Origin of the sequence: Modestobacter muralis, from assembly GCF_010682105.1 — a bacterium.
GTDB lineage: Bacteria > Actinomycetota > Actinomycetes > Mycobacteriales > Geodermatophilaceae > Modestobacter > Modestobacter muralis.
Genome location: NZ_JAAGWH010000032.1, coordinates 1 through 57,671, shown reverse-complemented (window position 1 = coordinate 57,671; position 57,671 = coordinate 1). Strand labels below are relative to the sequence as shown.

Genomic DNA, 57,671 nt, shown 5'->3' with positions numbered 1-57,671 from the left:
CCGGTCGTCGCCGACCCCTCCGTCGTGCGCGACCACGTGCACGTCGCGGACGTCGTCGAGGCCCACCTGGCGGCGGTCCGGGCACTGGAGGGGGACTCGCCGGGCGGCACCTACAACGTGGGCACCGGCCGGGGCACCAGCGTCCTCGACGTCCTGCGGGTGGTCGCGGAGGTCACCGGCGGGGACAGCACCCCGGAGCTGAGCGGTCGTCGCCCCGAGGAACCGGCGCGGGTCGTCCCCGACGTCGGCCGGATCGGGCGCGAGCTGGGGTGGCGCGCGCGCCACGACCTGCACGACGTCGTCGCCAGCGCCTGGACCGCCTGGCGCCACTCCCAGCCGCTCTGACGGAGTGGATCCGTCGACGTGACGTCGACGGATCCACTCCGCTCAGCCGGGCAGGACCCAGGTGTCCTTGCTGCCGCCGCCCTGGCTGGAGTTGACCAGCAGCGAGCCCTCCTCCAGCGCCACCCGGGTGAGCGGTGCGGGCAGGGCCCGGGTGGTGGTGCCGGCGACGGCGAAGACCCGCAGGTCGGCCCGCCGGGGCACGACCAGCCCGTCGACGACGGTGGGCACGGTGGAGAAGTCGACGGGTTCCTGGGCGACGAAGCGGTGCGGTGTGGCGAGCACCTCCGCCTGCAGCTCCGCCAGCTCGGCGGCCGAGCACTGCGGGCCGAACACCACGCCCTGTCCGCCGTAGCCGTCGACCGGCTTGACCACCAGTTCGTCGAGCCGGTCGCGGGCCTCGGCCAGGTCGCCGGCGTCGGCCAGCAGCCAGGTGGGCACGGTGGCCAGCACCGGCTGCTCGCCCAGGTAGAAGTCGATCATCTCCGGCACGTAGCGGTAGGTGGCCTTGTCGTCGGCCACCCCGTTGCCCGGCACGTTGGCCACCGCCAGCTGCCCGGCCCGCACCGCCTCGCCGAGGAGCACGTCGACCGGGATGCCGGTGGGGGTCAGGTGCCCGGCCAGGTCGGCCTCGTCGAAGCGCCGGTACAGGACGTCGACCGGCACGCGCGCGCCGTCGACCTGCACGGCGACCCCACCGGACGGCGTGGGCCACAGCGTGTGGGGGGTGGCGACCGGCACGCCCATCGCCTCGGCCAGCAACCGGTGCTCGAACCAGGCGGTGTTGTCGCGGCCGTCGGTGAGCAGCCCCAGCTGCGGGTTCCCGGCGCAGCCCGGGGGCGCCGCGTCGGCCAGTGCCGCCCGCAGCAGGGCGACGGCCTCGGTCGGGTCGACCAGCCCGGCGGCCTCGGCCGCGGCGTACAGGTCGGGCAGCGCCGCGCGGCCGCTGTCCCGGTTGGCCAGTGCGTAGCCGATGCCCGAGGGCACCCGCAGGTTGTCCTCCAGCACGACCCAGCCGTCCGGCCCGCGGAGCAGGTCCAGGCCAGACACGGTGATCCGCTGCTGGCCGGGCACCGCCCAGCCCACCGCGGCCGGCCGGTGCCCGGGGCTGGCGGTCACGACCCACTCCGGCACGACCCCGGCACGCACCACCTCGGGCAGCCGGTCGTCGTCGGTACGCCGCCGACCGCCGGGCCGGTAGACGTCGGCGAGGAACGCGTTGAGCGCGCGGTGCCGCTGCTCCACGCCGCGCGCCAGGTGCGCCCAGTCGGCGGCCGGCAGCACCCGCGGCACCGGGCAGAGCGGGAAGGGCCGCTCCTGAAGCCGGCCGTCGACGTACGCGCCGAAGACGACGCCGCGCACCCGCCGCTCCTGGGCCATCGCGCCCACGACCGAGGTGAGCCCGACGCCGCCGAGCTGGTCGAGCGCGGCGGCGACCGGCCCGAACGGCGGGTGCACCGAGCCGTCGGCGGCCACGGCCTCGTCGCGGACCGAGCCGGGGTAGCGGGCGAACACGCTGGCTGCGGTCATAGCCAGCGATCGAACCACTCGGCGACGCGTTCCGACAGGGCCAGCTGGTTGCCCCGGCCGACCACGGTGTGGCCCTCGCCGCGCAGCAGCAGCAGCTCTGCCGGCGCGCCGAGCGCGGTGAGCTCCTGGTGGGCCTGCACCGACTCGAGCACCGGCACGTTGGTGTCGCGGTCGCCGTGGGCCAGCAGCACCGGGGCGGTGAGCCGGTGCAGCGCCGTCATCGGCGACAGGTCAGCCAGCAGCTCGCGGTCGGCCACCGGGTCGCCGTACTCGGTGACCGAGGCCGCGGCCATCCACGGCTCGGTGCCGGCGAAGAAGGTGCGCAGGTCGCTCATCCCGGCCAGCGACGCGCCGGCGGCGAACAGGTCCGGCCAGCGGGTCAGGGCCACCAGGGTCAGGTAGCCGCCGTAGGACCAGCCGTGCGCCCCCAGCCGCCCGGGCAGCGCGATGTCGGCGGCCACCAGGTGGTCGACGGTGGCCGGGACGTCGGCGAAGGACGCCTCGCGGGCGCCGAGGTCGTCGGCGGCCGTGAACGCCCGGCCGTGCCCGCCCGAGCCGCGCACGTTGGGCGCGAAGACGGTCAGCCCGGCGGCGACCAGGGACTGGGCGACCGGGGAGAAGTCCGGCCGCTCCTGCCCCTCGGGGCCGCCGTGGAAGCTGACCACGGTGCGGTTGGGGCCGGTCACGCCCGGCGGGGTGTACAGCCACCCGTCCAGCCCGGTGCCGTCGGCCGCCGGGTAGCGCAGCCGCACCGGCGTCACGAGCAGGTGCGGGTCCGGCGGGCGCGGCGTCGAGGGCAGCGGGGCCTGCGGCGCGGGCCCGTCGACCGGCACCCACCACAGCGACCGCGGCCGGGCCGGGCCGGTCAGCTCGGCCAGCAGCGTGCCCCCGTCGGCCGACAGCGACCAGCCGGGCATCACCGGCTGCGGCAGCGGGACGGCGTGCCGCAGCCGGCCGTCGAGGTCGCGGACCTCCAGCTCGGTGACGCCGTCGGCGTTCCACACGCAGAGCACGGTGCCGTCACCGCGGACGGCGTAGGCGTCCAGGTCGGCGTCCGGGCGGCTGATCAGCACCTCGCCGGGACCAGGGACCCGCCCCTCGCCCAGCGGCACCCGGACCAGGCCGGTGCGGTCGCTGCGCGGCACGTCGGGGAGCCCGGGCAGGGCCGCGCGCAGGTAGACCGCGCCGCCGTCGGGGGCGAACCGGCCGTCCTCGGACGCCTGCCAGCCCGGGGCGCCGAGCGGCAGCAACCGCCGCTGCACGCCGGTGGCGACGTCGACCAGCACGACGTGCCGGTGGCCGCGGGGGCCGCGGCGGGCCAGCACGGTGCGCTCGTCGGCGGCGACCGCGGTCACCGACAGGAACCCGCCGCTGGCCAGGGTGCGGCGGGCACCGCTGACCACGTCGACCAGGACGACGTCGGCGTCCGGGCCGTCGCCGGAGGCGATCGAGCAGACGTAGTGCCCGGGGGCGGCGGTCCAGCCGCCGGCGAACACGGTGGCCCGCGGGTCCTCCCCGGCGACCAGGTGCCGGTCGGTGCCGTCGGGGCGCACGGCCCACAGCTGGGCGCAGATCGAGCCGCCGGGGCTGACCAGGTAAGCCAGCCACGCGCCGTCCGGGGACCAGGCGACCGAGACGACCTCCTCTCCCGAGCCGGACAGCACCGCAGGGGGCAGCTGCTGGTCCAGGGTGGCGACCTCGAGCCGGGGCAGCCCGGAGCGGTCGCTGACGTAGGCCACCCGGTCGCCGGTGGGCGCCAGGCTCGGGCACCAGGCGCCCGGGGCGCCGGCAATCTCGGCGATGGCGAGCCGGACCTCGGTGGGGAGCCCGGCCCTCGGTGGGACGGCCGGGTGCAGGACGTCGGTCACGGCACCTCCTCGGGGCAGCAGTGGCGGTCGGCGCAGCGGGTCAGGAGATCCCGTGCCGCTGCAGCCACAGTTCCAGCAGGCCGATCTGCCACAGCTGGTTGGACCCCAGTGTCGTGCGGTGGGCGTTGGGCTCGGCGAGCAGGCGGTCGACGAACTCCGGCCGGAACAGCCCGCGTTCCCGGGCCGCGGGGGCGGTCAGCGCGGCGCGCACCGTCTCCAGGTAGTCGCCCTGCAGCTCGATGATCGCCGGCACCGGGAAGTAGCCCTTGGGCCGGTCGATCACCGCGGCCGGAACCACCTTGCGGGCGGCGTCCTTGAGCAGGCCCTTGCCGCCGTGCATGAGCTTGAGCTCCGGCGGGACGGCGGCGACCAGCTCGGCGAACTCGTGGTCCAGGAACGGCACCCGGGCCTCCAGGCCCCAGGCCATCGTCATGTTGTCCACCCGCTTCACCGGGTCGTCGACGAGCATGATCGTGGAGTCCAGCCGCAGCGCCCGGTCCAGCGTGGTGTCCGCGCCGGGGCGGGCGAAGTGCTCGGCGACGAAGGCGCGGCTGACGTCCTCGGTCACCGCCCACTGCTCCCCCAGCACCTTGACCAGCTCGTCGTGCGGGCGGTCGATGAACACCCGCGCGTAGGCGTCGACGGCGTCGGCCTCCGGCACGCCGTCCAGCGGCGGGTACCAGTCGTAGCCGGCCAGCACCTCGTCGGCGCCCTGCCCGCTCTGCACCACCTTCACGTGCTGGCTCACCTGCTGGCTGAGCAGGTAGAAGGCGACGGCGTCGTGGCTGGTCTGCGGCTCGCTCATCGCACCGATCGCGCCGTCGAGCCCGGCGTGGACGTCGGCGGTGGGCACCATCAGCCGGTGATGGTCGGTGCCGAAGGTCTCGGCGACGACGTCGGAGTAGACGAACTCGTCGCCGGAGCGCCCACCGACCGCCTCGAAGCCGATGGAGAAGGTGGCCAGGCCGCGCTGCCCCTCCTCGGCGAGCAGGCCGACGATGAGGCTGGAGTCGATGCCGCCGGACAGCAGCACCCCGACCGGGACGTCGGAGACCATCCGGCGCCGGACGGCGGTGCGCAGGGACTCCAGCACCCGCTCCTGCCACTCCACCGGGTCCAGGCCGGCGAGGTCCGCGCGCCGGGAGTGCACCGGGCGCCAGTACTCCCAGTCGGACTCCCGGCCGTCGGGCTCGTAGGTGCGCACCGTCGCCGGCGGCAGCTTCCGCACCCCGGCCAGGATCGTGCGCGGCGCGGGGACCACGGCGTGGAAGGACATGTAGTGGTGCAGCGCGACCGGGTCGACGGTGGTGTCGACGCCGCCGGCGCGCACCAGGGCGGGCAGCGAGGAGGCGAACCGCACCCGGCCCGGGCCCCGGGACAGGTACAGCGGCTTGATCCCGAAGCGGTCGCGGGCCATGACAACCCGGCCGGAGTCCCGCTCCACGACGACGAAGGCGAACATCCCGAGGAAGCGCTCGACGCAGGCCGCGCCCCACCGGTGGTAGGCCTTGAGCACGACCTCGGTGTCGGAGGTGGAGAAGAACCGGTAGCCGGCGGCCTGCAGCTCGGCCCGCAGCTCCGGGTAGTTGTAGACGATCCCGTTGAAGACCAGCGTGAGCCCGAGCTCGGCGTCGACCATCGGCTGGGCACCGGCGTCGGTCAGGTCGATGATCTTCAGCCGGCGGTGCCCCAGGGCCACCGGGCCGGACTGCCAGCCGCCCGAGCCGTCGGGCCCGCGCCGCTGCAACTGGTCGCACATGGCCGCCACCGCCGCCATGTCCGCGACGCCGCCGTCGAACCGGACCTCACCCGAGATGCCGCACACGTGTGCCTCCGTCCTGGTCCCGGTACGGCGCGCCGCTGCGCCCGCCTGCGTGCCACCGTGCTCACCGGGTGTTGCGTCCCGATGACGGTGGTGCTCCATTCTCGGGGCCGGGTGACCGGACTGCGACCGGGCCCTCACCACGGGCCGACCCCCGCTGTCGAGCCGACGCGCCGCACCGGGCGTGTCGGCAGGTGCCGGTTCCTGCCGCGCGGATAGCGTGACGCTGGTCCGTACCCCGGGCTCGCACCGAATCCCTGCTGGAGGTCGCCCCCATGCGCTCCTTGCGCCTCGTGGCGCTCTCCGACGACGGCGACCACCTGGTGCTCGTCGCGGACGAGCCCGACTCGACCGGGGACGGCGAGCGCTTCGAGCTGCCGCTGGACGACCGCCTGCGCGAACTGCTGCGGGCCGAGGTCGCGAAGCCCGCGCCCGCCCCGGCCGACGACCTGCCGCCGCGGGTGATCCAGGCCCGCATCCGCGCCGGGGAGACCCCCGAGCAGGTCGCGGAGTCCTCCGGCACCCGGGTCGAGCGGATCATGCGCTTCGCCCACCCCGTCCTGCAGGAGCGCGAGCGGGTGGCCGAGCAGGCCCGCGACGCCCGTGTCCGGCTCAGCGAGGGCACGCCGAGCGTGCCGCTGGAGCGGTTCATGGCCGAGCGGCTGCGGCTGCTGGGCGCCGACCTGGACGCCGTCAGCTGGGACGCCCACCGCAGCGAGGACGGCACCTGGCAGGTGCGCGCCGCCTGGCGGGCCGGCCACAAGTCCGGCACCACGCGGTGGAGCTACGACATCCCGGCCCGCACCGTCACCCCGCTGGACGCGGCCACCATGGACTTCGCCGAGGGCACCCGGCTGGTGCGCGTCGTCCCCGACGTCCCGCACGGCCTCCCGCCGGCGCCGGCCCCCCGCCGGTCGATCGCGGTGGTCCCCCCGGCCGAGCCGACCGACGCCGAGGACCTCGGCGCCGAGGACCGGTTCGACGACGACGCGGACGTGCGCGACGTCGTCCCCGCCGACGGCATCCCGGCCGACCTCGCGCCCGGCACGGACGGCGACGCGGACGGCACGCTGCTGCCCGACGGCACCGACGCCCGCAGCCCCTACGACGACGAGGTCGACCCGGACACCCAGGAGACCGTCGTGCTGGGCACCCTCATGGACGGCGAGGTCGAGGACCCGCGGGCCCGGATCCCGGCCTGGGAGGACATCGTGTTCGGCGTCCGCCGCCGCCGCTGAAGGACCTCCCTGCCCCGGCCTGCCCCAGAGGCCCGGCCCGAGCCTGCGAGGGTCGGGGAGGAGCAGGTCCTCCCACTCGCGGCGGGGCCCTGCAGCGAGGCCGACTGTTCCGATACCGGCTCGGCGTTAATCGCTCGAAGCTGTCGGTGTGGCGGCATAGCCTCAGCTGGCCATGACCCGCCCTGCCGAGCACCCCGACGCCGAGCAGGGGCGGCTCTCGGCCCTGCGGCGGCTGCTGCCCTTCGCCCGCCCCTACCGCGGGCTGATCGCCCTCACCTTCACCGGGGCGCTGCTGGCCACCCTCGCCCAACTGGCCGTGCCGCTGATCACCCGGCGCATCGTCGACGGCCCGATCGCCGGCGGCGACCGGGGCGCCCTGGTGCCGCTGCTGGGTCTGGCCCTGCTCTTCGGCACGGCCGAGGCGGCGCTGATGTTCCTGCGCCGCTGGGCCATGGGCAACAGCAGCCTGGCCATCGAGCGCGACCTGCGGGACACCCTCTACCAGCGGCTGCAGCGGCTGCCGGTGGGCTTCCACGAGGGGTGGTCGTCGGGCCAGCTGCTGTCCCGGGCCACCTCCGACGTGTCCACCATCCGCCGGTTCATCGGCTTCGGCGCCGTCTTCCTCGTGGTCAACCTGATCACCTGCGTCGTGGTCGGCACGCTGCTGGTGGTCACCTACTGGCCGCTGGGGGTGGCGGTGCTGGTCACCAGCGTGCCGCTGATCGCCTTCGGGCTGGGCTTCGAGAAGCGGTACAACGCCCAGTCCCGCGCCGTGCAGGACGAGCAGGGCGAGCTGGCCACCGACGTCGAGGAGGCCGTGCAGGGCATCCGGGTGGTCCGGGCGCTGGGCCGCAGCGGACTGGTGTTCGCCCGCTACGACGACAAGGCGCTGCGGCTGCGCGAGCTCCAGCTGACCAAGGTCCGCACGCTCGCGGTGATCTGGTGCATGTTCGAGTTCCACCCGCAGATCACCCTGGCCGTGGTCCTGGTCGGCGGCGCCCTCGCGGTGAACGCCGGCGCGCTCACCATCGGCGGGCTGGTCGGCTTCGTCGCGCTGTTCACCGTGCTGCTCTGGCCGATCCTGTCGCTGGGGTTCCTGCTGGCCCAGGCCCAGGAGACGGCCAGCGCCTGCGACCGGGTCGGCGAGCTGCTCGACGCCCCGCTGACCGTCGCCGACTCCCCCGGCGTGCAGCCGGCCGAGGTCGCCCGGCCGGCCCGGCTGCGCTTCGAGGACGTCGGCTTCCGCTTCCCCGGCGCCGGCGACCCGGTGCTGGCCGGCATCGACCTCGACGTCGCCCCCGGCGAGACCGTCGCCCTGGTCGGCGCCACCGGGTCGGGCAAGACCACGCTCACCGCCCTGGTCCCCCGGCTGCTGGACGTGACCCGCGGCCGGGTCACCCTCGACGGCCACGACGTGCGCGACCTGCCGCTGGCCCAGGTGCGCAGCGTGGTCGCCACCGCCTTCGAGGAGGCGACGCTGTTCTCGATGAGCGTCCGGGAGAACGTCACCCTGGGCCGCCCGGGCGCCACCGAGGCCGACGTCACCGAGGCGCTGCGGGTCGCCCAGGCCGACTTCGTGCACGACCTCCCGTGGGGCCTGGACACCCGCATCGGCGAGCAGGGGCTGTCGCTGTCCGGTGGGCAGCGGCAGCGGCTCGCGCTGGCCCGCGCGGTGCTGGGCCGGCCCTCGGTGCTGGTGCTCGACGACCCGCTGTCGGCGCTGGACGTGCACACCGAGGCGCTCGTCGAGCGCGCGCTGCGCGAGGTGCTGGCCTCCACGACCGCCCTGGTGGTCGCGCACCGGGCCTCCACCGTGCTCCTGGCCGACCGGGTGGCCCTGCTCCAGGAGGGGCGGATCACCGCGATCGGCCGGCACAGCGACCTGCTCGCCGAGGTGCCCGCCTACCGCGCGCTGCTGTCCAGCTCCGCCGAGCTCGCCGGCGCCGGCGAGGCAGGTGCGCGGTGACCACCCCCGGTTCCGGTGCCGCGGCCACCACCTCCTCCGGCGGCGCCCCCGCGGACGCGCACGCCGACTGGCGGGGTGTGTCCACCGAGGAGGACGACGCGCTGACCGCCTCGGCCAGCAGCTTCCTGCGCGGGCGCTCGCGGCGGCTGCTCGGGGAACTGGTGCGCCCGCACCGGCGGTCGCTGTGGTGGCTGCTGGCGGTCGTCGTCGTGCAGAACCTCGCCTGGCTGGCCGGGCCGTTCCTCATCGGCGTCGGGATCGACTCCGCCGTCCCGGCCCTGCTCGACGGCGACTCCAGGCCGCTGGTCTGGACGACGGTGGCGCTGGTCGCCGCCGCGGGCGTCGACACCGGCTTCCGCTACCTGTTCCTGACCGGCTCGGGCCGGGTCGGGCAGGAGGTGCTGCTGACCCTGCGCCGGCGGGTGTTCACCCACGTGCAGCAGCTGCCGCTGTCGTTCCACGAGCGCTACACCTCGGGCAAGACGATCAGCCGGCTGACCAGCGACGTCGAGGCGCTGGCCGAGCTGCTCGACGAGGGCCTCGACGGGCTGCTCACCGCCCTGTTCAGCGTCACCACGATCGGGGTGGTGCTGCTGTTCCTGGACCTGCCGCTGGGGCTGGTCGCGCTGCTGGGCTTCCCGCTGCTGTACCTGGTGGGCCGCTGGTTCCAGCGGCAGACCACGGTCGCCTACCGGCGCACCCGGCAGACGATCGCGGCGCTGATCGTGCAGTTCACCGAGACCTTCGGCGGCATCCGGGCGGTACAGGCCTTCCGCCGGGAGCCGCGCAACGACGAGCTGCACGCCCGGCTGAACGAGGAGAACCGGCAGGCCAACCACCGGGCGTTCTGGTTGATCGCGGTCTTCGTCCCGGCGGTCACGATGATCGGCAACGTCATCACCGTGGCGGTCCTGGGCTACGGCGCCGTGCGGGTGATGGACGGTGACATCCAGGTCGGCGTGCTCATCGCGTTCCTGCTCTACCTGCGCCGGTTCTTCGACCCGCTGCAGGACATCGCGATGTTCTACAACAGCTACCAGTCGGCGACCGCGGCGCTGGAGAAGCTGTCCGGGGTGCTCGAGGAGCGCTCCACGGTGCCCGAGCCGGCTGACCCGCACCCGCTGCCGGCGCCTGTCGCCGGGGAGGTCGTCTTCGACGGCGTCCGGTTCGGGTACGGCGCCGCGACCGTGCTGCCGGGCCTGGACCTGACCGTCCCCGCCGGGCAGACGGTGGCCCTGGTCGGGGCCACCGGGGCCGGCAAGTCCACGCTGGCCCGGCTGGCGGCCCGGTTCTACGACCCGGGCGACGGCGTGGTGCGGCTGGACGGGGTGTCGCTCACCCGGCTGGCCGACGCCGACCTGCGGCGCGCGGTGGTCATGGTGACCCAGGAGAGCTTCCTGTTCTCCGGGTCGATCGCCGACAACATCGGGTTCGGCCGGCCCGGCGCCGACCGCGCCGAGATCGAGGCGGCGGCTCGGGCGATCGGCGCCGACGGCTTCATCCGCGCGCTGCCGGAGGGCTACGACACCGACGTCCGCAAGCGCGGCGGGCGGTTGTCGGCCGGGCAGCGGCAGCTGGTCAGCTTCGCCCGTGCGTTCCTCGCCGACCCCGCGGTGCTGGTGCTCGACGAGGCCACGAGCTCCCTCGACGTGCCCAGCGAGCGGCTGGTGCAGGAGGCGCTGCGCACCCTGCTGGCCGACCGGACGGCGCTGATCATCGCCCACCGGCTGTCCACCGTGGAGTTCGCCGACCGGGTGCTGGTCATGGAGGCCGGGCGGATCGTCGAGGACGGCACCCCCGCCGAGCTGGTGGGCGGCACCGGCCGGTTCGCCGACCTGCACCGCGCCTGGGCCGACAGCCTGGTCTGAAGAAGGGCCGGGACCGGTGGGCTGGTGGCTGTGGGCTGTGGAGTCGCTGGGAGTCGGGGTGGCGCGGAACAGGGGGTCGTCCGTGATCGTTTCGGGTAGCAGTGGGTCGGCCGTCGTCCTTCGTGGACCGCGCGGCAGCCGGATCGTCCGGCCGTCGCCAGCAGACCGGCCCGGAACGGAGACCGTCATGTCAGCGTCTGTGTCCATGCCCCTCGGCGGCGTGCAGGTCGGGTCCTACGACGACTACGCCCAGGCCCAGCGAGCGGTCGACTTCCTGTCCGACGAGAAGTTCCCGGTCGAGAACGTGACGATCATCGGCAGCGACCTGCGCATGGTCGAGCGGGTCACCGGCCGGCTGAGCTGGGGCCGCGCGATCGCCGCCGGTGCCGCGAGCGGCGCCTGGTTCGGCTTCTTCGTCGGCCTGCTGCTCAGCATCTTCGCCGAGGACGGCAGCGCCTGGTTCGGCTCGATCCTCACCGGGCTGCTGATCGGTCTGGTCTTCGGAGCCGTGTTCGGCGCGGTCGGGTACGCCGCCTCCCAGGGCAAGCGCGACTTCACCAGCACCAGCAAGGTGGTCGCCAGCCGCTACGACGTCATGTGCAACCCGCAGTTCGCCGAGCAAGCCCGGACGCACCTCGCCCACCTGTCGCTGCGCAACTGAGAAGGCTTCTCCGCCCCTCCCAGGCTGAGGACCCTGCGGAGGGGCCGACGGGACCGCGCGCTCTGGAGCGGTGACCGACAGGTCGCCGCTCCAGTGGCTCTCACCGCCGTGGTGGAGGTCCCGGCGCGCGGGAGCTGACCCCACCGTGGAGCCCGACGTGCCGACTCAGCGCGGGGTGGCGTCAGCGCAGGGTGGCGAAGGTGATCGCCGCTGCGGCGGCGACGCCGAGGGAGTCCACACCCGACCGCATCGGGATCCGGGCCCGCACGTCGACCGCGGCCTGCGCCTGCGGCGTGAGCCCCGGGCCCTCGGCGCCGAGCAGCACCGCCGTGCGCGGGTGCGCCCGGGCGTCGATCTCCCTCAGGTCGACCGCGTCGGCGGCCGGGGTGAGCGCCACGGTCTCGTAGCCGGCAGCGCGCACCTTCGCCAGGTCACCGGGCCAGTCGGCGAGCACCGCGATCGGCAGCGACAGGACGTGCCCCATCGACACCCGCACGCACCGCCGGTACAGCGGGTCGGCGCACGTGGGGTCCAGCAGCAGTCCGTCGATGCCCAGCGCCATCGCCGAGCGGGCGATCGACCCGATGTTCTCGTGGTCGTTGAGCCCTTCCAGCACGGCGAGCCGCCGGGGCGCCGTCGGGTCCGGGCCGGCGAGCAGCTCGTCGAGGTCGGCCGGGGGCAGCCGGTCGGCCGAGGCCAGCACACCGCGGGTCAACCGGAAGCCGATCACCTCCGACAGCACCCACCGGTCGGCCTCGTAGGCCGGGATCCCGTCGGGCAGCTGCAGGTCGGCGACCCGGCCGGGGATGCCGAACACGCAGCGCACCGGGTAGGGCGAGGCGAGCAGCCGCTGCACGGCCGGCACACCCTCGACGATCACCGGGCCGGTACCGCGCTCGGTGCCCGGCTTCCGGTCACCGGCGACCAGGTCGCGGAAGTCGGCGATCCGCTCGTCGGCCGGGTCGGTGATCAGCACGGGCGGGGAGGACACGACGACGATCATCCCCGCCGCCGTCCGGCGGTCCCCGGCCGGTTCGACGGGCGCGATCCCGTCGCACACCGCACGATCGACGGCGTGAGCAGCCACGGCACGACGGTCATCGGCGGTGGCATCTCCGGGATCGCCTGCGCCCGCGCGCTGGCCGAGCAGGGCAGGGCGGTGCAGGTGCTCGACCGCGGCCGGCGGCTCGGGGGCCGGATGGGCGGCCGGACGCTGCACGGCCGGGTCGTCGACCTGGGCGCCTCCTACCTGACCGTCGGCGACGACTCCCCCTTCGCCCCGGTGGTCGCCGACTGGGTCGACCGCGGCCTGGCCCGGCCCTGGACCGACACCTTCGCCGTCGCCGGACCCGACGGCGTCGAGCAGACCAAGACCGGCCCGATGCGCTACGGCACGGCCGGGGGCCTGCGCACCCTGGTCGAGGACCTCGCCACCGGCCTCGACGTCCAGCTCGAGCGCACCGTGCAGGCCGTCACCGGCGGCGGGCAGCCCTCGGTCGACGGGCAGCCCGCGGACGCCGTCGTCCTGGCCATGCCCGACCCGCAGGCGGCCCGGCTGGTCACTCCGGACGCCGTCCCGGACGCCGACTGGCAGCCCACCCTGTCCGTCGCCCTCGGCTGGTCGACGCGACGCTGGGCCGCCGACCTGCACGGGGCGTTCGTGCACGACTCGCCCGTCCTGGACTGGCTGGCCGACGACGGCGACCGGCGCGGCGACGGCGCGGCGGTCCTGGTCGCCCACAGCACCGCCGCCTTCGCCGCCGCCCACCTCGACGACCCCGACGCGGCGGCTCCGGCGGTCGCGGCGGCGGTGCGCGCGGCGCTGGGCATCACCGAGGAGCCCGAGTGGAGCCACGTGCACCGCTGGAGCTTCGCCAAGCCCGCGCACGCCCGCGAGGCGCCGTTCGACCTCACCGGCGGGCTGGGCCTGTGCGGTGACGGCTGGTCGGCGCCGTCCAAGGTCGAGAGCGCCTGGCGCTCCGGCGACGCCCTGGGGCGCGCGCTGGCCGCCGCCCTCCCCGCCTGACCCGGGGACGGGACGCGCGTGCCGGGCGGCTTCGCCCCACCTCCCGGTCCGGCGGTGGCCGGTGCCGAGATCGAACGCTCGCAGGGCTCGGTGCCCAAGGCGGTGCTCCGCGCGATCGGCGTCCCGGCGCTGGTCGCCACGGTCATCGGACTGGCCTTCGTCGTGGTCTTCCTCGACGCCTTCCACGCCGCGCAGCCGCACGACCTCCCGGTCGGGGTGGTCGGGGACGCCGGGCAGGTCGCCCAGGTGCGCGCGGCCCTGGACCAGGCGACCCCGGGGCACTTCGCCGTCCAGGGGGTCGCCGACGAGACCGCCGCCCGCGCCGCCGTGCTCCGCCACGACCTCTACGGCGTCTACCTGCCCGGCCCGCCGCCCCGACTGCTGACCGCGGGGGCCAACGGCCAGGGCGTGACGACGACGCTCACCGGGGCGTTCACCCCGGTCGCACAGCAGGCGGGCGGGCAACTGCAGCCGGAGGACCTGCGACCACTGGCACCCGGGGACTCCCGCGGGCTGGGCATCTTCTACGCCGCCTTCGGGGTGGTGCTCGGCGGCTTCCTGTTCGGCATCCAGACCTACTCGGCGGCCCCGAAGCTGCCGCTGCGCTGGCGGGTCGTGAGCATCCTGCTGTTCGCGGTGGTCTCCGGGCTGCTGGTCGCCTGGGCCGCCGACGGCCTCTTCGCCGCCGTCCCGGCCGGGTTCGGCACGGTCGCGCTGCTGGTCGGGCTGCTCGCGCTCGCCGTGGCGGCCCCGGCCGCGCTGGTGCTGCGGACGATCGGCTCGGCCGGCACCTTCGTGACCTCGCTGGGACTGGTGATCCTCGGCAACGCGAGCAGCACCGGCAACCTGCCAGCCGCCTACCTCCCGCCGTGGCTCGAGCCACTGTCGAGCCTCCTGCCGCCGGGGGTCGCGGTGCGGGCGCTGCGCGGGGCGACCTACTTCGCCGACGACGGCGTCGCCCGGGCGTACTGGGTGCTGGGTCTGTGGACGGTCGTCCCGTTGCTGCTCATCGCAGGACTCGACGCGTTCCGCCGACGCACCGCCCCCTGATCCCGCTACCGTGACCGCCGCGCACCCCTCGTCCGGGGTGCCCTGGTCCTCGCGGGGTCCAGCTGGTCATCGCAGCGGCCGAAGAGGGGGTCATGCAGCCGACCCACCGGGACCACGCAGGACCGGTGACCCGTGCTGCCTTCCCCCGGCTGGCCATCGGCATGGCCGTGCTCGGCCTGGTCGTCGGCGCGGTCTTCCCCTTCTTCGCCGAGCTCCTCGGCGTGCCGCCCGTCTACGCCGGGACACCGGTCTTCCGGGCGGCCTGCCTGGCCGCCGGTCTCGTGCTGGGCGCGGCGAACTGGCTGCTGGCCCGGCACGTCATCGGCACCCGGCTGCGCGTCCTGGCCGACCGGCTCGGGGACGTGGCGGCCGTCGCCGCCGACCCCGTGGCCCTGGCCTCGGGCTCGGCGCCGCCGGTGACCGACCTGGCGATCCCGGTGCACTCCGCCGACGCCCTCGGCGCGGCCGCGACCGCCTTCAACGCCCTGCTGACCGCGCTGGAGCGCGAGCGCCGCTTCCGGTCGGTCGTGCACGCCACGAACGACGTGCTCGCGCTGCTCACCGACGACGGCCGCGTCGCCTTCGTCTCCGACTCCGTCACCGAGGTGCTCGGCTGGACCCGCGCGGAGCTGCAGGACCGGCACGCGAGCGACCTGCTGTACCCCGAGGACGCGCACCTGTTCACCGAGGCCGGGGCGCCGATCACCAACGAGGGCGAGCCCTCGCGGGTGTTCCTCGTGCGGGTCCGGCACGCCGCCGGCGGCTACCGGCACCTGGAGGTCAGCTCCTCCGACCGGCGCGCCGACCCGGACATCGCGGCGCTGCTGCTGACCGCCCGCGACGTCACCGAGCGGCTGGAGCTGCAGCGCCGGCTGGCCCACCAGGCCACCCACGACGACCTGACCGGCCTGCCCAACCGCGCCGCCCTGCTGGCCCGCGGCGCCGAGATGCTGGCCGGCCCGGTGCGGCTGGCGGTGCTGCTGATGGACCTCGACCGCTTCAAGGAGGTCAACGACACCCTGGGCCACAGCTACGGCGACCGGCTGCTCGCCCAGATCGGCCCGCGGCTGGTCCCGCTGCTGCGCGAGGTCGACCTCGTCGCCCGGCTGGGCGGGGACGAGTTCGCCGTCCTGCTCCCGGCGGTGACGCCGGAGGAGGCGGCCGCGGCGGCGGCCCGGCTGCGGACCGCGCTGGCCGTGCCCTTCCCCGTCGACGGGTTCGTCCTGGACGTCGACGTCAGCATCGGGGTGGCCGTCGGGTCCGGGCCCGGGGAGATCGGCGCGCTGCTGCGCCAGGCCGACGTCGCGATGTACACCGCCAAGGAGCGGCAGAGCGGCGTGGAGCTCTACGACCCGCTGTCCGACGGACACGACCGCGGCCGGTTGCGCCGGCTGGGCCACCTGCAGCAGGGCTGACCGGACCGGATCTCCCGCAGCTGGTTGCGCCCGACACCTAGGCTCTGGCTCCGATGAGCGACCACGAGGGCTCCCGCTTCGCCGCCGACCCGCTGGACGCCCCCGTCCCCGCCGCCGCCCCCGCCGCGGCCGCCACCTGCCGCGGGGTGGGCAAGACCTACCGGACGGCGACCGAGTCGGTGACCGCGCTGGACGACGTCACGCTGTCGATCCCCCGCGCGCAGGTGACCGTGGTGGTCGGGCCGTCCGGGTCGGGGAAGTCCTCGCTGCTGCGGCTGCTGGCCTGCATCGACTCCCCCGACACCGGCGAGGTGCACGTCGCCGGCCAGCGGGTCGACCGGCTCGGCGCCCGGGGCCGTCGCCGGCTGCGCCAGCGGCAGGTCGCCTACCTCTTCCAGCGGCCGGGCGAGAACCTCCTCCCCTACCTCGACGCCGTCGCCCAGGTCCGGCTGGCCGCGTCGCTGCGCGGCGCACCCGTCACCGAGGACGACGCCGTGGCGCTGCTGGACCGGCTCGGGCTGGCCGGTCGCGCCGGCCACCACCCCGCGCAGCTGTCCGGCGGTGAGCAGCAGCGTCTCGCGGTGGCCTGCGGCGTGGTCGGCGACCCGGCCCTGGTCGTCGCCGACGAACCGACCGCCGAGCTGGACACCGCGGCCGCCGAGCTGGTGCTGGCCGCGATGGAGGACCTCGCCGCGGCCGGCGTCGCCTTCGTCCTGTCCTCCCACGACCCGCGGGTGATGGCCATCGCCGACGGCTTCGTCCGGCTCGACCACGGCCGGCTGGTGGACGCGTGAGCGCCGGCGGGTTCGCCGGCACCGGGCTGGTGAAGCGGTTCTCCCGCGGCGCGGAGACGGTCACCGCGCTGGCCGGCGTCGACCTGCACGTGGACGCCGGGGAGCTGGTGGCGCTCGTGGGCCCCTCCGGCTCGGGCAAGAGCACCCTGCTGGCGCTGCTGTGCGGCTGGGAGACCGCCGACGAGGGCCGGCTGAGCTACCTCGGCCCGCTGGCCGGCCGGTCACCGGTCTCGCTGGGCTGGCCGGAGCTGGCGCTGGTCCCGCAGGCGCTCGGGCTGGTCGCCGACCTCAGCCTCGCCGACAACGTGCTGCTGCCCGCCCGACTGCGCGGCACCACCGCTGCCGAGGAGGCCCGGGCCGGAGCGCTGCTGACCGACTTCCGCGTCGACCACCTCGCCGACCGGTACCCGCACCAGGCCTCACTGGGCGAGCAGCAGCGGGTCGCCGTCGCGCGCGCCCTGCTCCTGCGCCCGGCGGTGCTGCTCGCCGACGAGCCCACCGCCCACCAGGACCGCGACAACGCCGACCGGCTGCTCGACGCGGTCGGCGCCGCCGCCCGCGCGGGCGCGGCCGTGCTGGTCGCCACCCACGACGAGCTGGCCTGGGCCCGTGCCGACCGGGTGCTGTCGATGCGCGACGGCTCCCTCACCGACGGGCCCCCCGCGTGAGCCGGCCCCCGCTGTGGCGGCTGGCGCCGTGGACGAGGGCGCCGCTGCTCGGGCTGCGCCAGCCGGCCGCGGTCATCGCGGTGCTGGTGACCTCGGCGATCCTGGCCTGCGCGGTGGCCTCGGCCCCGCTGTTCCTGTCCGCGGCGCGGTCCGCGGCCCTCCAGCAGCAGCTCTCGCAGCGGTGCGAGGAGGTGGCCCGCCCGCAGACCGGGGTCGACTCCGCCCTGGTCGACGAGCAGGGCAGGCCGCAGGACGGCGGCGACGGCAGCACCCGTCCCGCGGCCGACGAGTCGTTGCTCGAGGCCTGGGCCGACGCCGGACTGGACGCCGAACCGGTGCTGGCCACCGCCAGGATCGGGTCCTCGGAGCCCTTTTCACCGGGCATCGAGGTGCTCGGCCCCGACGGCGCGGCCCTGTCCCAGCCGTTCACCCTCTTCCAGCGCCCGGCGGCCCTGGACCACGTCGAGGTGGTCGACCGTGGGAGCGGGGCGGGGGTCTGGGTCCCGGAGACGGTGGCCGGCCAGGAGGGTCTGTCCGTGGGTGACGTGCTGTCCTTCGGGGACCAGCGGGCACCTGTCGCCGGGGTGTACCGCGACCTCGCCGTCGCCAACGCCGACGACCGGTACTGGTGCGACCACCGGCTGCTGTTCTCCAACGAGGCCTCGGCCAACCGCGCACCGCCGGCCGTGCTGCTCACCACCGACGAGCCGACCTTCTACCGGCTCGCCACGGCCTCGCTCGGCGGTGCCGTCCGGCTGCAGCAGGTGCCCGTGGACGCCTCGGCCCTGTCGGTCAGCGGTGTCCGCCGACTGCTCGAGACCCAGCAGCGCCTCATCGCCGACTCCGGGCTGCCGCTGCCCGACCGGACGTCGTCGGCCCCGGCCGTGGCCGTGCCCAACGACCGGCTGGCCGCCGTCGTCGACCGGGCCCAGCTCATCCAGTCCGGGCTCCGCGGACCGGTGGTCCCGGTCGCCGTCGCCGGCGCGCTGCTGGCCCTCGTCCTGGTCGCCGCCGCCGGCAGCTTCTGGGCCGACCGCCGGGCCACCGAGGTCCGGCTGCTGGCCGCCCGCGGGGTGGGCCCGGTGCCGCTGGCCGGCAAGGCCGCCCTGGAGCTGGCCCTGCCCGCGCTGGCCGGCGCCGCGCTGGGGTGGACGGCGTCCCGGCTGCTCATCGCCGGGCTGGGTCCGGCCGACGACCTCGACCCCGCGGCCACCACCGTTGCAGCCTGGGCCGGGGCGGCCGCGTTCGTGGTCGGTCTCGGCGCGGCGTCGGTCGTCGCCGGGCTCCGGGCGCGCAGCACCGCGGAACGGCCGTTGGGGACCGCCGCCCGCTGGCCGTCGCGGGTGCCGTGGGAACTGCTGCTGCTCGTCGCCGCCGCCGTCTGCTGGGTCCTGCTGCAGAGCCGCGAGGCGATCGTGAGCGTCGGCCACGTCGCGCAGGTCAACGGGTTGCTGGTCGCCTTCCCGCTGCTGGCCATCGCCGGTACCGCGGTGCTGCTCGGCCGGGGGGTCATCGCGCTGCTCCCCCGGCTGCGCCGCTGGGCCGGCCACCGCTCCCCCGCCGTCTTCCTCGCCGTCAACCGGCTCACCGCGGCCCGGCTGGCCACCGGCACGCTGCTGGTCGCCGTCACCCTGCCGGTCGCCGTCCTGGGGTACACCGCGACGCTGACCGCCAGCTCCCAGACGACGCTGGACGCCAAGGTCGGCGTGCAGATCGGCGCGGCGGCGGCCGCCACGACCGTCACCCGGATCGAACCGACAGCGGAGGTCGTGGCCGCCGGCACCTACCTGCTCCGCTACGACGGCAGCGCGGCCGAGGGTGCAGCGGCGGACAGCACGACCCGCGGCCGCCCCGACGTCCAGGTGCTCGCCGTCGACCCCGCCGACTTCGCCGGCACCGCGTTCTGGGACGACTCCTTCGCCGACGCCTCGCTGCCGGACCTGATGGCCGCCCTCCGGGGGCCCGAGGTCGACGGCCGGCTGCCGGTCGTCGCCGCAGGGCTGTCCCTCGGCGACCCCGACCTGCGGCTGGGCAGCACCGAGGTGCCGGCCCAGGTGGTCGCGGAGGCCCGGGTGCTGCCCGGCCGGCGCACCGCCGACCCGGTCGTGCTCGTGGCGGCGGACCGGCTGCCGGAGATCGAGCGGTCCGCCGGCGCCGCACGCTCCGCCGAGCTGTGGGTGCGCGAGGACCTGTCCGGCGCCGTGGACGCCCTCGCCGGGGCAGGCGCGATGAACATCCGCACGCTCGACCCGGCCGGCGTGCAGGAGCGGGCCAACTTCCTGGGCATCACCTGGACCTTCGGCTACCTCTCCGCCCTCGCCGTCTTCGTCGGGGTGATCGCCGTCGGCGGCCTGCTGCTGTACCTGGAGGCCCGCTCGCGCACCCGGGTGTCGGGCTACGTGATGGCCCGCCGGCTCGGCCTCACCCGGGCCGCGCACCTGCGCTCCCTGGTGGTCGAGCTGGCCGGAGTGGCCGTCGTCGGCTCGCTGCTGGGCGGCGCGCTCGCGGCCGGCGCCGTCGCGCTGGTGTACCGGCGGCTGGACGTCGACCTGCTCCGGCCGCCCACCCCGCTGCTCGACGTCCCGTGGTCGGCGCTGGCCGGCAGCGTGGTCGTCGTCCTGGTCGTGGCCGGTCTGGCCGCGCTCTACGCCCAGCGGGCCGCCGACCGGGCCGACCCGGCGTCGGTGCTGCGCGAGGACGCCTGACGGAGGAGACCGTCCGGGCTCACCCCACGTGCTCCTGGCTCACCTCCTGCACTGAGCCAGGAGCAGGCACGATCAGGTGACCTGATCCCGGCCCACCCCGAGGGGCCAGGCGGTGACCCGCTCGTAGCGCGGCGTGGGGCCCAGGTGGCTGCGCCACAGCACCACCTCGGGCGCGGTCCACACCGGGCCGCGGTACCCGGCCAGTCGCTCGGGCAGGTCGGCATCGGCGTCCTGTCCGGCGCGCCAGCGGCCCAGGGTCAGGTGCGCCCGGAACGGCCGGTCCTCCACGGGCAGCCCCACGCCGCGGGCCGCGTCGGCCAGCCGCCCGGCCAGCGCGGTCAGCCCGGCGACGTCCCCGGCCAGCCCCGCCCAGCAGACCGCGGGACGGCGCCGGGAGCCGAACCGGCCGGCCCCGGCCAGCTGCAGCGACAGCGCCGGCGCACCGGCGACCGCCGAGCCCACCGTGGCGGTCAGCGGCGCGAGCAGCGGGGCGGGGACCTCAGCGAGGAAGACGAGGGTGAGGTGCCAGCGCGCGGGCGGGGTCCAGCGCGGAGCGCCGGGTGCCGCGCGGAGCGGGACGAGTGCGCGGTCGAGGTCGGCGACCGCGGCCGGGGGCGGGTCGACGGCCAGGAAGAGCCGGCCGCCCGTGCGGGGAGCCGGCTCGGTCAGCCGGACACCACCAGGCCCGCGGCCTCGAGCTGGCTGAGCAGCCGGAGCCGCTCCAGCTCCCGGGTCGCCGGCGGCTCGGTGCGCAGCCGGTGCGGCACCTGGAGCAGGTCCGCGGCCTCCATCAGAACGTCGTCGTAGGCGGCCAGCAGGTCGCGACGGCGTTCGGCGGACAGCCCACCGGGCACCATCGACAGCTCGCCGGTGAGCCGGCGCAGGTCGGCGGCGACCACCTGCAGCGGCCGGCGCGGGCCGGTGACGGCGCGCTGGGCTCCCGTACCGGGGCTGCGGCGGCCGACCGGGTGGTGGCCTGCGGCGGCCGGCCGCGGGGTGGCCGGCCCGGCGACCCGGGGCGGCGACGGAGCCGGGCGCGGCGGTGGCGGAGGCGGCTCGTCCGCGGCGGCGGTGGACCGGATCATCCGGATCAGCAGGCGGATCACCAGGGCGAGGAGGACGGCGGCCACGACGAAGAGCGCGGCGGCGCCGCCGAGGGGCAGCAGCGACGCCCCGGCGTGTTCGGAGACCGACCCTGGTGGGGGCACCCAGCGACGGTATCGCCGTCAGCGCCGAGTCACCACGCCGACGCTCAGTGCGACGGTCGATGAGCTGGATCTGGTGCCACCCGCTCGCCGGTGACCGCCTCGGCGGGCACGCCGCCGTCGGCCTCCTCGGCCAGCACGGCGACCCGGTCCGGCGGTGCGGTCGCGGCCACGTGCAGCTGCAGCCGCGGCGGCAGGACGTGCATCTCCAGCCGCACCCGGCGGCCGCGGGCCAGCACCGCGCCGGCGGCGATCGAGACGACGACGCACACCAGCCCGCCGCTGATCAGCCCCCAGGGCGCACCCAGCCGCTCGGAGACGAAGCCGATCAGCGGGGCACCGATCGGGGTCCCGCCCAGGAACGCCATGAAGTACAGCGCCAGCACCCGGCCACGCCACTGCGGCTCGACGCCCAGCTGCACGAAGCTGTTGCACGCCACGCTGAACACCAGCGCGGCCGCACCCGTGGGGATGAGCAGGGCGGCGAAGGCGTAGTAGTTGCCCATCAGCCCGCTCACCACCAGCAGCACCCCGAAGGCCACTGCGGAGACGATCAGGAACCGCTGCAGCGGGCGGGTGCTGCGCCGGGTGGACAGCAGCGCACCGGACAGCGAGCCGACGGCGTAGGCGGTCGACAGCAGGCCGAACGCCCCGGCGCCGAGTCCGAACACCTCGCGGGCCATCAGCGCGATGGTGATCTGGGAGTTGAACCCGAACGTCCCGAGCGTGAAGGCCAGGCCCATCGCCAGCATGAGGTCGGGGTGCTGGCGGGTGTAGGCCAGCGTCTGCCGCAGCTGCCCCCGGGAGCGCGGGGCCGGTGGGCTCGGGTCGAGCTCGTCGGCACGCATCAGCGCGAGCGCGGCGATCGTGGTGGCGAAGCTGGCGGCGTTGACCAGGAACGCCGGCGCGGTGTTGCCACCGGACAGCGCGATCAGCCCACCGGCCACCGCCGGCCCCACGAGCCGGGCTGCGTTGAAGACCGTGGAGTTGAGGCTGACCGCGTTGGCCAGCAGCTCGGGCGCGACCATCTCCGAGACGAACGACTGCCGCACCGGGGTGTCCAGCGAGGACACCACCCCGACCAGCAGCGCCAGCAGGTAGACGTGCCAGAGCACGGCGGCGTCGGTGGCGACCAGCAGCCCCAGGCCGAGGGCGAGCACGCCCATCACCGCCTGGGTGGCCATCAGCAGCCGGCGCTTGTCGTAGCGGTCGGCCAGCACGCCGCCGTAGAAGCTGAAGAACAGGCTCGGCCCGAACTGCAGGGCGGTGGTGACGCCCAGCGCGACGCCGCTGTCCCCGGACAGCTGCAGCACCAGCCAGTCCTGGCCGATGCGCTGCATCCAGGTGCCGGTCTGGCTGACCAGGTTGGCCGAGACGTAGAGCCGGAAGTTGTGTGCGCGCAGCGCCCGGAACGAGCCGGCGCGGGGTGCGGGGTCAGCAGCCGTCGACGTCACCCACTGGCGAGCTCGTCCATGATCACCGCGGCCTGGCGCAGCACCTCACGCTGCTCGGCGGTCAGTTGCTGCAGCTGCCCGGACAGCCACGCCTCGCGGGCGCGCACCTCCTCGGTGAGCAGCTCCTCCGCGGCCGGGGTCAGGCCGATGACGACCTGCCGCCCGTCCGTGGCGTGCGGCGTCCGGGTGACCAGGCCCTGGGACTCCAGGGCGACGACGACCCGGGTCATCGACGGCGGCTGCACCCGCTCGTGGGCGGCCAGCTCGCCCGGGCTCATCGGCCCATGGCGCTTCAGCGTCGACAGCGCGGCCAGGTGGGTGAGCGTGACCGTGGTGTCCACCCGTTGGTTGCGCAGCCGGCGGGACAGGCGCATGACCGCCAGCCGCAGGTCGTGGGCGAGCGCCGCGGTGTCCAGCGTCGTCCGTGTCACAGGCCCCACCTTAGTCGAAGTCCGAAGCCTGCCTAACGATCCGTCTCCCCCGGCCCCCCAGGGGCCCGCCCCGGGCCTGCGAGGGGCAAGGGGGTCCTTCCTCAGAGCAGCTGCTGGATCGGCTCCAGCGCGAAGTAGACGACGAAGACGACGGCCACCACCCACATCAGCGGGTGCACGTCACGGCCGCGGCCGGTGGCGACCCGCAGCAGCACGTAGCTGACCACCCCGGCGCCGATGCCGTTGGTGATCGAGTAGGTGAACGGCATCAGCGCGATGGTCAGGAAGGCCGGGATGACCAGGGACATGTCGCCCCACTCGAGGTCCCGGATCTGGCTGATCATCATGGCGCCGACGATCACCAGCACCGGGGCGGCGGCCTCGGAGGGGACCACCTGCACCAGCGGGGTGAAGAAGGTGGCGACCAGGAACAGCACGCCGGTCACCACGCTGGCCAGCCCGGTGCGGGCGCCGTCGCCGACGCCGGCTGCGCTCTCGATGTAGGTGGTGTTCGACGAGACGCTGGCCGCGCCACCGGCCGCGGCGGCCAGCGAGTCGACCAGCAGCACCGGCTGGGAGCGCGGCAGGTTGCGGTCCTCGTCGAGCAGGTCGCCCTCCGCGCCGACGGCGGTGATGGTGCCGACCGTGTCGAAGAAGTCGGCGATCATGATCGAGAAGACGATGAGGACGGCGGCGAGCAGCCCGATCCGGTCGAAGCCGCCGAACAGCGAGAAGTTGCCGATCAGCGACAGGTCCGGGACGTCGAAGACCTGCCCGGGCCAGGTCGGCACCTGCAGCGCCCAGCCGTGCGCGTCGGCCACGGCGCCGTCGGGGCCGACGCGCGGGCCGACGTCGGCGATCGCCTCGACGACGATGGCGAAGACCGTGGTGGCGACGATGCCGATCAGCAGCGCCCCGCGCACCTTGCGGACCACGAGCACGCTGGTCAGCAGCAGGCCGACGACGAAGGTGAGCATCGGCCAGCCGGCCAGCGACCCGTTGACGCCGAAGCTGATCAGCGGGTTGCCCGGGCGGATGATGCCGGCGTCGGCCAGCCCGATGATGGTGAGGAAGAAGCCGATGCCGACGGCGATCGCCGTCTTCAGCTGCGCGGGGATGGCGGTGAACACCGCGCGGCGGAAGCCGGTGAGCACCAGCACCAGGATCAGCAGGCCCTCGAGCACGACCAAGCCCATGATCTCGGGCCAGGTGAGCTGGGTGGCGGCGTAGACCCCGACGATCGCGTTGATGCCCAGGCCGGTGGCCAGGGCCAGCGGGTAACGGCCCACGATGCCCATGGCGATCGTGAGCACGCCGGCGACCAGCGCGGTCACCGCGGCGACGGACTCGAAGCCCAGCGTGTTCCCGTTGATGTCGGCGCCGGACAGGATGATCGGGTTGAGCACCACGATGTAGGCCATCGTGAAGAAGGTGGTCAGCCCACCGCGGACCTCGCGCCCGACCGTCGAGCGGCGGGCGGTGACCTGGAAGTACCGGTCGAGGCCGTTCTTCGGTCGCATGGTGGGGCCGGCGCTGCGCCGGGCCGCGGGTGCGTCCGGACCCGTGGGGGCCCCCACCGCGGTGCTGCCGGTGCGTGCGGGCACGCGGACGGGACGGGACCTGCTGGGCATCGGGGGACCCCTTGGAACGGCGCCGGCGACCGGTCGCGCGAGGTGGCTCCCCGGCGGACCGCCCGGCGTGGTTGGCTGCGAGCGGCGACAGCGTGCCACACGTACCGACCCCGCCGGGTCACACCGGCGTTCCGACCGGGTGTCCAGCGCCTAGGGTCGGGACGTGCCCGCACCGACCCGCCCGTCCCCGCCACCCCTGCAGGTCGACACCGTGCGGGTCGTCCTGGCCGGCACCGCCCTGTGGGCGGTCGCGCTGGTGGTGCTGCTGCTGGTCGGCGACGACGTCGACCGCGTGTGGACCTGGACCTGCGTCGCCGGTGTCGTCCTCCCCGGCCTGGGCCTGGCCCTCATGCGCTGGCAGGGCCAGCGCTAGTCGCGCGCTCCGACGTCAGAGGACGTCGAAGTCGGCGGTGTCGTAGCGCGCGGTGGGGACGAACTCCGCCGGTTCGCCGGTCGTGCGCTCCAAGCTGGCCTGGCTGTGCGCGCCGCAGCCGTAGTCGGCGGTGACGACGCGTCCGTCGGCCGGGGAGAACCCGTTGCTGCAGGCGCCCAGCGACAGCCGCAGGGAGCCGGCGAGCGGGAGGTAGAAGCCACAGGTCGAGCAGGGGCCGGGCGCGTGCCGGGCCATCGCGGAGGCCGGTCCGAACTCGCTCTCCCGCCAGCGCTCGGCGGCCTCGCGGCGGCCCTCGACCGACAGCACCCGCTCGCGGCCGATGCCGAGCTCCTCGGCGACCACGCGGCCGGACGGGTCCTCGGCGGAGTCGTCGTCGGCGAGGTAGGTGGGCACCAGGCGCGCGTCGTCCTCGGTGGAGGGCAGCACGTCGCCGACCGACAGGTCGCCCGGGCGCAGCCGCTCGTGCCAGGGAACCCAGGCCGGGGCGAGCAGCGCGGAGTCACCGGGCAGCAGCACGACCTCGTCGAGGGTGGGGTGCTCGTCGCCGGGGACGACGGCCAGCGTCACCGCCCAGTGCCAGCCCAGGTAGCCGGGCAGGCCGGCGGCGAAGGAGTGGGTGAGCACCATGCCCAGGGCCGGGTCGGCGTCGTCCGCGACCGGCTCGGTGTGGGTGCCGAGGTGCTCACCGACCACCGCCGGGTCACCGGCGACGTCGACGGCGGCGGCGCGGGCCAGCTCGACCGCGGCGGCCAGCACCTCCTCGGGTGCGGGTCCTGGGGCGGCGGCGGAGGCAGCGGAGTCGGACACACCGCCATTGTCGCCGATGGCACCAAGCGTGCGGCGGGCGCGCGTCGCAGCCCCCGGTCCGGGTCGCAGGAGCGGGCCCGGCGTGGGACACAGCGGGCTGCGGCACGATGTGCCGGTGCCCGACTCCCCGCTCCCCCGCGCGCGGCTGCGGCGGCGGACGACGCGGCGGCAGCCCGAGCCGGGCGTGGAGACCTCACCGCTGGGCATCCGCCGCATGCAGACCCGCCCGCTGCCGGTCGTCGGCGCCCCGGGTGACGCCGTCGCCACTCGGCCGACCGCCGTCCCGCCGGCGGGCACGCCCGGCGTGGACACCACCCCGCACGCCGTCGCACCCGAGGCCACCGCACCCTCCGGGACGGCGCCCGCGCTCGGGGCCCGGCCGCCGCGGCTGACCGTCACCCGGGTGGCCGCCGCCCGGTCGCGGGAGCTCAGCGGCGCGGCGGTGCGGCGGGTGCGGACGGCCAGCCGGGCCGACGGCGCGGGCGACAGCGGGCTGTCCGGCCTGCTCGGCGTCAACGCGCTGCACGTCGCCGGGGACGCGATGATCGCCGTCTCGCTGGCCGGCACGCTGTTCTTCGCCGCCGCGGCCGACGCCCAGCGCGGCAACGTCGCGCTGTACCTGCTGGTGACGATGGCCCCGTTCGCGGTCGTCGCGCCGGTCATCGGCCCGGCCCTGGACCGCCTGCAGCGGGGCCGCCGCTGGGCGCTCGCCGGGAGTCTGGCCGCGCGGGCGGTGCTGGCGGTCGTGATGGCCGTGCACCACGACGACCTGGCGCTGTACCCGGCCGCCCTCGGGGTGCTGGTGCTGAGCAAGGGCTTCAACGTGCTGCGGGGCGCGGTGGTCCCCCGGGTCCTGCCCCCGGCCCTGTCGCTGACCTCGGCCAACGCCCGGATGTCGGTGTTCGGACTGGCCGCCGGCGGGGTGGCCGGCGGGCTCGGGGCCGGGCTGGCCTGGCTGCTCGGGTTCGGCTGGGAGCTGGGCGCGACCGCCGCGGTGTTCACCGTCGCCGCCGTGCTGGCGGTGCGGCTGCCCGCGCACGTCGACGTCCCGGCAGGCGAGGACCCCGCCGACGTCCTGCGCACCACCCCGATCGAGCTGCCCGGCCGGCGCCGGGCGACCACGCCGCACGTGGTCACCGCGCTGCGGGCCACCGCGGCGCTGCGCGGGCTCAGCGGCTTTCTCACCATCTTCGCCGCGTTCCTGGTGCAGGCCACCGTGGACGACGGCTGGCCGGCCACGATCGCGCTCGGGTCGCTGGCGGCCGCCGCGGGGGTCGGGAGCTTCCTGGGCACCGCGGCCGGCTCCCGGCTGCGCACCGCCAGCCCCGACCGGGTGGTGCTCGTGGCCGCCGGGGTGGCCGCCGCCATCACCGTGGTGGCCGCCGTCTTCTACAGTCTGCCGATGGCCGCCCTGGTCGCCTTCGTGGCCGCGGTGACCAACGCGCTGGGCAAGGCCGCCCTCGACGCGATCGTCCAGCGGGAGGTGCCCGACCGGCTGCGCGCGTCGGCGTTCGCCCGCTCGGAGACCTGGCTGCAGCTGGCCTGGGTGGTCGGCGGGGCGCTGGCGATCGGGCTGCCCAGCACCGGCTGGATCGGCTTCACCGTCGCGGCGGCGCTGCTGGTGCTCGCCGTCGGCCTGACCCTGTGGAGCCTGCGCAGCCGCCGGGTCCTCCCCACCACCGAGCAGGAGGCACGGACGTGAGCAGCACCGCACGGGCGGCGACGGGGGCGGTGCTCCTCGGCGGGCTGCTGGTGCTCAGCGGGTGCGGTGGGCCGGGCGGCCGGGCCGCGCCCGTCCCGACGGTCACGGTGCAGGCCGGCGGCGACCCGGTGACGGTCTCCCCGACCCAGTACTGCCGCGACGGGGAGGGCGAGCGGTACCAGGTGACCGCACCGATCCTGACGGTCGCCCCGGACACCACCGTCGTCCTGACCGTGGCCGACGAGGTGGCCGCGTCCGGCTGGGGCGTGCAGGTGTTCGACGAGCAGTTGAACGACAGGATCGGCGAGGTGGAGGTCGAGGACGGCACCGTCGTCCTCGACGACATCAACACCTCTGACGTCGTCCCGGCGACGTACTACCTCGTGGTCGTGCAGGACGCCGACCCGGAGGCCTGTAACGGCCTGTCCGGCGCCTGGCCGATCGGCGTCATCCGGGCCGGCGCCGGCGCGCCGACGACCAGCCCGTCCGAGACCCCCGCCGACACGCCGACGGCCAGCCCCTCCCCGAGCCCCACCGGCTGACCCGGCCCCGCTGCGGGGGCCGCACCGGGCGCGCTGCTCCGCGGCGGACCGCCGCGGCTCACGGGAGCACCCCGCCCCGCCCCTACGCTGGCCGCCGTGTCGACCCCCGACCGCGCGCCCGCGCCGCACCCGGACCACCGGTTCAGCCTGGCCAACGAGCGCACCCTGCTGGCCTGGCTGCGCACCGCGCTGGCCCTGGTGGCGGGCGGGGTGGCGATGACCCAGTTCGTGCCGGAGCTCGGCCTCCCGGCGGGCGGCCCGGCGGTCTCGGTCGCGCTCGTGCTGACCGGCGGGGTGACGGCGGTGGCCGGGCACCGGCGGTACCGGCGCAACGAGCGGGCGATCGCGGCGGACGAGCCGCTGCCGGTGAGCACGGCGGCGGCCTGGGTCACCGGGCTGGTCGCGCTGCTGGCGGTGGTGCTGCTCGTGCTGGTCGCGGTCGAGATCGGCCGCGGGTGAGCGCCGCGGAGACCCAGCCGGCGCGGACCGTGCTGGCCTGGCAGCGGACCGGGCTGGGGGTGCTGGCGGTGGCCGGGCTGCTGCTGCGCTCGGCGGCGGTGCACGGCCGCCCGGCGGTGCTCGCCCTGGCTGCGGTCGTGGCCGCGTCGGGGCTGGTCGTGCTGGGTGTGCTCACCCGACGCCGGGCCGGGTCCGCGCAGCGGGCGGCCGGACGCGCGGGAGACGCCCGGGCGCCCCGGCTCGCGGCCGTGGCCACGGGGCTGGTGGTGCTGTGCGCGGTGTGCGCCCTCGCGGCGGACCTGGTGGTCCGCACCGGCTGACCGCCGGCCGCGCCACCGCCGGCCCGGAGTCCGGGTCGGCGGCGGCGCGGTGCAGGTCAGTCGCGCGCGCGACCGGAGGGGTTCGGCCGGTCGGTGGGGTGCGCGTAGCGCAGCCGCTCCGGGGGGAGCGGGAAGGCGTGGTCCTCGCCGAACGGCGAGAGGCCACCGGCCATCTCGCCGAGCAGCTCGGTGACCGGCGGGCCGTCACCCGTCGACTGCCCCCAGGTCGGCTCGACCAGGTGGGCGTGCTTGTCCTTGCGCTTGGACGACATCGGGCCTCCATCTGCGGTGCGGTGCCCGGGTCAGCTCCCCGGGTGCCTCGGTGCCATCATCCCGGACAGCCGCGCCCGCGTGCACCCGCACTCCCGCCCGTGTCGCTGGGAGGGGTCAGCGGCGGCGGGCCGGGCGCGCGCCGTAGACCGTGCCGGCGCCGTCGGCGGACAGCACCCACTCCTGCGGGGCGACCTCCGCCCAGCGCACCTCGGCGCCGGACAGCCGCTGCACCTCCCGGGTGCGCCACACCGCCGTGGACATCAGCCGCAACCGCAGCGGCTCGTCGACGTCGTCGGACTCGACGTGCAGCATCGCCGGCCCCGCGATGCGCAGGACGCCGGAGCGCCAGGGCTCGCGGGCCAGGCCGGCGGTCCACCGGCGCACCCGCAGCAGCGAGCCGAGCCCGGCCAGGGCGGCCGCCGTCCCGGCCAGCACCAGCCCGACGACGAACAGCCCGGCGCCGGGGACCCGGGAGCCGCCGTCCTCGGCGATCCGGATCACGGCCGAGCCGAGCACGAACCCGAGGACGACGGCGAGCACCCCGCCGCCCAGCCAGCGCAGCGCACCGGCCCGGAGCGCGGCCAGGTCGGTGCGGGTCTGCGGGTCGTCGAGGGCGGGCACGGCGGCGATGCTCCCAGACCGGCACGTCCAGGGAGCCCGGGTCGTGGGACCCGCCCCGACCGCGGCGGGTCCACCGGTCGGGTGAGCGGCACCGGCCGCCGCAGCGGCACCACCCCCGCCCGACGTAGCGTGGAGCGGATGCCCGCCGACCAGCCCGCCACGCTCGCCGCCTGGTTGCGCACCCGCACCGACGAGCAACTGGGCGCCCTCCTGGTCGCCCGGCCCGACGTCGCGCGCCCCGCCCCCTCCGACGTCGTGGGGCTGGCGACCCGCCTCGCCGTCCCGGTCTCGGTCGACCGGGCGCTCGACGAGCTGGACGCCGCCACGCTGCAGGTGCTCGACGCCGTCCTGCTCTCCCCCACCGACGGCGTCGCCCGTACCGAGCTGCCCGGCCTGCTGTCCGCCGTCCCCCCGGAGGTCGTGTCGGCCGCGGTGGAGTCGCTGACCACTCGGGCGCTGCTGTGGGGCGACGACGAGCTGCGCGCCCCCGAGCCGGTGCGCCGCGCGGTCCGCTACCCCGCGGGTCTGGGCCGGCGGGCCACCGACCTGCGGGTGCTGCTGCCCCGCGACCTGCCCGCCACGCTGGCCGAGCTCGCCCCCGACGAGCGCACCGTGCTCGACCGGCTGGCCGGGGACCGCCCGGTGGGCCACCTGCCCGACTCCTCCGCGGGCTCGCTCACCCCGGCCCGGCGGTTGCTGCAGGCCGGGCTGCTGGCCCGGATCGACGCGATCAACGTCGAGCTGCCCCGGGAGATCGGGCTGCTCCTGCGCGGCGACTCCCCGCTCGGCCCGCCGCGACTGCGCCCCGAGCCGGAGGTCACCCGCCGCGACCCGGCCCGCGTCGACCAGCAGGCTGCAGGCTCCGCGCTCGAGGTGCTGAGCCGGGTCACCGACGTCCTCACCGCCCTGGAACAAGAGCCGGCCGGACTGCTGCGCAGCGGCGGGCTCGGCGTGCGCGACGCGAAGCGGCTGGCCAAGGAGCTCAAGGTCGGCGAGCGCGACATCGCGTTCCTGGTCGAGGTCGCCCACGCCGCCGGGCTGCTGGACGTCGGCGGCGCGCAGCGCGACGAGTGGCTGCCGACCCGCGGCTACGACGCCTGGCGCGAGCAGGACCTCACCGACCGCTGGGCGGTGCTCGCCGAGGGCTGGCTGACCAGCCCGCGGCTGATCTCCCTGGTCGGCGAGCGCGACGTCGCGGGCAAGGCGGTGAACGTGCTCTCACCCGACGTGGTCCGGCAGACCGCGCCGGCGCTGCGCCGCTCCGCGCTGGCGGTGCTGGCGGAGTTCGGCCCCGGCGAGGGCCTGGCCCCCGGCGAGCTCGTCTCGCTGCTGCGCTGGCGCACCCCGCGGCGGGCGGACCGGCTGTCCCCCGTGCCGGACCTGCTCGCCGAGGCCGAGCGGCTGGGCATCGCGGTCAGCGGGGTGCTCAGCTCCGGCGGTCGCGGCCTGCTGGCCGACGGCGAGGACGGCGCCGCGGACGGCATGCGCGGCCTGCTGCCGGCCCCGGTCGACCACGTGCTCGCCCAGCCCGACCTCTCCCTCATCGCCCCGGGCCCGCTGCTCGCCGACCTGGCCGGGACGCTGGCCGTGGTCGCGGACGTCGAGTCCTCCGGCGGCGCCACGGTGTACCGGGTCTCGGAGTCCAGCATCCGGCGCGCGCTGGACTCCGGCTGGTCGGCCAGCGACCTGCACGACTTCTTCACCAGCGCCTCCCGCACCCCGGTGCCGCAGGCGCTGGACTACCTGGTCGACGACGTCGCCCGCCAGCACGGCCGGCTGCGGGTCGGCGCCATCGAGTGCTACGTCCGCTCCGACGACCACGGGCTGGTCTCCCAGGTGCTCAGCGACCGGCGCACCGCCAACGCCGAGCTTCGTCGGCTGGCGCCCGGGGTCCTGGTCAGCGGGCTGGCGGCCGACGAGGTGCTCACCGTGCTGCGCGCCGCTGGGTACGCCCCGGCCGGCGAGTCCTCGGGCGGCGCGGTCCTGACCCGGCCCAAGGCGCCGGCGCGGGCCGTCGGGCGTCGTCCCGGGAGCCCGGCCGCCGCCGGTCCCCGGCCGCTGCGACCGGAGGACGTCGCGGCCACCGTCCGGGAGGTCCGCGCCGGGGACGCCGCGCTGGCCGCGCGCCGGGCCGAGCCGGTGCGGCAGATCCCCGGAGTCACCACCGCCAGCACCCTGGAGCTGCTCTCGCGCGCGGTCAGCGGGGGCCTGCCGGTGTGGCTGGGCTACGTCGACGCCCAGGGCAGCGGCAGCCAGCGCGTCGTCCAGCCGGTGTCGCTGTCCGGTGGCTTCCTGCAGGGCTTCGGCGAGGGCCGCGGCGAGACGCGCACCTTCGCCGTCCACCGGATCACGTCGGTCGCGCTGGTCGGACCGCAGGACGACCCCACCCCGTCCTGAGACCTGTTCCCCTGACCGGGTGACTCCGGGATGATCACGGCCCTGCCCGGTGTTCCGCGGAGGTAGTTGGTGTAGACAACCAGCGGCCGGGCGGACCGTCCGGACCTCCGCTGGCTCTGTCGCGGGCAGGAGTGGTGGAGATGACGAGCAGGACGACGGTCGCCGACCGGCTGGCCGGGGCACTGGGTGCGGTGCTGGGGACGAGCGAGCTGCCGGTGCGGCTGCGCGGCTGGGACGGGTCGGTCACCGGCCCGGCCGGCGCCCCGGTGGTCGCGGTGAACTCGCGACGGGCGCTGCGCCGGATGGTCTGGGCACCGGGCGAGCTGGGCCTGGCCCGGGCCTACGTCGCGGGTGAGATGGACATCGAGGACGACGTCTTCGCGACCTTCGCCGCACTCCGGACGGCGGGCCGGCTGACCCAGGACGGCCCGGCGGCGCAGACCACCTGGCGCGAGCGGCTGTCGCTGCTCGGGACGGCCCTGCGGCTGGGCGCGATCGGCCCGGAGCCGGCCCCGCCGGCCGAGGAGTCCGCGGTCGAGCGGCGCGGGCACCGGCACTCCCGCCACCGGGACGCCGCCGCGATCAGCCACCACTACGACGTGGGCAACGACTTCTACGAGCTGGTGCTCGGCCCGTCGATGGTCTACTCCTGCGCGGTCTGGGCGACCCCGCAGACCGGCCTGGACGCCGCGCAGGAGGCCAAGCTGGACCTGGTCTGCCGCAAGCTCGGGCTGACCGAGGGCACCCGGCTGCTGGACGTCGGCTGTGGGTGGGGCTCGATGGCCATCCACGCCGCGCAGCGGTACGGCGCCGTCGTCGTCGGCGTCACGCTGTCGGAGGAGCAGGCCCGGATGGCCCGCAAGCGGGTGGCCGAGGCCGGGCTGACCGACAAGATCGACATCCGCGTGCAGGACTACCGCGAGATCGACGACGAGCCCTTCGACGCGATCAGCTCGATCGGCATGGCCGAGCACGTGGGCCGCGCGGAGATGCCCCGGTACGCCGCCCAGTTGGCCCGGCTCCTGCGCCCCGGCGGCCGGCTGCTCAACCACGCCATCGCCTGGAACGCCGGCCGCTCGGTGGTGCGCCCGGACAGCTTCATCGGCCGCTACGTCTTCCCCGACGGCGAGCTGCTGAACCTCGGCGAGACGGTGGGCTTCCTGGAGAGCGTGGAAATGGAGGTCCTCGACGTCGAGGCGCTGCGCCAGCACTACGCGCTCACCCTGCGCGCCTGGGTCGACCGGCTGGAGGAGAACTGGGACGCCGCCGTCGCCGCGACCAGCGAGGGCCGGGCGCGGGTGTGGCGGCTGTACATGGCCGCCAGTGCGCTCACGTTCGAGTCCGGCGAGATGGGCGTGAACCAGGTGCTGCTGCAGAAGCGCGGCGGTGGCCAGCACCCCCCGCTCCGCCGCGACGCCTGGCTCTGACCACCCACACCCCGGGGGCGGAAGTGGCCACTCCAGCCCCCGGGTGCGGGCCATGCCGACGCCGTCCCGGGGTGAGAGCTGCGATCTCGTGGCTTCCCGGCCCCGCAGGCCACGAGAACGCAGATCTCACGTCCGGACGGCGTCCACCGCAGGAGCGGGACGCCGTCGGTGAGGTCGGCCGCACACCGCCGTCCGGAAGGCGGTGTCACCTGACGGCGTTACCGTGGACAGTCCGCGTGCAGGTCTGCGCGGAACCTGCGAACAGAGGATGCGCGCGCGTGCCCGACGGCCCCCTGATCGTCCAGTCCGACAAGACGCTGTTGCTCGAGGTCGACCACCCGCAGTCCAAGGAGTGCCGGGCGGCGATCGCCCCGTTCGCGGAGCTGGAGCGCTCCCCCGAGCACGTGCACACCTACCGGGTCACCCCGCTGGCCCTGTGGAACGCCCGCGCCGCCGGCCACGACGCCGAGCAGGTCGTCGACGCCCTGGTGCGCTTCAGCCGCTACCCGGTGCCGCACGCCCTGCTCGTCGACATCGCCGACACGATGGACCGCTACGGCCGGCTCACCCTGGCCAACAACCCGGTCCACGGGCTGACCCTCACCAGCAGTGACCGGGGGGTGCTGGAGGAGGTCGTCCGCAGCAAGCGGGTGGCTCCCATGCTCGGGGCCCGGATCGACGCCGACTCCGTGATCGTGCACGCCGCCGAGCGCGGCCGGCTCAAGCAGGCGCTGCTGAAGATCGGCTGGCCGGCCGAGGACCTCGCCGGCTACGTCGACGGCCAGGCCCACCCGATCGAGCTGGCCCAGGACGGCTGGCACCTGCGCGACTACCAGCAGGAGGCCGTCGACGGCTTCTGGGCCGGTGGCTCGGGCGTCGTCGTCCTGCCGTGTGGCGCGGGCAAGACGCTGGTCGGCGCCGCGGCGATGGCCGAGGCCAAGGCGACCACGCTGATCCTGGTCACCAACACCGTCTCCGGGCGGCAGTGGAAGCGCGAGCTCATCGCCCGAACCTCGCTGACCGAGGAGGAGATCGGCGAGTACTCCGGGGAGCGCAAGGAGATCCGCCCGGTCACCATCGCGACGTACCAGGTGATCACCACCCGCCGGAAGGGCGAGTACCGGCACCTGGACCTCTTCGACGCCCAGGACTGGGGCCTGATCGTCTACGACGAGGTCCACCTGCTGCCCGCGCCGATCTTCCGGCTCACCGCCGACCTGCAGTCCCGCCGCCGGCTGGGGCTGACCGCGACGCTGGTGCGCGAGGACGGCCGCGAGGACGACGTCTTCTCCCTGATCGGGCCCAAGCGCTATGACGCCCCGTGGCGCGACATCGAGGCGCAGGGCTACATCGCCCCGGCCGAGTGCGTCGAGGTGCGGGTCAGCCTGGACGACGAGGAGCGGATGACCTACGCGGTCGCCGAGCCCGAGGAGCGCTACCGGATCGCGGCGACCGCGCACTCCAAGATGCCGGTGATCCGCCGCATCCTGGAGCGGCACCCCGAGGACCAGAAGCTGGTCATCGGCGCCTACCTCGACCAGCTGGACGAGCTCGGCGCGGCGCTGGACGCCCCGGTCATCCAGGGGTCGACGACCAACAAGGAGCGGGAGCGGTTGTTCGCCGCGTTCCGCACCGGGGAGATCAAGACCCTCGTCGTCTCCAAGGTCGCCAACTTCTCCATCGACCTGCCCGAGGCCGCGGTCGCGGTGCAGGTGTCGGGCACCTTCGGGTCCCGGCAGGAGGAGGCCCAGCGCCTCGGCCGGGTGCTCCGCCCCAAGGCCGACGGCCGGACGGCGCACTTCTACACGGTGGTCAGCCGCGACACCCTGGACAGCGAGTACGCCGCCCACCGGCAGCGCTTCCTGGCCGAGCAGGGCTACGCGTACACGATCGTCGACGCCGGCGACCTGGCCGGCCCCGGCGAGGTCAACGGCCCCGACTGGGTCGACGAGGGCGCCTGAGCACGTGATGGAGTCCCAGCGCTCGCATCTCGCAGCGCTGGGACTCCGTGAGACCTCCTCCGCTCCACTCGGATGATGCAGATGCCGATGCCGACGGCGTGACGTTCCTCCTCCAGATGGCCGGCGCGTTGGCGATCGGCCTGCTGATCGCCTGGTTCCGCGCGCGGCGCGCCCGCCGGTCGCGCGTAGAGCTCACCGACGCGGGGACGACCTCGGTCCCGGCCCGGGTGTCCCGCGACAGCGGGCGGGCGCGGTCGGGGCGGGTCGTGCTGTCCGGCGGGCGAGCGGTGTGGACCGCCCGGCGCGGTGGCCACCAGGTCGACCTCGGCGGCGCCCAGTTGCTGTCCGCGGGCCCGGCCGTCGGGTGGAACGCCGAGCAGGACGCCGTCGACCTGCGGCTCTCGCTGGCCGGCGGCGGCACCGCCACGGTCCACGTCGACTCCGACCTGGCCCAGCTGCTCACCGACGTCCTCCCGGACACCGTCCCGTCGGGCGTGTCCCCCGCCCCGCTGCCGGCCCCCACCCCGCCAGGTCGGTCGTGGTGGGCGTGGGTGCTCATCGCCGCTGCCGCCCTGGGGATCGCCTACCCCGCCTGGTCCTTCACCACCGGCTACAGCGCCACGGCCACCGTCGTCGCCGGGGACCGCGACCTCGACGACGGGCTGTGCCCGGTGGTGTGGGAGGACCGGCAGCAGGTCCTGCACACCGGGGAGGCCGACTGCCTCGACGACGCGACCGGCGACGATGACGTGCCCGGCACCCCGCTGGACGTACGGGTCAGCGGCTGGCCCGACGGCGGTGACCCCTCGACACCGGGCCTGTACGTGTTCATCGCCCTGCTGCTCGGCGGTCCACCACTGACGGTCGGCGCATGGCGCTTGCTCTACCTGCGCAACCGCCGACGCCAGTGGCTGACGGCCACCACCCCGGCCGGGACCCTCGACCCCCCACCGACCGGACCGGTCACCCCGCTGCCGGAGCTGACCATGCGCGACGTGGTCACAGGCCACGGTGAGCAGCCGCGCGCCGTCCTGGACCGGTTGGCGCCCTACGCCACCCGGCAGGTCCCGACGAACGGCTGGTCGGACACCCGCCGACCGCACGGTGCGCGCACCGCCGTGCCCGCGATCCGGTTCCTGACCCCGCTCTGGATCCCACTGCTGCTCGGTGGGCTCGTCCTGGTCATCACCTGGCCACAGCCGTACCGCTGGTGGGTCCTGCAGACCCAGACGACCGCCTCGGTGGCCGGCATCAGCACCGGGGAGGTCGTCTTCGAGGGGGCGGGCCCGCTGCCCGGGGAGCTGACCGTCGAGTTCACCGGGACCGACGGCGCACTGCGGCGAGCCGACGTCGCCACGTCCAGTGAGCTGCCCGCCGGGCGCCCCGTGCGGGTCGTGTACGCCACTGACGACCCGGATCGGGCCAGGCTGAGCGGGGCCGACGACGACCTCGGCCGGGGTGCACTGCTCGGCTCCCTGCTCATGGCCACCTCGGTGCTCGTGGCCGGCTGGCGGGTCGCGTCGCTGGCCCGGTGGCGCGCGTGGGTCGGCCGGACGCGGACGGCCACAGCCCGGCCCGCACTCGGCCTGCTGACCGCTGACGCAGCAGGTGAACCCCTGGTGCTCCTCATGGACCCGGTGGTCTCGCCGCTCAGGTTCGTCGCAGTCCCGCTGGTCCAGCCGCTGCCGGCCGACGCCGCTGCTGCACTCCAGGGGGGCGGTCCGGTGTCGGCACACGGTCGGCTGGCCGCCGGCGAGCCGGTTGTGCTCGACGTGGGTGCGGCTTCGGCACTGCTCCCGACCGGCCCTGCGGCGAGCGTCGGGCCCGGTGAGCTGTTGCACCTGCTCGACGCGGCCCACGCGCTGGCACCCGAGGCGGAGGACGCCGAGGTCCCGGACCGGTGAGCCGGAGCTCCATCAACGCAGGGGCAGCGTCAACAGGACCTCGTCGCGGCGGTCGTCGGGGGTGACCGCGATCGCGCCGGGCCAGCGGCCGACGACCTGCCAGCCGAACTGCTCGTAGAACGGCTCCAGCCCGGCGCCGCCGCGGACCTCGATCCGCAGCCAGTCCAGCCCGAGGTCGTCGCGGGCGGCCCGGGCCACCTCGGTTTCCGCAGCGCTGGGACTCCATCAGCCGCCGGTGGTGACGAGCCGGTCCGGCTCGGCCATGACATGTCCCACACCGCGGGGGCGGATTGAGGAAACCGCAGGTCAGGGCGTCGCGGTGTAGTCCCCATACGCGCAGAGCCCGGAGGCGCGCCGGAGGCACCCGGTTGGGCGTGTTGCCCCCGGCCCGACCAGAATGACCCTCGACATGGCGACTGCGACACAGGCGGCGGCGAGAGCCCCGCAGACGAACAGCCGACCGCTCCGGGCCTGGCAGACCGCGGCCCTCGGCAAGTACGAGGAGTCCTCCCCGAAGGACTTCCTGGTCACCGCGACCCCGGGCGCCGGGAAGACCACCTTCGCCCTGACCCTGGCCGCCCGGCTGCTCGCCAAGCGCGAGGTCGCCCGGGTGGTCGTCGTCTGCCCGACCGACCACCTGCGCATGCAGTGGGCCGACGCCGCCCACGCGATGGGCATCGTGCTCGACCCGAACCTGACCAACGCGATCGGACCGGTCCGCGCCGGCACCCAGGGCTACGTCACCACCTACGCCCAGGTCGCCGGCAAGCCGATGCTGCACGCCGCCCGCGCGACCAGCGTCAAGACCCTGGTGATCCTGGACGAGGTCCACCACGCCGGTGACGGCCTGTCCTGGGGCGAGGCCATCGAGGAGGCGTTCACCCGCGCCGCCCGCCGGCTGTCGCTGACCGGCACCCCGTTCCGCACCAAGGCCGACGAGCGCATCCCGTTCGTGAAGTACGTGGAGGACGGCTTCGAGGGCCAGGGCGGCCTCATGTCGACCGCCGACTTCACCTACGGCTACAAGGAGGCGCTGGCCGACAACGTGGTCCGCCCCGTCGTCTTCGCCGCCTACACCGGCACCTCGCGCTGGCGGAACTCCGCCGGCGAGGTCGTCGCCGCGTCGCTGTCCGAGGCGGGCACCAAGTCGGTGGAGATGCAGGCCTGGCGCACCGCGCTGGACCCCAAGGGCCAGTGGGTCCCGCACGTCATCGCCGCGATGGACGACCGGATCACCCACCTGCGCGAGTCCGGCATGCCCGACGCCGCCGGGCTGGTGCTGGCCAGCGACCAGGACGACGCCCGCGAGTACGCCAAGATCGTCCGCCGGGTCACCGGCAAGGCGCCCGAGCTGATCCTCTCCGACGACCCCAAGGCGTCGAAGAAGATCGAGAAGTTCAACCTCGGCGGGGCCCGGATCGCAGTCTGCGTGCGGATGGTCTCCGAGGGCGTCGACGTCCCGCGCGCCGCCGTCCTGGCCTGGATGACCTCCTACCGGACGCCGCTGTTCTTCGCCCAGGCCGTCGGCCGCGTGGTGCGTGCCCGCGGGCCACACGAGTCGGCGACGGTCTTCCTCCCCGCGGTACGGCCGCTGCTGAGCCTGGCCGCGTCGATGGAGGAGCAGCGCAACCACGTCATGCCCCCGCCGAAGTCCCAGCCCGACGAGGAGCTGGAGGCGCTCGACCTGCCGCCGCGCGAGCCGCGGGAGGGCGAGATGCAGAAGTGGGAGGCGCTGGAGGCCGACGCCCGGTTCGCCCACGTCCTGCACAGCGGGACGGCGCACACCGGCGAGGGCCGCGGCGCCACCGTCGTCCTCGGCGAGGAGGAAGAGGAGTACCTGGGCATCCCGGGGCTGCTCACCCCCGCCCAGACCGCCGAGCTGCTCTCCAAGCGGGACGACGAGCTGCGGATCCGCGTCGCCGCCTCGCACGCCCGCGGCGACGACGACGGCTTCATGGTCGTCGAGGACCACCCCGAGGAGGCGGCGGTCGGCAACGGCTGGCGCGACGTCGCCGAGTTGCGCCGGGAGATCACCCGGCTGGTGAACCGGATCGCGGCCAAGACGTCGCAGCCGCAGGCCGTGGTGCACACCCAGCTGCGCCAGTCGGTGCCCGGCCCCCCGTCGGCCTCGGCGTCGGTCGACGTCCTCCGCGCCCGCCGGGAGCGCCTGCGCACGATGCTCTGAGCCATCCGACCCTGACTGGGCAGTTGCGGTCGCCCGGCGCGGCGTGCCCGGCCGTGTCGGCGACCACGACTGCCCACTGGGCCGGGTGCCGAGCGGAAGAAAAGCGGGCCGGTCGGTGTCTTCCCTGGCGACGCGCTCCCCTGAGGGGTGAGCCCTTCCCCGTGTGGGCAGACTGACGCCCACGAAGGCCGTGCAGCGCCGCACGGGCCGATGACCTCCGACCTCCCGCCCCCGCGGAGGTCGGCCGCGCCCGAGAGGATCAACGTGCCCGAGAACGGGACGACCACAGACCTGTCCCCCACCGTCTTCGTGCTCTACGGGGCCACCGGTGACCTGGCCCGCCGCATGGTGCTGCCGGCGTTCTACCAGCTCGCCCAGCACGGCCTGCTGCCCGCGGACTGGCGCCTGATCGGCAGCGGCCGCGGGGAGCGCAGCGACGAGGAGTTCGTCGAGCACGTCCAGGGTGCCCTGGAGGAGTTCGCCTCCGGCACCGACGACGGGCCGTGGGAGGAGTTCAGCCAGCGCCTGCGCTTCGCCGGCGGCGGGTTCACCGACGAGGACCCGGGCCAGCTGCTCGACGCCGTCGCCACCGCCCGCAAGGAGCTCGGCGACGAGGCGCAGCTGGTGCACTACCTCTCGCTTCCGCCCAAGGCGTTCACCGGGTACACGAAGGCCATCGGCGCCCACGGCCTCGGCGAGGGGGCCCGGATCGTCTACGAGAAGCCCTTCGGCGCCTCGCCCGAGGGCTTCCGCGAGCTCGACGACCTGGTGCACTCGGTCTTCTCCGAGGAGCAGGTCTTCCGCATCGACCACTTCCTGGGCAAGGAGGGCACGCAGGACCTCCACGCCCTCCGCTTCGCCAACGGGCTGTTCGAGCACATCTGGAGCCGCGAGCACATCGCCCAGGTGCAGATCGACGTCCCCGAGGACCTCGACGTGGCCGACCGTGCCGAGTTCTACGACGCCACCGGCGCCACCCTGGACATGCTGGTGACCCACCTGTTCCAGGTCGCCGCCGAGGTCGCCATGGAGCCCCCGGTCAGCTTCAAGGCCGACGACATCCTCGCCGCCCGCGAGTCGGTGCTGGCCAAGTTCCGCCCGCTGCAGCCCGAGGACGTCGTCCTGGGCCAGTTCGAGGGCTACCGCGAGCTGGACGGCGTGCCGGACGACAGCGACACCGACACCTTCGTCGCCGCCCGGTTGTGCATCGACTCCGGCCGCTGGCGGGGTGTGCCCTTCCTGCTGCGCACCGGCAAGAAGCTGGCCGCCAAGCAGCAGCGGGTCAGCCTGATCCTGCACCGCCCCAAGGGCCCGGTGGACGACGTCCCGGCCAACGGCAACGTCGTCTCCCTCTCGCTGGCCGGCGCGGGTTCGGTCGACATCGACGTGATGGCCAAGAAGCCGGGCCCCGACCTGGCCATGGCCCCCGCCCGGGTGTCGCTGGACCTGTCGAAGATCCCCGGCGGTGACCCGCTGCCGCCCTACGTCTCGCTGATCCACGACGTCCTGGTCGGCGACCGGTCGCTGTTCACCACCAGCGAGGGCCTGGCCCAGACCTGGCGGGCGCTGCAGCCGGTGCTCGACGCACGGCCCGAGGTGCACCCCTACGCCTCCGGTTCATGGGGCCCCGCGGCGGCCAACGAGCTGGCCGGCGAGCACGGCTGGCTGCTCGGCCAGACGGAGGAGTGACGCGACGCCGTCTGCCCTGAGCGCACGAACGGCCCCCGTCCTGGTGGACGGGGGCCGTTCGTGCGCTCGGGTCCGGACCGGACGCTGGTCGCCTCGCGGCGGTTTGCACATCCGCAGCTCCAGCCCCCGACCGAGGTCGAGGCGGTGTTCCGCGGCGGCAGTTATCTAGTGGAGCCCGGGGACACAGGTCGCCCGGCCCGGACGTCGTCCACTCTACCCGCGCCACCGGTCACGACACGTCGCACCGAGGTGTCAGACTCGGTGCCGTGGCCGGCGTCGACTTCCCGGAGTGGGCGGCCCTGGCCGGTGACTCCCCCACCTCGCGCACCGAGTGGGCCGCGGTCGTCGGCGCGTGGTCCGAGCCGCACCGCAGGTACCACGACCTTGCGCACCTGGCCGCCGTCCTGGGCCTCGTCGACTCCCTCGCCGGGCACGCCGCCGACCCCACCGCCGTGCGGCTGGCCGCCTGGTACCACGACGTCGCCTACGACCCGCAGCGCAGCGACAACGAGCAGGTCAGCGCCGACCGGGCGCGCATCGGCCTGCTCGGCCTGGTCGAGCCGGGCACGGTCGCCGAGGTCGAGCGGCTGGTGCTGCTCACCGCCGGGCACGACGCCGAGCCGGACGACGCCAACGGCGCGGTGCTCTGCGACGCCGACCTGGCCGTGCTGGCCAGTCCCCCGCAGGCCTACGTCGCGTACGCCACCGCGATCAGGGCGGAGTACGCGCACGTGTCCGACGCCGACTTCACCGCCGGGCGGTCCGCCGTGCTCGAGCAGCTGCTGGCCCTGCCCGCGCTCTTCCGGACGCCGGACGCCCAGGCGTGGGAGGCCCCGGCCCGCGCCAACCTGGCCGCCGAGCTCAGCCTGCTGCGCGCCCGGTCCGCCTGACCACCGGTCACCCAGCCGGGTGAGCGGGGGTGGCGCGGCGACCGGCCGGTGCCCCACGGTCGTCCGACGACCCGCCGCCGTCCCGGGGGCGCCCCTCCGGGGACCGGTCGTCTGACAGAGGAGTCCCCGTGCGGCTCGGAACCGGCATCTTCCTGCTCGCGATCGGCGCCATCCTGACCTTCGCGGTCAGCGCGGAGGTCAGCGGCATCGACCTCGACGTCGTCGGCTGGATCCTCATGGCCGTCGGCGCCCTCGGCATCCTCGTCGAGCTCGCCGTCTGGGCACCGCGCCGCCGGCGCGTCGTGCGCACCGACGGCTACGAGGGCGGCCCGGTCCGCCGGTCCACCACGGAGGAGTCCTTCTAGCCCCGCGGCTTCTTCCGGCGGAGGCCGGCGCCCATCAGCCGCTGGAGCAGCTCCCGGCTGCCCACCGGCTCGGCGCCGGCTCCCACCGCGACCGCGTACAGCTCCTCCGGTACGTCGTAGTGGTCGCCCTGGAACGCCCGGCGCGGCATGCCCAGGTGGGCGGCGACGAAGGCGTGCAGCTCGTCGTGGTCGACGTCGCTGACCAGGTGCGACCACTTCCGCCCCCGCCATGGCCAGACAGGGGTGTCGATGAGCAGTGCCACCGTGCCAGTCTCGTGCATGGACGTCGTCGAGGTACGCGCATCCCCCGTCCTCCCGGTGGCCGACCTGGAACGGTCGCTCGCCCACTACGCGGCTCTTGGCTTCCTCACGAGCCGTCATGACGACACCTACGGCTTCGCCGCCTGGTCCGGGCTCGAGCTGCACCTCACCGTCGCCCCGCGCGCCGGCACCGCGGAGGTGTTCCTGCACGTACCGGACACCGATGCGGTCGCCGCTCACCTGCAGTCCGTCGGCGTCGGCAGCACGACGATGCCGGTCGACATGGACTACGGCATCCGCGAGGGCAGCCACGTCGACCCGGACGGCAACCTGCTCCGCTTCGGTTCCCCGCTAACGTCTCAGGCGTGACCGAAGAGATCCGCTGGGGCGTCGTCGGGCCGGGCCGCATCGCGGAGAAGGTGGTGGCCGACTTCGCCGCCGTCGAGGGCGCCCTCGTGGTCGCCGTCGCCTCCCGCTCGGCCGACCGGGCCCGTGACTTCGCCGACCGGCACGGCATCGAGCGGGCGCACGGCTCCTACGCCGAGATCCTGGCCGACCCCGACGTCGACGTGCTGTACGTCGCGACCCCGCACCCGCAGCACCACGCGATCGACCTGGGCGCGATCGCCGCGGGCAAGGCCCTGCTGGTGGAGAAGGCGTTCACCGCGACCGTCGCCGGCGCCCGCGAGGTCGTCGATGCCGCCCGGGCCGCGGACGTGTTCGTCATGGAGGCGATGTGGACCCGCTTCCAGCCCGCCGTCGTCCGGCTGCGCGAGCTGATCGCCGACGGCGCGATCGGTGAGGTGCGCTCGGTGCAGGCCGACCTCGGCGTCCAGCGCGAGTTCGACGCCACCGACCGGCTGTTCGCGAAGGAGCTCGGCGGCGGCGCCCTGCTCGACCTGGGCGTCTACGTCGTCTCCTTCGCCCAGATGCTGCTCGGCGACCCGGACACCGTCACCGCCACCGGGTCGCTGTTCGACAACGGCGTGGAGGCCGAGGCCTCGCTGCTGCTCGGGTACGCCGACGGCCGCTCCGCGACGCTGATGACCTCGCTGCACAACGCGCTGCCCGGCCAGGCCCGGGTGTTCGGGACGGCGGGCTGGGTCGACGTCCTCCCCCGCTTTCACCACCCGGCCACGATCGTGCTGCACCGGGTCGGCGCGGAGCCCGAGGAGATCACCCTGCCGGCGCTGGCCTCGGGCTACTCCCACGAGCTGATCGAGGTCACCGAGTGCCTGCGGGCCGGGCGCACCGAGAGCGCGGTCATGCCACTGGCCGACACCCTCGCCGTGCAGGACGTCCTGGAGCAGGCCGCCGCTCAGCTGGGCGTGACGTTCGCCGAGGACCCCGCCGTCCTCTGACGGCTCTTCGGCGGCGGCTTCGGTGGCCAGGCCGCCCCGCTCGCCTCCTCCGTCGTCGGCACCCGGGTGTGCTCACGTCCGGCGGCGCGGAAGGCTCCGGCGAAGGTGACCGCGTCGACCGTCGCGGCGCCGCCGGGGTCGTTGTTGAAGTAGGCCAGGACGTCGTCGTCGCCGTAGATGTCGGACAGTCGCTGCGCCCACAGCTGGAGGGTCTCCGGCCGGTACCCCCAGCCCTCGGCGCCGGTGTGCAGCCGCAGGTAGCCCCACTCCGCCGTCCGCCACAGCGGGGCGACCGGCTGCTCCCCGCGGTCGGCCCAGCACAGGGCAGCCGAGTACCGCTCCAGCAGCGCGCGGACGTCGTCGGTCCACCAGCTCTCGTGCCGCGGCTCGACGGCCACCCGGGTGCCGGCCGGGAACTGCCCGAGGCACTCGCTGAGCAGGTCGACGTCGCGCTGGAGCGTGGGCGGCAGCTGGAGCAGGACGACGTCCAGCCGGTCCCCGAGGCCGGCCACGCGGTCCATCAGCCGGGCGACCGGCTCGGCCGGTTCCCGCAGCCGCTTCAGGTGGGTGAGGAAGCGGCTGCCCTTGACCGCCCAGCGGTAGTCGGCCGGGGTGCGCTCCCGCCACGTCTCGAAGGTGCTGCGCTCGGGGAGCCGGTAGAAGGCGTTGTTGCTCTCCACGGTGGCGAAGTGGGCGGCGTGGTGCTCCAACCACAGCCGCTGCGGCAGGGCCGGCGGGTAGAAGCGGCCCCGCCAGTCGCGGTACTGCCACCCCGACGTCCCGATGACCACCGTCATCCGGAGCGCCTACCCCGCGCGCCGGCGGCCAACTCCCTCCGTCGTCTCGAGCGGTTCTCGACTCACGACGACTGTCACCTGTCCCCGCCAGGGCGACATCGGTCCATGCAGGTCAGCGATCAGCCAGCGGGTGGGCGGCGATGAGACCGGCGCACTCACGGACCGCGAGTGCAGCAGCCGCTGCGTCGTGGACGGTGCGCTGGACGACGAGAACGGACTCCGTGTCCTCCGATGGCCCGCCCGCCTCAATCTCTGCCTTCACCAGAGCGCTCCACTGCCCTTCCCCCGCCCAGGTGTCGATCCACACCTCGACGGTCCACACGACGAGCCCGCCGTCGGCTCTCTGCGCAGACAGAAAGGCCGAGGCACCTGCACCGGAACCGTCGAACCCGAGGCTCGGTGGCATCCCGCTGAAGATCTCCGTCTGCAGCCGGAGGTCGGCGAACAGGGCAGGCTGCCGATGCAGTGTCCCGCGCAGCTGGGCCAGCGCGCCTCCGTCGGACATCACATCAGCGATGCTGCGCAGGACCCGGACAGCTCCCTCCAGATCGGACACAGCCGCACGCTACCGAGAACGGCCTCGTTGATCAGCACGGGTCGAGCGCGGTCATCCCGATGCGATGACCACCATCAACTCGAGGTGATCACCGAGCTCGGGCCTGCGGGGGTCGCCGCGTCCTCCCTGAGCCCCACGCCCCCACTCCCGGGGCGACGGGACGCCGTGGGCCGTCGGCAGGAGCGGCCCCGTTGACGTTGATCATGGAGTTCCGGCTCGAGGACACGCCGTCCATCGGGGTGTCGGCGAGCGGTTGTCCCCTGATCAACACGCGCGCTGCCCACCAACGCCGACAGGGGCGGCCCGCGTGGTGCGCGGACCGCCCCTGCCGGGCAGTGCTGGTGGTGCAGTGCTCAGCGGGCGCCGAGCGGTGGACTCAGAAGTCCATGCCGCCCATGCCGCCGCCCTCGCCGCCGCCCATGGGCGGACCGTTCTTCTCCGGCTTGTCGGCGATGACGGCCTCGGTGGTCAGGAAGAGCGCCGCGATGGAGGCGGCGTTCTGCAGGGCCGAGCGGGTGACCTTGGCCGGGTCGATGATGCCGGCCGCGATCAGGTCCACGTACTCACCGGTGGCGGCGTTGAGGCCCCAGCCGATCTCGGAGTTGCGGACCTTCTCCGCCACGACGCCACCCTCGAGGCCGGCGTTGATGGCGATCTGCTTCAGCGGGGCCTCGAGCGCGATGCGCACGATGTTGGCACCGGTCGCCTCGTCACCCTCGAGCTCGAGCTTGGCGAAGACCGAGTGGGCCTGCGCCAGGGCGACGCCACCACCGGCGACGATGCCCTCCTCGACGGCGGCCTTGGCGTTGCGCACCGCGTCCTCGATGCGGTGCTTGCGCTCCCGCAGCTCGACCTCGGTGGCGGCACCGGCCTTGATCACCGCGACGCCGCCGGCCAGCTTGGCCAGCCGCTCCTGCAGCTTCTCGCGGTCGTAGTCGGAGTCCGACTTCTCGATCTCCGCGCGGATCTGGTTGACGCGACCCTGGATCTGGTCGGCGTCACCAGCGCCCTCGATGATCGTGGTCTCGTCCTTGGTGGTGACGAACTTGCGCGCCCGACCCAGCAGGGACAGGTCGGCGGTGTCCAGCTTGAGGCCGACCTCCTCGCTGATGACCTGGCCACCGGTGAGGATGGCGATGTCGGCGAGCATGGCCTTGCGACGGTCACCGAAGCCGGGGGCCTTGACGGCGACCGACTTGAAGGTGCCGCGGATCTTGTTGACGACCAGGGTCGCGAGGGCCTCGCCCTCGACGTCCTCGGCGATGATCGCCAGCGGCTTGCCGGACTGCATGACCTTCTCCAGCAGCGGGAGGAGGTCCTTGACCGTGGAGATCTTCGAGTTGACGACCAGGATGTACGGGTCGTCGAGCACGGTCTCCATGCGGTCGGTGTCGGTCACGAAGTAGGCCGACAGGTGACCCTTGTCGAAGCGCATGCCCTCGGTGAGCTCGAGCTCGAGGCCGAAGGTGTTGCTCTCCTCGACGGTGATGACGCCTTCCTTGCCGACCTTGTCCATCGCCTCGGCGATGAGCTCGCCGATGGCCGGGTCCGCGGCGGAGATCGAGGCGGTGGCCGCGATCTGCTCCTTGGTCTCGACGTCCTTGGCGGTGGACAGCAGGTACTCGGAGACGGCGGCGACGGCCTTCTCGATGCCCTTCTTCAGGGCCATCGGGTTGGCGCCGGCGGCGACGTTGCGCAGCCCCTCGCGGACGAGGGCCTGGGCGAGCACGGTGGCGGTGGTGGTGCCGTCACCCGCGACGTCGTCGGTCTTCTTGGCGACCTCCTTGACGAGCTCGGCCCCGATCTTCTCGTACGGGTCCTCGAGCTCGATCTCCTTGGCGATGGAGACACCGTCGTTGGTGATCGTGGGGGCGCCCCACTTCTTCTCCAGCACGACGTTGCGGCCACGGGGGCCGAGCGTCACCTTGACGGCGTCGGCGAGCTGGTTCATGCCCCGCTCGAGGCCGCGGCGGGCCTCTTCGTTGAACGCGATCATCTTGGCCATGTGTGATGTCCTCCGAGCGTGGATCGCTGCGCGGCCGGCTCCGGTGCCCGCGACGGACGGCACCGACGCTGTGGACGCTCCTGCGGCCCACGCTCCGGTACCTCACCGTTCCGACCTGGTTGGCACTCGACAGGCGTGAGTGCCAGAAAGGAGTCTGGCACTCGACCCAGGCGAGTGCAAGAACGGGGGTGCTCTCGGACGCAGCGAGGCCCGGCCCCCGTGCGGGGACCGGGCATCATGGCCGAGCGGGGGTCAGGCGTTCTGGACGGCGTCCGCCTGGGGGCCCTTGGCACCCTGGATGACCTCGAAGCTGACCCGCTGGCCCTCTTCGAGGCTCTTGTACCCGTCCATCTGGATGGACGAGTAGTGGACGAAGACGTCCTGACCGCCGTCGACGGCGATGAAGCCGAAGCCCTTCTCGGCGTTGAACCACTTGACGGTGCCCTGTGCCACGTGTGCTCCCACGTTCGTGCGGACGGCCCCTTGGTGAGTCGCGGGGCCGGGTGTCGCTCTTCGCCCGTGATCACGAACGTGGAACGCTGACCGCGCGGAACGGTACAGCAGCAGGGTGTCCCAGGTCACCGCGCCGGAGCGCGGTTCCCCCGACCGGGCTACAGGCCGGTGACCTGTCTCCCGGCGTCCGTCCGGACGCCGGGAGGCAGGTGCGGCGTTCAGGCGATGAGGCCGGCCTCGCGCAGCGACTTCAGCGAGGGCTGCACGTGGTGCGTGGGGCCGACGACCGGCAGCAGCGGGTCGAGGGTCTTGAGGCCCTCACCGGTGTTGAGGACGACGACCTCCTGCGCGGGGTCGATGAGGCCCTTGTCCACGAGCTGGCGCAGCACCGCGACGGTGACCCCGCCGGCGGTCTCGGCGAAGACCCCGGTGGTGCGGGCGAGGTCGCGGATGCCCTGCACGATCTCGTCGTCACCGACCCGGCCGACCGAGCCGCCGGTGCGCCGGATGGCGTCCAGGGCGTAGGGGCCGTCGGCGGGGTTGCCGATGTTCAGCGACTTCGCGATGCCCGTGGGCTTGACCGGCTTGACGACGTCCCAGCCGTTGTCGAAGGCCGTGGCGATCGGGTCGCAGCCGGCCGACTGGGCACCGAAGATCTTCCAGCCGGTGTCCTCGACGATGCCGGCGGCCACCAGCTCACGCCAGGCCTTGTCGACCTTGGTGAGCAGCGAGCCCGACGCCATCGGGACGACCACCTGGGCCGGGATGCGCCAGCCCAGCTGCTCGGCGATCTCGTAGCCCATCGTCTTGGAACCCTCGGCGTAGTACGGCCGGACGTTCTGGTTGACGAAGGCGGTGTCCTCGAACTCGTCGGTCTCGGCGAGCTCGCTGGTGAGCCGGTTGACGTCGTCGTAGTTGCCGTCGACGGCGACCAGCGCCTGTCCGTAGACCGCGGACTGGGTGATCTTGCCCGGCTCCAGGTCGCTGGGCACGAAGACGAACGAGGGCAGCCCCATCCGGGCGGCGTGCGCGGCCACGGAGTTGGCCAGGTTGCCGGTGGAGGCGCAGGCGATCTTGGCGTAGCCGAAGTTCTTCGCCGCGGTCGCGGCCAGGCTGACCACCCGGTCCTTGAAGGAGTGGGTGGGGTTGGCCGAGTCGTCCTTGACCCACAGCCCACCGGTGAGGCCGAGCTCGGCGGCGAGCCGGTCGGCCTTGACCAGCGGCGTCATGCCCGGGTCGAGGGTGACCCGGTCGGCCGGGTCGTGGCCGACGGGCAGCAGCGCGACGTAGCGCCAGATGTTGTGCGGGCCGGCCTCGATCTGCTGGCGGGTCACCGCCCGCATCAGGTCCTTGTCGTAGTCGACCTCGAGCGGGCCGAAGCACTCGGCACAGGCGTGCTCGGCGATCAGGCCGAAGGTGGCACCGCAGTTGCGACAGACGAGCCCGCGGGCTGGGTTCGGCGGGACCGGCCCACCCTCGGTGACGTCTGCCTGGGCGGAGCCGGGAGCGGTCATGGTCATGCGACGACTACCTCCTCATCTTCCCCGCGCCGGGCCGTCGAGCCGCGCGAGACGGAATTGGCACCTTCCGTCGCGGGAGTGCGACGGCGGTTGCCGGGGCTTCAGCGGGCCGTGTCCCTCTGCCCCTCTTGATGAGTGGAACGACGCCGACTCTACCCGGGCCGCTCTCCCTGGCCGGGCACCGACAGGACGGTGACGGTGGTCCTGCACGATGGCGGGGTGGCCACCCGCATCGTCTACACCGACCTCGACGGCACGATGGTGGGCCCGCACGGGTCCTTCTGGACGACGGCCGGCGGCGAGCCGACGTCCGTCCCGGCCGATGCGCTGCTGGAGCTGCACCGGTCCGGCGTCCCGCTCGTCCTGGTCAGCGGCCGCACCGCCACCCAGCTGATGGAGACCGCCCGGGTCTTCGCCGCCGACGGCGCGATCGCCGAGCTCGGCTCGCTGGTCACCTGGGACGGCGGCCTGGCGAGCGAGCTGCTGACCGGCGACCTGCCCGAGCGCTACGCCGGCCGCGAGCCGGTCCACGTGCTGGACGAGCTGGGCGTGGTGGAGCAGCTCGTGGCCGCCCACCCGGGCCGGCTGGAGTGGCACGCGCCCTGGCACGCCACCCACTCCGCCGACGCCATGCTGCGCGGCAACGTCGACACCGTCGCCGTCGACGCCTGGCTGGTCGAGCGCGGCTGGGGCTGGCTCACCATGAACGACAACGGCCAGGTGCCGGTCACCCCGGACATGACGCTGGCCGCCGAGGGCCTGCCGCCGCACGTCTACCACCTGATGCCGCGCGGGATCAGCAAGGGCGAGGCGATCCGCTGGGACCTCGCCCGCCGCGGACTGACCCCGGCCGACGCCGTCGCGGTGGGCGACAGCGTCAGCGACCTGGAGATGGCCGCCGCCGTAGACCGGCTGTTCATCACCGCCAACGGGGCCGCGGTGCCCGGGATGGCCGAGCGGATCGCCGCCCTGGACAACGTCTCGGTGACCGAGGCCCCCATGGGCGAGGGCTGGGCCCAGGCCGTCCGCGCCAGCCTCTGACCCCGCAGCGTGGATCAGGTCCCCTGATCAAAGACTGTCCCCCTGTACCAACGCTGGTACAGGGGGTCAGACGGTGATCAGGGGACCTGATCACCGTCTGACCCTCAGGAGGTGACGTCCTTGCGGGCGAAGTGGCGGAAGGCCAGCGCGGTGAACAGCGCCGACCACGCCAGCCCCTGGACGACGCCGCGGAACAGGTCCCCGGAGTCGACGGGGGTCTGCAGCAGGTCGGTCCAGGCGAAGCCGAACGCGGTGGGGAACCAGTCGCGGATGCCGCCCAGCTGCTCCACCGCCTCGAGCACGGCGAACACCACGGTGGTGAACACCGCGCCACCCACCGCGGCCAGCGGGGCGTCGGTCAGCGTGGAGATCCAGAACGCCAGCGTGCCGACGATCAGCAGGTGGACGACGAGGTACCCGACCATCCCGGCCAGCCGCACCAGCCCGGTGCCCTGGTCCAGCGCGACGCCGACCGGGGTCTGCACGGCGTCGAAGCCGTAGGCGATCCCACCGGCGACCAGGGCCACGAGGACCAGCGTCAGCATCGCGCCCACCGACATGACCAGCGCGGCCAGCCACTTCTGCCGGAGCAGTCGGGCGCGGGGCACCGGGGTGGCCAGCGCGTAGCGCAGCGACCCCCAGGACGCCTCGCTGGCCACGGTGTCGCCGAAGAACAGCGCGAACACCACGACCAGGAAGAACCCGCTGGTGGCGAAGAGGGTGAACAGGGTGAGGTTCAGCCCGCTGGCCGTGGCGACGTCGACCAGGTTGACCCGGGCGTTCTCCTCGGCCTCCTCGGCCCCGCCCAGGGCCAGCGCGCCGATCAGGATCAGCGGCAGCGCCGCCATCAGCGCGAACACCCCGAGGGTGCGGCGGCGCTTGAACTGACGCCGCAACTCGACGCCCAGCCGCAGGGTGCGCTCGGGCCGGAAGCCCGCCGCCGCCCCCGACGCCTGCGGCGCCACCGGGAGGGCGGACGTGGCCACTCCTGCCCTCTCGGGGGCCGTCGTGGTCAGCTCTGCCCGAGACGAACCGTTGTTCATGACTCCCCCACCAGTGACAGGAACGCGTCCTCGAGCCGGCGGCGCGGGGTGAGCTGGTCGACGGCGATGCCCGCCTCGACCAGCGCGGTCAGGGCGGCGGCGCGGCCGGTCGGGCCGAGGTCGACGACCAGGCCCTCCGACGTCCGCTCGACGGTCCCGGCGCCGGGCAGCCCGCCCAGCAGCGCGACCGCCCGGTCGGTGTCGGCCGGGTCGGCCAGCCCGACGAGCACCGAGCCGCCGGCGCCGATGATCTCCTCGACGGTGCCCTGGACGATCTTCTGCCCCTTGGCCATGACGACCACGTGGCTGCAGGTCTGCTCGATCTCGCTCAGCAGGTGACTGGAGACGATGACCGTGCGCCCGGTGCGGGCGTAGTCCTGCAGCACCTCGCGCATGGCGTGGATCTGCGGCGGGTCCAACCCGTTGGTCGGCTCGTCGAGCACCAGCAGGTCGGGCAGGCCGAGCATCGCCTGGGCGATGGCCACCCGCTGCCGCATGCCCTGGCTGTAGCTGCGCACCCGCTTGTCCAGCGCGGTGCCCAGCCCGGCGATCTCGATGGCCTCCTCCATGTGGGCGTCGGCCAGCGGGCGGCCGGTGGCGGCCCAGTAGAGGGTCAGGTTGTCCCGGCCGGACAGGTGCGGCTGCAGCCCGGTGCCCTCGACGAAGGAGCCCAGCCGGGACAGCACGGGGGCGCCCGGGCCGGCGGCGTGGCCGAAGATCGAGATCCGCCCCTCGGTGGGCCGGATGAGGCCCATCAGCATCCGCAGTGAGGTGGTCTTCCCCGCGCCGTTGGGCCCGAGCAGCCCGAGCACCTGGCCGCGGCGGACCTCGAAGGACAGGTCGCGCACGGCGACGAACCCGTCCTTGTAGGCCTTGGTGACGTTCTCGAAGCGAAGCGGCACGTCCTCGCCGTCCGGCTCGACCACCGACACCCGCCGGGCCCGGCGGCGTCCGATCAGGACGGCGGCCAGCCAGCCCAGCAGGCCCAGGAGGACCAGGACGCCGAGCAGCACCCACCAGCGGGTGGCGCCGGCGGTGGCCTGGACCTGGCCGGGCACCTCCGGCACCGACAGCGTCGTCCTGTCGGCCAGCGCGACGGAGGCGACCGCCGGCTGCACGGGCAGCGAGAACGCCTGGTCGGTGCTGGAGACCAGGACGCGCATCGAGTGGCCGACCTCGAACCGGTGGACGATCGCCGGCAGGGTGACCGCCACCTCGGTGGGCGCCGCCGGGTCCGCCGACAGGCCGGTGAGCGCCAGCGGCGCGACCAGCCCGCCGGGCAGCGTCGTCGAGCCGTCGGGGCCGACGTCGTAGAGCTTGGCGAACATCGTCGCGGTGCCGCCGGGCGCGGAGACCGCCAGGCGCACGGTGGACGCGCCGACCACGTCGACGGCGGTGGTCAGCGGCGCGCTGTCGAAGGCGGCGAACTGGCCGGGGATCTCCAGCGTCGTGCCACCCAGGGCGGAGCTGACCGAGCCCAGGCCCGGCACGATCGTGAGCGCCGCGGGGCTGCCGCCGGCCGGGTTCACGACCGGCTGGGTGCCACCGGTGACCGCGACGTCCCGGCGCTGCACCGGGTCGCCGCCGTCCAGGCCGGGGTAGGTCGGGGCGGAGACGGTCTGCGAGCCGCCCTGGACCTGGCCGAGGCCCGAGCCCAGGCCGGTGGGCGCGGGGTAGCTGAACCCGCCGCCGGTGCCGGTGCCGGAGTCGCGCAGGTACCGGTCGAACCAGCCGGCGACCTCGTCGCGCAGGTCGGCGGTGACCCCGGCCGAGGCCGGGCTGTCGTGGCCGCCGGCGTACCAGACCACCCGCACGTCGGTGCCGTTCGCGGCGATCCCGCGGGCGTTGGCGTCGGCCTGGCCGAGCCCGAACAGCGAGTCCTGCGTGCCCTGGACCAGCAGGGTCGGGGCGGTGATCCGGTCGAGCACCCCGGCCGGGCTGCTGCGGTCCAGGACGGCGGCGATCTCGGGGGTGAGGGTGCCGGTGGCCGCGGCCGACTGGTACGCGGCGCACACGTCGGACCGGAACCGGCCGCAGGTGAGCAGCTGCGGGTCGATGCCGGACAGGTCGGGGGCGGCGGCTGCGCTCCCGCCGCCGCCGAGCGCGCCGAGCAGGCCGTCGCCGGTGGGCACCGAACCGACCCCGAAGAACAGCCCGGCCCACAGCCGCTTGAACACCCCGACGTCGTCGGTGCCCGGGGTGGCCGCGGGGGTGCCGGCACCGGCGACCTCGGCGGCCTGGTCGGGGAAGAACGCGGTGGTGAGGGAGTTCCAGGTGATCTGCGGGGCGATCGCGTCGACGCGGTCGTCGTAGGCGGCGGCCAGCAGCGACAGCGCCCCGCCGTAGGAGCCACCGGCCACCCCGACCCGCGGGTCGCCCGGGGCGTCGCGGACGACGTCGTCGCGCGCGGCGAGCAGGTCGAGCAGCGTGCTGACGTCGGCGACCTCGTAGCGCGGGTCGTCGAGTCCGATCTGCCCGGTGCTCGCACCGAACCCACGGGCCGACCACGCCAGGACGACGTAGCCGCGGCCGGCGAGGTCACGGGCGTCGGCGTCGACGGAGGTCTTGCTGCCGCCGAACCCGTGGGCCAGCAGCACCGCCGGGGCCGGTGACCCGGCGGTGGCGGAGGCGGGCCGGTAGAGCGTGGTGTCCAGCTCGACGGCGTCGGCCCCCGAGCCGGAGGGGACCCGGGCGTCCTCGGTGCTCACCTCCTCCGCGGCGCGCGCGGCGGGCGCGGTGCCGACGAGGACGGCGGTCAGGACGGGGAGCAGGAACAGGAGGGCGAGCAGGGCGGACGGCACCGGCCGGGCGCCGGGGCGCGAGCCGATCCGCGCCGGCCCGGGAGCGGTGCGCACGCTCCCGGCAACGCACGACACCCCGCCGGCGTTCCGGCCGGCGGGCGGACGGCTCAGGGCCGCCAGTTCCCGGTGGCGACGACGACGATGCCCGGGTCGGCCACCCCGGGGACGTCGAAGAACCGCTCGACCGGCCCGGTGACGTCGGCCCCGAACTGCTCCACCAGCTGCAGCGCGGCCTGCTCCTGCTCGGCGTTGCCCGCGGTGTAGAAGACGGTCGTGGCGGCGATGTCGTCGCCGGGGTAGGCATCGGTGCCGAGCACCTCCCAGCCGCCGGCGGTGAACGCGTCGCCGATCCGGCCGGCCAGGCCGGTGACGTTCGTGCTGTTGAGGACCGTGATCGGGGCCTTGACCGGCGCGGGCGGCGGCGGGATCTCGGAGGTCACCGGAGCCAACGACGGCAGGGCCGGCGGCGGCAGCGCGGCGGACGACGCGGGCGCGGAGGGCACCGGCCCCTGCGCGGCGACCTCCGACGCCTGCGGCGAGGTGAACGACCAGACGCCGAGCACGACCAGGGCGATGACAACAACCCCGAGCACGCCCTGCACGGCCCGGCGCGGGGCGCGCGGGGCGTCGTCCTCGCGACCGGGGCCGCGGCTGCCGGCTGGGGCGGCGGGCGGGGCGGTACGCCGGCCGGCGGTCTTGCGTGCGGCGGCCTCGGCGGCCTGCCGCTCCAGCCGGGCGGCCGCGCGGCCACCGACGGGTACGTCGACCGCGCGGCGGGAGGCGACCATGGTCTCGTCGACCGTCGCGACGAGTGCGGTCTCGTCGGTGGCGGGCCCGTCGTCCGGACGGTCCATCATCGGCCGGCCGGTCGGGAGGCGGTCGACGGCGGGGCCGGCGGTGGCGGGGCGGCCGGCGGCAGGGCGGTCGAACGCCGGGCGGTCGGCGGCAGGGCGGCCGGGCAGCGGACGGGACGGCAGGGCGGGGTCGGCCGAGGCCGGGCGGGCGCCCGCAGCGCGCGGCGGGGTCCGCGGAGCGCGCGGCGGGGCCGACTGCGAGGCCATCTGCGGAGCCACTGCTGCCTCGGCAGCCAGGGCACCCCAGGCCGACTCGGCGGGGGCGCCGCCGGAGACGCGCTGGGTGACGTCGGGGGTCGCGGGCGCCGGTGCAGGGGCCGCGGCGGGCCAGCCGCTCATGCCGGAGGGGCGCGGGGGCACCGCGGTCGACCCGGAGCGGTCGCCCTCGGGCCGGCGGGCGGCCGGTCCCGGAGCCGGGACCACCCGGGGCGGGGCGGGGCGGGCGGAGGCGCGCGGGGGCACGGTGGAGGCCGCGGAGGTCATCGGCCCGGAGACCGGCAGGGACTGGCGGGGCTCCGGCATGCGCCCGGCCTCGCGCCCGGACAGCGGGTCACGGCCGGCGGGCGTCGCGCCGCGACCGGCGGGCATGGCATCGCGTCCGAAGGACATCGCCTCACGACCAGCCGGCATCGCGTCGCGACCGGCGGACATCACGTCACGGCCGGCAGGCATCGCGTCACGGCCGGCGGGCATGCCGTCGCGGTCGGTGTACGACGGTCCGCGGCCTGCGGACGGGGCGTCGCGGCCGGCGGACAACGGCTCGGCGTCGGAGCGACGGCGGCCGCCCCCGGGAGGCGGGCCCATGAACCGGTCGGCCGGACGGCGCAGCAGCGGGTCCTCGCTCTGCGGGAGCAGGCCGTCGCGGCGGCGCTCGGCACGGGAGCCGCCCGGCAGGTCCTCGTCAGGGGTGCGGGACATCGCGGCACCACGGACGTCGGCACCCCGCAGGTGCGGGTTCAGCAGGGCGTCCGGGGCGGTCTGCGGGCGGTCGTCGGGGCGCCGACGGTCCGGCCCTCCAGGCTCGCCCGACACACTGCCGTCACCGACCGGATCGAGATGCCTCCCCACGGTGAGAGAGGCTAGTCCCGTCCGCGGTCGCTGCCCAGGACCCGATCGGAGCGCTGACGCTGTCGGGCGGCCCGCATCCGGCGCAGCCGGCGGACCAGCAGCGGGTCGGCGACGACGGCCTCCGGACGGTCGATCAGGGCGTTGAGCACCTGGTAGTAGCGGGTTGCGGACATCCCGAAGCTCTCCCGGATGGCCGTGTCCTTGGCCCCGGCGAAGCGCCACCACTGCCGCTCGAAGGCCAGTACGGCCCGGTCACGAGCCGACAGACCACCCGGCGTGTCGTCCCCTGCTGCCCCATCCGTCACAGCGGCACCAGCCGCCGGTGCCGTCGCGGGGTCGGGCGCGGCCGGCGACGGGACGCCCGGCGCGGGTTCGCTGCTCATGGGGGTGCCTCCGGTCGGTGGGGGTGCCGGGGCGTGCGCGACGAGGCGGCGCCGTGGGGAAGCCGGCACCGTCGACGGTAGTCGCCGTGCCGCCGGTCCGGGCTCACCGGAGCACGCGCGTCAGACCGTGGCCGGGACCGCCTGCGCTGCCGTACGCCGGGTGCTGCGGGCCTGACGCAGCGTGTCGGCGGTGAACACCGCCAGGGCCAGCCAGACGATGGCGAAACCGGCCAGCCGGGCCGGGGGCATCGGCTCGTCGAAGACGAACACCCCGACGGCCAGCTGGATGAGCGGGTTGACGTACTGCAGCAGCCCGACCGTCGACAGCGGGATGCGGCGGGCCGCGGCGGCGAACAGCAGCAGCGGGACCGCCGTGGCGACCCCGGCGAAGGCCATCAGCAGCGCGTTGCCGGTGCCCTCGTGGGCGAAGGCGGCGGAGCCCTGGGCCTGCAGCACGGCGATCACCACGAGGGCCGGCAGGAACGCCACCGCCGTCTCCACGAACAGCCCCGGCACGGCCTCCACCCGGACCAGCTTCTTCATCAGGCCGTAGAGCCCGAAGGAGCCGGCCAGCGCCAGCGCGATCCACGGCGGGTGGCCGTAGTCGACGGTCAGCACCACCACGGCCACCGCGGCCAGGCCGACCGCCACCCACTGCAGGCGCCGCAACCGCTCGCCGAACACCACGACCCCGAGCAGCACGCTGAACAGCGGCTGGATGAAGTAGCCCAGCGAGCTCTCCACCACGTGCCCGGCGTTCACCGCGAAGACGTAGACGGTCCAGTTGACGACGATCAGCACCGACGCGGCGGCGAGCACCAGACCGGTGCGCCGGTCGGCGACGGCGGCGCGCACCTGCGACCAGCCTCGCCGCACGGTCAGCAGCAGGCCGACGAAGAGCAGCGACCACACGATCCG

The 57,671-nt window shown here is 75.0% G+C and carries 51 protein-coding genes and 1 riboswitch (1 of these 52 running past the window's edge); of the genes, 27 read left to right on the top strand and 24 right to left on the bottom strand.

Annotated elements, in window-relative coordinates; all coding sequences use genetic code 11:
- Positions 1-345, top strand: partial view of an NAD-dependent epimerase/dehydratase family protein gene (locus tag GCU67_RS11435; protein WP_163611343.1) — the 3' portion only. 603 nt of this gene lie to the left of the window's left edge; only the last 345 of its 948 coding nucleotides appear in the window; its start codon lies off the left edge, out of view; it ends in the stop codon at positions 343-345.
- Between the two features lie 42 nt (positions 346-387).
- On the opposite strand, the gene GCU67_RS11430 is transcribed toward GCU67_RS11435, so the two are convergent.
- The 3 genes from GCU67_RS11430 to GCU67_RS11420 are packed head-to-tail and all read right to left on the bottom strand — an operon-like array spanning position 388 to position 5,565.
- Positions 388-1,872: a circularly permuted type 2 ATP-grasp protein gene (locus GCU67_RS11430; protein ID WP_163611342.1), complete on the bottom strand. Its 1,485-nt coding sequence runs from the start codon at positions 1,870-1,872 to the stop codon at positions 388-390.
- On the bottom strand, positions 1,869-3,740 hold the full coding sequence (locus tag GCU67_RS11425) for a S9 family peptidase (RefSeq protein WP_338104944.1): 1,872 nt from the start codon (positions 3,738-3,740) through the stop codon (positions 1,869-1,871). Before GCU67_RS11425 ends, GCU67_RS11430 begins: the two co-directional genes overlap by 4 nt.
- A 40-nt stretch (positions 3,741-3,780) precedes the next feature.
- Positions 3,781-5,565 carry an N-acetylglutaminylglutamine amidotransferase gene (locus GCU67_RS11420; RefSeq protein WP_163611341.1) on the bottom strand — a complete coding sequence of 595 codons (1,785 nt, stop codon included), beginning with the start codon at positions 5,563-5,565 and terminating at the stop codon, positions 3,781-3,783.
- A gap of 272 nt (positions 5,566-5,837) precedes the next feature.
- Here GCU67_RS11420 and sepH point away from each other — a divergent pair, with 272 nt between their 5' ends.
- The 4 genes from sepH to GCU67_RS11400 all read left to right on the top strand — a co-directional run bounded on the left by sepH (position 5,838) and on the right by GCU67_RS11400 (position 11,295).
- Complete coding sequence (sepH, locus tag GCU67_RS11415; RefSeq protein WP_163611340.1) at positions 5,838-6,800, top strand: septation protein SepH; 963 nt, start codon at positions 5,838-5,840, stop codon at positions 6,798-6,800.
- 172 nt (positions 6,801-6,972) lie between these two features.
- Positions 6,973-8,766: an ABC transporter ATP-binding protein gene (locus GCU67_RS11410; protein WP_163611339.1), complete on the top strand. Its 1,794-nt coding sequence runs from the start codon at positions 6,973-6,975 to the stop codon at positions 8,764-8,766.
- Positions 8,763-10,634 (top strand): ABC transporter transmembrane domain-containing protein, encoded by a 1,872-nt coding sequence (locus GCU67_RS11405; RefSeq protein WP_163611338.1) that lies wholly within the window; start codon positions 8,763-8,765, stop codon positions 10,632-10,634. Before GCU67_RS11410 ends, GCU67_RS11405 begins: the two co-directional genes overlap by 4 nt.
- Before the next feature lie 187 nt (positions 10,635-10,821).
- Positions 10,822-11,295 (top strand): YflT domain-containing protein, encoded by a 474-nt coding sequence (locus GCU67_RS11400; RefSeq protein WP_163611337.1) that lies wholly within the window; start codon positions 10,822-10,824, stop codon positions 11,293-11,295.
- Positions 11,296-11,476: 181 nt separating this feature from the next.
- Here GCU67_RS11400 and GCU67_RS11395 read toward each other — a convergent pair whose 3' ends face one another.
- On the bottom strand, positions 11,477-12,382 hold the full coding sequence (locus GCU67_RS11395; RefSeq protein WP_338104943.1) for a TrmH family RNA methyltransferase: 906 nt from the start codon (positions 12,380-12,382) through the stop codon (positions 11,477-11,479).
- Between GCU67_RS11395 and GCU67_RS11390 the strand changes: the two genes are divergently transcribed.
- The 6 genes from GCU67_RS11390 to GCU67_RS11365 all read left to right on the top strand — a co-directional run bounded on the left by GCU67_RS11390 (position 12,371) and on the right by GCU67_RS11365 (position 19,953).
- Positions 12,371-13,321, top strand: a complete 951-nt coding sequence (locus GCU67_RS11390; RefSeq protein ID WP_338104942.1) for an NAD(P)/FAD-dependent oxidoreductase — start codon at positions 12,371-12,373, stop codon at positions 13,319-13,321. The two genes, GCU67_RS11395 and GCU67_RS11390, sit on opposite strands and share 12 nt — an antisense overlap.
- Positions 13,322-13,375: 54 nt before the next feature.
- Positions 13,376-14,371 (top strand): ABC transporter permease, encoded by a 996-nt coding sequence (locus GCU67_RS11385; protein ID WP_163611336.1) that lies wholly within the window; start codon positions 13,376-13,378, stop codon positions 14,369-14,371.
- Positions 14,372-14,496: 125 nt separating this feature from the next.
- A complete protein-coding gene (locus GCU67_RS11380) occupies positions 14,497-15,786 on the top strand; it encodes a diguanylate cyclase domain-containing protein (protein WP_163611335.1) in 1,290 nt (429 codons plus the stop codon).
- Positions 15,787-15,839: 53 nt separating this feature from the next.
- Positions 15,840-16,580, top strand: coding sequence for an ABC transporter ATP-binding protein (locus GCU67_RS11375; RefSeq protein WP_163611334.1), 741 nt, complete (start codon positions 15,840-15,842; stop codon positions 16,578-16,580).
- Positions 16,577-17,248, top strand: coding sequence for an ATP-binding cassette domain-containing protein (locus GCU67_RS11370; protein ID WP_163611333.1), 672 nt, complete (start codon positions 16,577-16,579; stop codon positions 17,246-17,248). Before GCU67_RS11375 ends, GCU67_RS11370 begins: the two co-directional genes overlap by 4 nt.
- Complete coding sequence (locus tag GCU67_RS11365; protein ID WP_163611332.1) at positions 17,245-19,953, top strand: FtsX-like permease family protein; 2,709 nt, start codon at positions 17,245-17,247, stop codon at positions 19,951-19,953. Before GCU67_RS11370 ends, GCU67_RS11365 begins: the two co-directional genes overlap by 4 nt.
- 72 nt (positions 19,954-20,025) lie before the next feature.
- Here GCU67_RS11365 and thpR read toward each other — a convergent pair whose 3' ends face one another.
- The 5 genes from thpR to GCU67_RS11340 all read right to left on the bottom strand — a co-directional run bounded on the left by thpR (position 20,026) and on the right by GCU67_RS11340 (position 24,647).
- On the bottom strand, positions 20,026-20,583 hold the full coding sequence (thpR, locus tag GCU67_RS11360; protein ID WP_246214992.1) for an RNA 2',3'-cyclic phosphodiesterase: 558 nt from the start codon (positions 20,581-20,583) through the stop codon (positions 20,026-20,028).
- 35 nt (positions 20,584-20,618) lie between these two features.
- Positions 20,619-21,161, bottom strand: coding sequence for a hypothetical protein (locus GCU67_RS11355; RefSeq protein ID WP_163611331.1), 543 nt, complete (start codon positions 21,159-21,161; stop codon positions 20,619-20,621).
- Between the two features lie 44 nt (positions 21,162-21,205).
- Positions 21,206-22,612: an MFS transporter gene (locus tag GCU67_RS11350; RefSeq protein WP_163611330.1), complete on the bottom strand. Its 1,407-nt coding sequence runs from the start codon at positions 22,610-22,612 to the stop codon at positions 21,206-21,208.
- Entirely contained in the window at positions 22,609-23,043 is a 435-nt protein-coding gene (locus GCU67_RS11345; RefSeq protein WP_163611329.1) for a MarR family transcriptional regulator, read from the bottom strand. Before GCU67_RS11345 ends, GCU67_RS11350 begins: the two co-directional genes overlap by 4 nt.
- A gap of 101 nt (positions 23,044-23,144) precedes the next feature.
- Positions 23,145-24,647 (bottom strand): NCS2 family permease, encoded by a 1,503-nt coding sequence (locus tag GCU67_RS11340; RefSeq protein WP_338104941.1) that lies wholly within the window; start codon positions 24,645-24,647, stop codon positions 23,145-23,147.
- A 190-nt stretch (positions 24,648-24,837) separates the two neighbouring features.
- Between GCU67_RS11340 and GCU67_RS11335 the strand changes: the two genes are divergently transcribed.
- Positions 24,838-25,047, top strand: a complete 210-nt coding sequence (locus GCU67_RS11335) for a DUF2530 domain-containing protein (protein ID WP_163611327.1) — start codon at positions 24,838-24,840, stop codon at positions 25,045-25,047.
- Positions 25,048-25,062: 15 nt separating this feature from the next.
- On the opposite strand, the gene GCU67_RS11330 is transcribed toward GCU67_RS11335, so the two are convergent.
- Positions 25,063-25,875, bottom strand: coding sequence for a DUF3027 domain-containing protein (locus tag GCU67_RS11330; RefSeq protein ID WP_163611326.1), 813 nt, complete (start codon positions 25,873-25,875; stop codon positions 25,063-25,065).
- Between the two features lie 115 nt (positions 25,876-25,990).
- Here GCU67_RS11330 and GCU67_RS11325 point away from each other — a divergent pair, with 115 nt between their 5' ends.
- From GCU67_RS11325 to GCU67_RS11310, 4 genes are all read left to right on the top strand, one after another.
- On the top strand, positions 25,991-27,577 hold the full coding sequence (locus GCU67_RS11325; protein ID WP_338104939.1) for an MFS transporter: 1,587 nt from the start codon (positions 25,991-25,993) through the stop codon (positions 27,575-27,577).
- Positions 27,574-28,119: a DUF2771 family protein gene (locus tag GCU67_RS11320; protein WP_338104938.1), complete on the top strand. Its 546-nt coding sequence runs from the start codon at positions 27,574-27,576 to the stop codon at positions 28,117-28,119. The genes GCU67_RS11325 and GCU67_RS11320 overlap by 4 nt, the downstream gene beginning before the upstream one ends.
- A gap of 96 nt (positions 28,120-28,215) precedes the next feature.
- Positions 28,216-28,578 carry a DUF202 domain-containing protein gene (locus GCU67_RS11315; protein ID WP_163611325.1) on the top strand — a complete coding sequence of 121 codons (363 nt, stop codon included), beginning with the start codon at positions 28,216-28,218 and terminating at the stop codon, positions 28,576-28,578.
- Positions 28,575-28,898, top strand: a complete 324-nt coding sequence (locus GCU67_RS11310) for a DUF202 domain-containing protein (protein ID WP_163611324.1) — start codon at positions 28,575-28,577, stop codon at positions 28,896-28,898. The genes GCU67_RS11315 and GCU67_RS11310 overlap by 4 nt, the downstream gene beginning before the upstream one ends.
- A gap of 56 nt (positions 28,899-28,954) precedes the next feature.
- Here GCU67_RS11310 and GCU67_RS11305 read toward each other — a convergent pair whose 3' ends face one another.
- Both GCU67_RS11305 and GCU67_RS11300 read right to left on the bottom strand, forming a co-directional pair.
- Positions 28,955-29,170: a hypothetical protein gene (locus GCU67_RS11305; RefSeq protein ID WP_163611323.1), complete on the bottom strand. Its 216-nt coding sequence runs from the start codon at positions 29,168-29,170 to the stop codon at positions 28,955-28,957.
- Between the two features lie 115 nt (positions 29,171-29,285).
- Positions 29,286-29,792 (bottom strand): hypothetical protein, encoded by a 507-nt coding sequence (locus GCU67_RS11300; protein ID WP_163611322.1) that lies wholly within the window; start codon positions 29,790-29,792, stop codon positions 29,286-29,288.
- A 138-nt stretch (positions 29,793-29,930) separates the two neighbouring features.
- Between GCU67_RS11300 and GCU67_RS11295 the strand changes: the two genes are divergently transcribed.
- The 4 genes from GCU67_RS11295 (at position 29,931) to GCU67_RS11280 (ending at position 37,481) form a co-directional block, all read left to right on the top strand.
- Entirely contained in the window at positions 29,931-32,189 is a 2,259-nt protein-coding gene (locus GCU67_RS11295) for a helicase C-terminal domain-containing protein (protein ID WP_163611321.1), read from the top strand.
- A gap of 140 nt (positions 32,190-32,329) precedes the next feature.
- Positions 32,330-33,616 (top strand): SAM-dependent methyltransferase, encoded by a 1,287-nt coding sequence (locus GCU67_RS11290; protein ID WP_163611320.1) that lies wholly within the window; start codon positions 32,330-32,332, stop codon positions 33,614-33,616.
- A 278-nt stretch (positions 33,617-33,894) separates the two neighbouring features.
- A complete protein-coding gene (locus GCU67_RS11285) occupies positions 33,895-35,577 on the top strand; it encodes a DNA repair helicase XPB (protein WP_163611319.1) in 1,683 nt (560 codons plus the stop codon).
- A gap of 98 nt (positions 35,578-35,675) precedes the next feature.
- Positions 35,676-37,481, top strand: a complete 1,806-nt coding sequence (locus GCU67_RS11280; RefSeq protein WP_163611318.1) for a hypothetical protein — start codon at positions 35,676-35,678, stop codon at positions 37,479-37,481.
- 12 nt (positions 37,482-37,493) lie between these two features.
- Here GCU67_RS11280 and GCU67_RS11275 read toward each other — a convergent pair whose 3' ends face one another.
- Positions 37,494-37,679: a hypothetical protein gene (locus tag GCU67_RS11275; RefSeq protein ID WP_163611317.1), complete on the bottom strand. Its 186-nt coding sequence runs from the start codon at positions 37,677-37,679 to the stop codon at positions 37,494-37,496.
- A gap of 211 nt (positions 37,680-37,890) precedes the next feature.
- On the opposite strand from GCU67_RS11275, the gene GCU67_RS11270 reads away from it, so the two are divergent.
- The 4 genes from GCU67_RS11270 (at position 37,891) to GCU67_RS11255 (ending at position 42,610) form a co-directional block, all read left to right on the top strand.
- Positions 37,891-39,666, top strand: coding sequence for a DEAD/DEAH box helicase (locus GCU67_RS11270; protein ID WP_163611316.1), 1,776 nt, complete (start codon positions 37,891-37,893; stop codon positions 39,664-39,666).
- 210 nt (positions 39,667-39,876) lie between these two features.
- Entirely contained in the window at positions 39,877-41,355 is a 1,479-nt protein-coding gene (locus GCU67_RS11265) for a glucose-6-phosphate dehydrogenase (protein WP_163611315.1), read from the top strand.
- A 266-nt stretch (positions 41,356-41,621) separates the two neighbouring features.
- Entirely contained in the window at positions 41,622-42,245 is a 624-nt protein-coding gene (locus tag GCU67_RS11260; RefSeq protein ID WP_163611314.1) for a metal-dependent phosphohydrolase, read from the top strand.
- A gap of 128 nt (positions 42,246-42,373) precedes the next feature.
- A complete protein-coding gene (locus GCU67_RS11255) occupies positions 42,374-42,610 on the top strand; it encodes a DUF6458 family protein (protein ID WP_163611313.1) in 237 nt (78 codons plus the stop codon).
- Here the strand turns inward: GCU67_RS11255 and GCU67_RS11250 are convergent.
- Positions 42,607-42,873: a DUF4031 domain-containing protein gene (locus GCU67_RS11250; protein ID WP_163611312.1), complete on the bottom strand. Its 267-nt coding sequence runs from the start codon at positions 42,871-42,873 to the stop codon at positions 42,607-42,609. The two genes, GCU67_RS11255 and GCU67_RS11250, sit on opposite strands and share 4 nt — an antisense overlap.
- A 16-nt stretch (positions 42,874-42,889) precedes the next feature.
- Between GCU67_RS11250 and GCU67_RS11245 the strand changes: the two genes are divergently transcribed.
- Both GCU67_RS11245 and GCU67_RS22820 read left to right on the top strand, forming a co-directional pair.
- Positions 42,890-43,240 (top strand): VOC family protein, encoded by a 351-nt coding sequence (locus tag GCU67_RS11245; RefSeq protein WP_163611311.1) that lies wholly within the window; start codon positions 42,890-42,892, stop codon positions 43,238-43,240.
- Positions 43,237-44,232, top strand: coding sequence for a Gfo/Idh/MocA family protein (locus GCU67_RS22820; RefSeq protein WP_163611310.1), 996 nt, complete (start codon positions 43,237-43,239; stop codon positions 44,230-44,232). Before GCU67_RS11245 ends, GCU67_RS22820 begins: the two co-directional genes overlap by 4 nt.
- Here GCU67_RS22820 and GCU67_RS11235 read toward each other — a convergent pair.
- From GCU67_RS11235 to thrC, 5 genes are all read right to left on the bottom strand, one after another.
- The gene (locus GCU67_RS11235; protein ID WP_163611309.1) at positions 44,190-45,029 is read right to left on the bottom strand and encodes a DUF72 domain-containing protein; all 840 of its coding nucleotides are present in this window, start codon (positions 45,027-45,029) and stop codon (positions 44,190-44,192) included. The genes GCU67_RS22820 and GCU67_RS11235 overlap by 43 nt on opposite strands.
- Positions 45,030-45,141: 112 nt before the next feature.
- Complete coding sequence (locus tag GCU67_RS11230; protein WP_163611308.1) at positions 45,142-45,585, bottom strand: hypothetical protein; 444 nt, start codon at positions 45,583-45,585, stop codon at positions 45,142-45,144.
- A gap of 376 nt (positions 45,586-45,961) precedes the next feature.
- The gene (groL, locus tag GCU67_RS11225; RefSeq protein ID WP_163611307.1) at positions 45,962-47,590 is read right to left on the bottom strand and encodes a chaperonin GroEL; all 1,629 of its coding nucleotides are present in this window, start codon (positions 47,588-47,590) and stop codon (positions 45,962-45,964) included.
- Between the two features lie 252 nt (positions 47,591-47,842).
- Positions 47,843-48,043, bottom strand: coding sequence for a cold-shock protein (locus GCU67_RS11220; RefSeq protein ID WP_163611306.1), 201 nt, complete (start codon positions 48,041-48,043; stop codon positions 47,843-47,845).
- A gap of 218 nt (positions 48,044-48,261) precedes the next feature.
- Positions 48,262-49,563, bottom strand: a complete 1,302-nt coding sequence (gene thrC / locus GCU67_RS11215; RefSeq protein ID WP_211661199.1) for a threonine synthase — start codon at positions 49,561-49,563, stop codon at positions 48,262-48,264.
- Positions 49,564-49,575: 12 nt separating this feature from the next.
- Positions 49,576-49,701: riboswitch (SAM riboswitch) on the bottom strand.
- An 81-nt stretch (positions 49,702-49,782) separates the two neighbouring features.
- On the opposite strand from thrC, the gene GCU67_RS11210 reads away from it, so the two are divergent.
- On the top strand, positions 49,783-50,604 hold the full coding sequence (locus GCU67_RS11210; RefSeq protein ID WP_163611305.1) for an HAD hydrolase family protein: 822 nt from the start codon (positions 49,783-49,785) through the stop codon (positions 50,602-50,604).
- 104 nt (positions 50,605-50,708) lie between these two features.
- Here GCU67_RS11210 and GCU67_RS11205 read toward each other — a convergent pair whose 3' ends face one another.
- From GCU67_RS11205 to rarD, 5 genes are all read right to left on the bottom strand, one after another.
- Positions 50,709-51,590, bottom strand: a complete 882-nt coding sequence (locus tag GCU67_RS11205; protein ID WP_338104937.1) for an ABC transporter permease — start codon at positions 51,588-51,590, stop codon at positions 50,709-50,711.
- A 53-nt stretch (positions 51,591-51,643) separates the two neighbouring features.
- The gene (locus tag GCU67_RS11200; RefSeq protein WP_163611303.1) at positions 51,644-54,502 is read right to left on the bottom strand and encodes an alpha/beta fold hydrolase; all 2,859 of its coding nucleotides are present in this window, start codon (positions 54,500-54,502) and stop codon (positions 51,644-51,646) included.
- 53 nt (positions 54,503-54,555) lie between these two features.
- Complete coding sequence (locus tag GCU67_RS11195) at positions 54,556-56,220, bottom strand: LytR C-terminal domain-containing protein (RefSeq protein WP_163611302.1); 1,665 nt, start codon at positions 56,218-56,220, stop codon at positions 54,556-54,558.
- A gap of 161 nt (positions 56,221-56,381) precedes the next feature.
- Positions 56,382-56,753, bottom strand: a complete 372-nt coding sequence (locus GCU67_RS11190; RefSeq protein ID WP_163611301.1) for a DUF3263 domain-containing protein — start codon at positions 56,751-56,753, stop codon at positions 56,382-56,384.
- 120 nt (positions 56,754-56,873) lie between these two features.
- On the bottom strand, positions 56,874-57,671 hold a 798-nt coding region (gene rarD, locus GCU67_RS11185; RefSeq protein ID WP_163611300.1), incomplete at its 5' end, for an EamA family transporter RarD.

Excerpts from the sequence above, each read along its gene's own strand:
- GCU67_RS11265 (WP_163611315.1), top strand. The coding sequence starts at position 39,877 with ATGACCTCCGACCTCCCGCCCCCGCGGAGGTCGGCCGCGCCCGAGAGG.
- GCU67_RS11375 (WP_163611334.1), top strand. The coding sequence starts at position 15,840 with ATGAGCGACCACGAGGGCTCCCGCTTCGCCGCCGACCCGCTGGACGCC.
- thrC (WP_211661199.1), bottom strand. The coding sequence starts at position 49,563 with ATGACCATGACCGCTCCCGGCTCCGCCCAGGCAGACGTCACCGAGGGT.
- sepH (WP_163611340.1), top strand. The coding sequence starts at position 5,838 with ATGCGCTCCTTGCGCCTCGTGGCGCTCTCCGACGACGGCGACCACCTG.
- GCU67_RS11195 (WP_163611302.1), bottom strand. The coding sequence starts at position 56,220 with ATGTCCCGCACCCCTGACGAGGACCTGCCGGGCGGCTCCCGTGCCGAG.
- GCU67_RS11270 (WP_163611316.1), top strand. The coding sequence starts at position 37,891 with ATGGCGACTGCGACACAGGCGGCGGCGAGAGCCCCGCAGACGAACAGC.
- GCU67_RS11245 (WP_163611311.1), top strand. The coding sequence starts at position 42,890 with ATGGACGTCGTCGAGGTACGCGCATCCCCCGTCCTCCCGGTGGCCGAC.
- GCU67_RS11295 (WP_163611321.1), top strand. The coding sequence starts at position 29,931 with ATGCCCGCCGACCAGCCCGCCACGCTCGCCGCCTGGTTGCGCACCCGC.
- GCU67_RS11430 (WP_163611342.1), bottom strand. The coding sequence starts at position 1,872 with ATGACCGCAGCCAGCGTGTTCGCCCGCTACCCCGGCTCGGTCCGCGAC.
- GCU67_RS11305 (WP_163611323.1), bottom strand. The coding sequence starts at position 29,170 with ATGTCGTCCAAGCGCAAGGACAAGCACGCCCACCTGGTCGAGCCGACC.
- groL (WP_163611307.1), bottom strand. The coding sequence starts at position 47,590 with ATGGCCAAGATGATCGCGTTCAACGAAGAGGCCCGCCGCGGCCTCGAG.
- GCU67_RS11410 (WP_163611339.1), top strand. The coding sequence starts at position 6,973 with ATGACCCGCCCTGCCGAGCACCCCGACGCCGAGCAGGGGCGGCTCTCG.
- GCU67_RS11400 (WP_163611337.1), top strand. The coding sequence starts at position 10,822 with ATGTCAGCGTCTGTGTCCATGCCCCTCGGCGGCGTGCAGGTCGGGTCC.
- GCU67_RS11190 (WP_163611301.1), bottom strand. The coding sequence starts at position 56,753 with ATGAGCAGCGAACCCGCGCCGGGCGTCCCGTCGCCGGCCGCGCCCGAC.
- GCU67_RS11290 (WP_163611320.1), top strand. The coding sequence starts at position 32,330 with ATGACGAGCAGGACGACGGTCGCCGACCGGCTGGCCGGGGCACTGGGT.
- GCU67_RS11235 (WP_163611309.1), bottom strand. The coding sequence starts at position 45,029 with ATGACGGTGGTCATCGGGACGTCGGGGTGGCAGTACCGCGACTGGCGG.